The sequence below is a fragment of the Streptomyces sp. NPDC002324 genome (assembly GCF_053593335.1).
In genome coordinates this window covers 1-56,827 of record NZ_JBSFCF010000013.1, presented here as the reverse complement: position 1 = coordinate 56,827, position 56,827 = coordinate 1, and the positions used below count along the sequence as shown (strand labels likewise).

The following is a 56,827-nucleotide window of genomic DNA, read 5'->3' as shown; positions in this document are numbered from 1 at the left end:
AGGCCCTCGCGGAGCTGGGCCAGGGTCCGGGTGAGGAGGCGGGAGACGTGCATCTGGGAGATGCCGACCTCTTCGCCGATCTGGGACTGCGTCATGTTCGCGAAGAACCGGAGCATGATGATCCGGCGCTCACGGGGCGGCAGCTTGGCCAGCAGCGGCTTGAGGGACTCGCGGTACTCCACGCCCTCCAGCGCCGTGTCCTCGTAGCCGAGACGGTCCGCGAGGGAGCCCTCGCCGCCGTCGTCCTCGGGGGCCGGCGAGTCCAGTGACGACGCGGTGTAGGCGTTGCCGACCGCGAGGCCGTCGACGACGTCCTCCTCCGACACGCCCAGGACGGCGGCGAGTTCGGTGACCGTCGGGGAGCGGTCGAGCTTCTGCGACAGCTCGTCGCTGGCCTTGGTGAGCGCCAGACGCAGCTCCTGCAGCCGGCGCGGAACCCGGACCGACCACGAGGTGTCGCGGAAGAACCGCTTGATCTCGCCCACGACCGTCGGCATCGCGAACGTCGGGAACTCCACGCCCCGTTCGCAGTCGAAGCGGTCGATCGCCTTGATCAGGCCGATCGTGCCGACCTGGACGATGTCCTCCATCGGCTCGTTGCGCGACCGGAAACGGGCGGCGGCGTAACGCACCAGCGGGAGGTTGAGCTCGATGAGGGTGTCCCGGACATAGGCACGCTCGGGGCTGTTCTCGTCCAGCGCGGCCAGCCGCAGGAACAGGGAGCGGGACAGGGTGCGGGTGTCGATGTTCGCCGAGGCCGACACGGCCGGAAGGTCAGTCACCGGCGGAGCCTGGGGACCGGGAAGGTCCTCAAGCGCCCGAAGGTCCTGAGGGGCCTGGATAGCGTCGGGCGCGGTCGCGCTCTTGTCGAGCGTGAGCACCTTCGAGCTGCCCTGGTCTGCGGACATGCCACCCCCTTTGGGTCGCGGACGGTCGCGGCGGACGCTCCGTCGTAAGGAACGCAGCCTCCACCTGAATACCGGCGGCGAGGCCACGGCAAACGCGCTGGGGAGAGAATGTCACACGTCGGCAACGCGATGTAGTGACATGTCGACATGGAGAGGGTGAATAGGCCCTGGAAACAGGCTGTCTGATGGGATTTCAGCTCAGTTCTGTCGGAAAGACCGTCAAAGAGCGATTCGCTCTCAGCGGTGACACTTCGACAGCGCATTCGGACAGGCCCATGGCCTGCGCACGCGCACCGCTGGCCGATTCTGTGCGCCCCGCCTGCCATCGTGCGCCCCGCGTGCCCCATGGTCCATCCGGGAAGGCGCGGGGGGTGTGTGGTTACCGAGGGTCACCCGGAAACCGGCCGACGGGCAGGAGGCCCCGGCACCCTCGCGGAGCGCTAGGCCTCGATCCGGTTGGCCGAGCGCAGCCGCGCGAAGCTGCGGGCCAGCAGCCGGGACACGTGCATCTGGGAGACCCCCAGTTCGGCGCTGATCTGTGACTGCGTGAGGTTGCTGTAGTAGCGCAGCAGCAGGATCCGCTGCTCGCGCTCGGGCAGCTGGACGAGGAGGTGCCGTACGAGGTCGCGGTGCTCGACGCCGTCCAGCTCCGGGTCCTCGTAGCCGAGCCGGTCGAGCAGCCCCGGCATTCCGTCACCCTCCTGGGCGGCCTCCAGCGAGGTCGCGTGGTACGACCGGCCCGCCTCGATGCAGGACAGGACCTCCTCCTCGGTGATGCGCAGCCGCTCGGCGATCTCGGCGGTGGAGGGGGTGCGCCCGAAGGCGGTGGTGAGGTCCTCGGTCGCGCTGTTCACCTGGACCCACAACTCGTGCAGCCGGCGCGGGACGTGGACCGTGCGCACGTTGTCGCGGAAGTACCGCTTGATCTCGCCGATGACGGTCGGCATCGCGAAGGTCGGGAACTGCACACCCCGGTCCGGGTCGAACCGGTCGATGGCGTTGATCAGCCCGATGGTCCCGACCTGGACCACGTCCTCCATGGGCTCGTTGCGGGAGCGGAAACGAGCGGCCGCGTAGCGCACGAGCGGGAGATTCGCCTCGATGAGCGCCCCGCGCACGCGGTTGTGCTCCGGAGTGCCCGGCGCCAGATGCTTCAGCTCACCGAACAGCACCTGGGTGAGGGCCCGGGTGTCGGCGCCGCGACGTTTCTCCGGGGCGGGTGCGGTGGCCTGGGCGGCGACCTGGGCCGACGCGGGCTCGGGAGCCGGGACGTCTTCCTGGGGAGGCGCAGTACTGGCCGACACGGTCAACGCCACCTCTTCATCCATCAACTCAACCGTCAAAAGCGGTCATAGCATCACAAGACATGTGCACTGTGATCAAGCACCGCATATGCCCGTGTTGAACATGGATGGAGAGCGTGAGGGGCAATCGGGTGCGAAAAACCCCGCACTGTTCGAGTGCGGGGCGGAGTGGGATGGGGCGGGCGGGGCGGACCGAGCGGGGCGTGCGCGGGAACGAACGGCCCTCCGGCTCAGAACTCGTAGTCGGCGACGACCCACGTGGCGAACTCGCGCCACAGTGCCACGCCCGCCTGGTGGTCCGGGTGCTCGGCGTAGGCGCGCAGGCCGTCCAGGTCGTCGAACGCGGAGTTGATCGCGAAGTCGTAGGCGATGGGGCGGTCGCTGAGGTTCCAGCCCAGTTCCCAGGAGCGGATCTCCGCGATCGTGCCGTCCAGTGCGCGGAAGGCGCCCTCACCCCGCACGACCCGCGGGTCGTCGCGCTCGACGCCCTCGTTGAGCTTGAACAGGACCAGGTGGCGGATCATGGGTGCTCCGGAAGGGTCGTACGGGGTGCGGGGCGGGGGCTACTCGGCCCCGTCGGCGATCCAGGTGAAGAAGTCGCCGACGGACTGGGCGGCGTTGGAGACGCCCTCGAACCCTATCTGGACGTAGTCGGCGGCCTTGGCCGGGTCCGTGATGATCACGTAGAGCACGAAGACCACGAGCACGTACAGCGCGATCTTCTTCCCCTGCACCGCCACCGCGGCCTCCCCCGCCTCTTGTGCCCCATGGGCCCTGTCGGTCCCTCTTTGTCGGCGGCGAGTGTAACCCGATCATGCGTTCGCAGGAGAGACGCCGGACCTCGGGCTTCAAGGGGCCTCTTCGCGCTGCCGGCAGTACGACACCGCGCTCCGGCATCCGCGGATGCCGGAGCGCGGAGGTGGGCCCGTCGGTTCGGCTACCACCAGTCCGTGCACTGCACCGCCTGGCCGCCCCCGCCGCCGCAGGCACGGAACCGGTAGTTCGGGCTGTTGTCCGTCACCTTCGCGGCGCTGGTCAGCGGCCGGCCGTCCCGGCTCGCCCGGAAGGGGCCGCACTGGACGTGGACATCCCTGCCGTTGAGCGTCCAGTCCATCCAGATCTCGTCTCCCACGCGCGGGGCCGAGAGCGCGGCGAATCCGTGGACCCGACCGTCGATGGTGGCAGCCCGCGGACTGATGCACCCGGACAGCCCCTGCGGGTCGGAGCGCAGGGTCTTGTCCGCCGGGCCGGCAGGGACACCGACCAGACTGTCGGAGATGTCGCGGAAGCCGTTGGCCCCACGCTCGCGATCGGACCGGGCCGCCAGTGCCGTACCCGGCGCGGCGACGACGACTCAGCCTGCCGGCAGCAGGCCGGCGGCGGCAGTGCAGGCTGCTCTGGCCAGTGGACGACTGAGCATGACGATGACTTCCCCTCGGGCGACGGTCAGCGCGTACGGCTCAGCTGTGGGCACCGCGTGCCGAACCCCGGCGGCGCCGCCCCAGGACGAGCACGGGAAACGGAGGTCGCTGTTCCGGTGATTCCCGGGTTGTGCCGGCGTGCCGGGTGTGCATGCCCAGGTGCTCAGGAGCGCGTCGCCCGCCTCGAAGCGCCGCCCCCCACGCCCCAACGCCCCAACGCGAAGGGCCCGGTCCAATGGACCGGGCCCTTCTTCTGCGGTAGCGGAGGGATTTGAACCCTCGGTGACTTGCGCCACACTCGCTTTCGAGGCGAGCTCCTTCGGCCGCTCGGACACGCTACCGAGGGAGACCTTACAGCAAGGTGGGGCGTGCTTTGAAATCGGTATCGACGGGGTAGCGCTGAGGGCCCGAACGCTCTCAGCGGGTGCGGAAGAACTCGGTGAGGAGCCGGGCGCAGTCGTCGGCGAGGACGCCTTCGACGACCTCGGGGCGGTGGTTGAGGCGCCGGTCGCGTACGACGTCCCAGACGGAGCCGGTGGCGCCGGCCTTCTCGTCGCGGGTGCCGTAGACGACCCGGTCGATCCGGGACTGCACGAGTGCTCCCGCGCACATCGTGCAGGGTTCGAGGGTCACGACCAGGGTGCAGCCGGTCAGCCGCCATTCGCCCGGTCGTCTGCCGTCACCGCCCTTGACGTCGTCGCCGTCCTCACCGCCCCCGCCGCCCCCGCCGTCCTGGCCGGAGGCGGTCCGCGTCGCGGGAGCCCGCAGGGCGGCGGCCGCCCGGCGCAGGGCCAGTACCTCGGCGTGGGCGGTCGGGTCGCCGGTCGCCTCGCGTTCGTTGTGTCCGGTGGCCAGGACGGTCGTGCCGTCCGGGGCCAGGACGACCGCACCGACCGGGACGTCGCCGCCCTCGGCGGCCCGCCCGGCCTCGGCCAGGGCGAGCTGCATCGCGGACCGCCAGGGGTCACGGACGGGATCGGGTCCGCCCGGTGCCGCCGCGTCGGTCACGCCGGTCACCGGGGGAACCCAGCCGATGGACTCGGGAGACTCACCGCACTCAGCGGACCGTCTCCAGGACCTCCGACGCCCCGAGGGCCTCGGCGATCGAGCCGAGGGCGTCGTCGGCGTCGAGAGCGCGCAGCTCCTTCTCGCCCACCCCCAGGTCGTCGAGGATCTCGGTGTCGCCGACGGGGCTGTGCGGCACGGCCTCGGCGGACGTGTCGTCGTCCTCGTCGTCGGACTCGCCGTCCTCGGTGCCGTCGAGATCGAGCGACTCCAGGTCGGCGGTGTCGTCGCCGGGCTCCCTTCCGAGCAGTTCGTCGGTGAGCAGGATCTCGCCGTAGCTGCTGCGGGCAGCGGCGGCGGCGTCCGACACGTAGATACGAGGGTCGTCCTCGCCATCGATGCGGACGACGCCGAACCAGGCGTCCTCCTGCTCGATGAGCACCAGCACCGTGTCGTCGCCGGGCGAGGCTTCACGGGCCAGGTCGGCCAGATCCGACAGGGTTTCCACATCGTCGAGCTCTGTGTCGCTCGCTTCCCACCCGTCTTCGGTGCGCGCGAGCAGTGCGGCGAAGTACACCGTGACTCTCCCACTGGTCATAGGTGTGCCGGTCGGGGGTCCCCCCGGCGGACGTTGTGGATGGGGAGGCTTGCGGTCCGAGTCCCACCCACTCGGAATCGTGGCAGAAACGGAGCGCTCAGGGGACGTCTTCGGCTCCCTGTGTCCGGCTCTTTTGATCGCCGGTGGGGCCGCCGTTCACCTGGGCACCTGTTGCCGCCACCAGCGGATCGTACGCGCAGATCCCGGCCGCATATGCACGGCCACCCCGTGAACGCCCCACTCGGGCCCCACGAACACGTCGCACGGGTCCCGTGGGAGGGGAGGGCGCGGGGGAGGAGCCGAGGGGGCGGGGCGGCCGGGTCACCAGCGGAAGGTGCGCATGCGCATGGCGTGGCGGAGCCGGGCGGCCTTGGCGCGGCGCGGCTGGACCCGGTCGCGCAGCTCCCGTGCCTCCGTCAGTTCCCGCAGGAACTGTGCCCGTCGGCGCCGTCGGGCCGCCTCGTTCTCCCGCCCGCCGCCCTGCGCCCCATCAGCCATGTCCGCCACCTCTTCGGCCCCTCGCACCGCCACCCGCGCCCTTCCCGCCGCTTCCCGAGCCGCGTTTCCGGTCCCCCGCGCCGTCCTGTCCGACGGGGACGTGGCGCGCCCGGTCGTCCGCGCCGTCTCGTCCGCCGGGGGCGCCGTCCGTCCCGCGGTCCGCGCCGGTCCCTTGCCCGTGGGTGCTGCCCGGCCGCCCGCCCGCGCCGGCGGACCGGCGCCCCGCGCCGTCCCGGTGGGGGTTCGCGCCGTACCGCCGGGCCGCCGCGTCGTGCGGTCGGCCGTTCCGGCGGAGGCCTGCGGCGTCGATCGGCCGCCTGATCGTTCCGCTCCCTCGGCCGTACGCGTCGTACCGCCCGCTGTCCGCGCGGACCTTCCGGTCCGCCGGTCGGGCGCGTTTGGCCGCTCGGCCGGGTCGGGTCCCGTGCGGGTGCCCCGGGGACGTGGGGAAGCGTTGTTCGGGTCTGGCATGGGCTCACCACCGTCAGGCGCCGGTCGTTCCGTCGCCGCTCCGTTCATCCCACTTTCCCTCCGATGGCGGGTTTGATGCCATCGGGAAGGTGCGGCGGGTGGGGGACGGTGAGGGGGCGCCCGGGCCTGTCGCCCCGGTTACTGTTGTGGACATGCGTCTCCACGTCGTCGACCACCCTCTGGTCGCCCACAAGCTCACCACGCTGCGCGACCGGCGCACCGACTCCCCGACCTTCCGTCGCCTCGCCGACGAGCTGGTCACCCTGCTCGCCTACGAGGCCACGCGGGACGTGCGCACCGAGCTGGTCGACATCACGACGCCGGTCGCGTCGACCACGGGCGTCAAGCTCTCCCACCCGCGCCCGCTCGTGGTGCCCATCCTCCGGGCCGGCCTCGGCATGCTCGACGGCATGGTCCGGCTGCTGCCGACCGCCGAGGTGGGCTTCCTCGGCATGATCCGCAACGAGGAGACGCTGGAGGCCTCCACGTACGCCACCCGCATGCCGGAGGATCTCTCCGGGCGTCAGGTGTACGTCCTCGACCCCATGCTCGCCACCGGCGGCACTCTGGTCGCCGCGATCCGCGAGCTGATCGCCCGCGGTGCCGACGACGTGACCGCCGTGGTGCTCCTGGCCGCACCCGAGGGCGTGGAGATCATGGAGCGGGAGCTGGCGGGCTCACCGGTGACGGTCGTGACCGCCGCCGTCGACGAGCGCCTCAACGAGCACGGCTACATCGTGCCGGGCCTGGGAGACGCGGGCGACCGCCTCTACGGTGCCGCGGAGTAGCTCCGTGCGTGGGTAGGCCCTCGCGGGTCAGCAGGTTTTGGCGGTACTGGGCGTCGGCTCGGGCCTGGTCAGATCGGCCAGGGCCCGGTCGGCGTCCTTCTGTCTGCTGAGGGCCTTGAAGCCGGTGCCGATGACGAGGTCCACCTCGGTGGCCTTCGTACGACCGTCGGTCTTCAGCCGCGCCCCGGTGAGCTGGGTGTTGAGGACGGGCAGCGCCGCGTCGGCGGCGGCCTTCGCGCCGAGCAGTATCGCGGCGCCCTTGACCTTCTTGTCGTACTCCTTGGTCGCGTTGCCCACGTTCCCGATGCGGAAGCCACGCTTCTTCAGCTCGGCGGCGGTCTCCTTGGCGAGACCGGCCCGGGGAGTGGCGTTGAGGACGTTGACGGTGATCCTGCCCGGTGCGGGGTAGCCCTTCGCGGACGCCCCGGACTTCCCGGCCGCTCCGCCCGCTTTCGGGGACGGGGTCACCCGGGACGCGCAGTCCGCCTTGGGGCCGGCCGCGGCGGCCTGGTCCCCGTCACCGGTGAAGACGTCGATGAGCTGCAGCGTTCCCCAGCCCACGAGGCCCAGCGCGGTCACGGACGCGAGGACCGCGAGGACGAGCCGGCGCCGCCTCCTGGGCCGACGCAGCTTCGGGTACTTGTCCCCCGTGATCCGGTACTGGCCGCCCATGCCGGGAGGGGTCAGCATGCTCATGGGCGCAGCGTAGTGCCGTTGGACGGTGATGCCTACTAGATGATCATTCACCGCGCTGTGGTCCAACCCGAAAGGGCCAACCGGCTTCCGTGCGGGCTAGTCCAGTTCCAGGACGCGGGCGTGGAGCACCTGGCGTTGCTGGAGGGCCGCGCGGACCGCGCGGTGGAGGCCGTCCTCCAGGTACAGATCGCCCTGCCACTTCACCACGTGCGCGAAGAGGTCGCCGTAGAACGTGGAGTCCTCGGCGAGGAGGGTCTCCAGGTCCAGCTGCCCCTTGGTCGTCACGAGCTGATCGAGGCGGACCGGGCGCGGCGCGACGTCCGCCCACTGCCGGGTGCTTTCCCGGCCGTGGTCGGGGTACGGCCGGCCGTTTCCGATGCGCTTGAAGATCACACGGAAAGCCTACCGGTCAAGACGTTCCGGGCGCAGCCATGGCGGCGGAGTGCGGGCGCGGAAAAGGTGGAGCGAAGTGGGGCATAACGGTGATTCTGTGAGGGTCCGGTGGCGGTCGTGGGTGCCCGGCGGGGTTCTTTCGGGGGTGCGGCGCGTCCCCTGCGCGGCGCGGGTCGGGAATTCTCCCGGGGCTGCGTCCCGGCCGCGCCGGGGTTCCTCGTCGCGTCGTCCGGACTTCTCCGGAGGGGTGCCTCGATGTCGCCGGGAAGTCTTCGATGTCGCGCGCCACGACCGCTCCCGGTGGCGTGGGTGGAGCGCGGCCCGGGATGCGGCCGTCGGCTCCGCCTCCGCGGTTACCTGCCGGAGGCCTTCGCCGCCTTGGCCGCCTTGGCCGCCGCCTTCATCTCCTGCTTGTGGGCCCGGACCTTGGCCAGCGAGTCGGGGCCCTTGATGTCGGCCACGGAGCGGAAGGAGTCGGGGTCACCGTAGGACCCGGCGGCCTCGCGCCAGCCGGTGGGGTGGACGCCGAGCTGTTTGCCGAGGAGGGCCAGGAAGATCTGGGCCTTCTGGCGGCCGAAGCCGGGGAGGGATTCGAGGCGGGAGAGCAGTTCCCCGCCGGTCGCCGCGTCCTGCCAGACCGCGCTCGCGTCGCCGTCGTAGTGGTCCACGAGGTACTGGCACAGCTGCTGGATCCGCTTCGCCATGGAACCGGGGTAGCGGTGCACCGCCGGTTTGGCCGACAGCAGCGCGACGAACGACTCCGGGTCGGCCGCCGCGATCTCGTGGGCGTCCAGGTCGTCCGCTCCGAGCCGGTGCGCGATGGTCCACGGGCCCTTGAACGCCCATTCCATCGGCACCTGCTGGTCCAGCAGCATGCCGACCAGCGCGGCGAGCGGACTGCGCCCGAGGAGCTCGTCCGCCTCGGGGTCCTGGGCGAGGTGAAGGGTGACGTTCATGCCCCGATGATCGCCCGCCGGGCGGTCCGCCGCAGCCCGGCCCCCGGGCGAGGATGCCGGCCGTCTCACGGGCGCCAGTAGCCCAGCGCGTGCGTCCGCTGCTTCGGTACCCCCAGTTCCCTGCGGAAGTACGTCGTCAGGGAGCGGGTCGTCGCGGTGTCGCAGGCGATCCAGACGTAGGGGGCGGGGGTGTTCGCCAGGAGGGCGGGGGCGTCGGCTCTCACCTGGGTGAGGAGGCGGGCGCCGGCGTCCTGGCGGGGGACCGGGCGGAAGTCGTGGCGGGCGGGGTCGAGGCGGAGGGGGAGCCCGTCCGCCCCGGGGGTGGGGCCCCCGGTGTCCGTCGGCGTCTCGAACCAGATCGTCGCCGGGGCCGACGGGAGTGCGCCCAGAAGGGAGTTGATGGCCGGGAGGGAGGCCGGGTCGCCGATGGCGAGGATGTGGGACGGGGTGGGGTCGGGCTCGGTGAAGGCGGTGCCCTGGACGGTGGCCTCGATGGTGTCGCCGGGCTTCGCGGTGCGGGCCCAGTCGCTGGCGTGGCCGTCGTGCAGGGCGAACTCCAGGCTGAAGGTGCCGGCGGCCGGGTCGGGATCCACCAGGGTGTAGGCCCGCTGGTGCGGTTTGCCGGCGGCGTCGAACCAGAGGCGTACCCACATCGTCGGGTGGACGCCGGTCGCCGCGAGCATGCCGCCGTCGGTGAGGTGGACCCGGCGGTAGTGCTCGGTGACCTGTTCCGCACCGGTCACCGTGAGGACGAAGTCCTTTCCACGGAGCAGTTTGAGGACCGCTCCCTCCCAACCGTGCCCCTGCCCCATGGCTTCTGCACCCTTCCCGTACGCTTTGATCACTGATTGTTTAGGTGAGGCTAACCTAAATTGCGAGTGGAGTGGGGACGGGAATGCGGGACATCGGCGGGCGGGAGCAGGTCCGAGGGGAGATTTCGAGCCATGGCTCACAGGGATCGCACGGGGCGCGAGGACCACAGGGACCACAGAAGCCACAGGGACCACAGAAGCCAGAGGGGCCAGAGGGGCCAGAGGGGCCACAGGCGTACGGGACGTACCGCGACGCCTGGGGCATCCCCCACCTCCGCGCCGCCGACGCCCGCGCTCTCGCCCACGCCCAGGGCCGGGTCACCGCCCTCGACCGCGCCTGGCAACTGGAGGTCGAACGCCACCGGGTCCAGGGCACCACCGCCGCCTTCCTGGGCGTGGACGCCCTCGGCTGGGACCGGTTCGCGCGGCGGGCCCGCCTGGCGGACACGGCGCGAAGATGCTTCGACCGGCTGGAGAGAACGGACCCGGAGACCGCCGACTGGGTCCGTGCGTACGTCGAGGGCGTGAACGACGGGCTGGCCGAGGGCGGGCGGCGCGCGCCCGAGTTCGAGCGCGCCGGGCTCGTGGCCGGGCGCTGGGAGGTCTGGCATCCGCTCGGTGTGTGGCTCGCCACGCACATCCTGTTCGCCGGGTTCCCCGCCAAGCTCTGGCGGGAGGAGGCCGTACGGCATCTCGGTGCCGACGCGGTCGGGCTGTTCGCCACGGACGGGCCGGCCACCGCCGGCAGCAACGGGTGGCTCGTCGACGGCTCCCGTACGGCCACCGGACAGGCCGTCATCGCCGGTGATCCGCACCGGTTCATCGAGGCACCCGGTGTCTATCAGCAGATCCACCTCTCCTGCCCCGAGTTCGACGTCGTCGGCCTCGCCGTCCCCGGTATGCCCGGCATCGCGCACTTCGGCCACACCGGCGACGTGGCCTGGGCCATCACCAACGCCATGGCCGACTACCAGGACCTGTACCGCGAGCGGCTGCGGCCCACGGACGGCGGCGTGGAGGCACTCGATCCCGACGGGGTGTGGCGGGCCGCGCACCGGCATGTGGAGGTCATCGAGGTCGCGGGCGGGGAGCCGGTGGAGGTGGAGGTGATCGAGACCGCCCGGGGGCCGGTCGTCGTCGGGGGACCGGACACGGGTGAACCCGGTCCGGTCGGTCCCCTCAGCCTCCGTTGTCCGCCCCGCGTCACCGGGGACCTCGGGCTGAGCGCGCTGCTCCCCCTCCTCCGGGCGCGGGAGGTCGCCGAGGTGGACCGGGCGTTCGACGCGTGGGCCGAGCCGGTGAACGTCGTGCTGGTGGCGGACACGCGGGGCGGGGTGCTGCACCGGGTGGCGGGGCGGGTGCCGGTGCGCGGCCAAGACAATCGGACCCGCGTCGTCGCGGCCTGGGAGCCGGGGCACGAGTGGCAGGGGTGGCACGAGATGCCGTACGGCGGGTTCGAGGACGGCGTCGCGGTGATGGCCAACCAGCGTGGCCCGGCGACCCCGTTGGGCGTGGAGTTCGCGCCGCCGCACCGGGCCGAACGCATCCGCGCGCTGCTGGACGAGAGGCGGGTGTGGTCCGCCGTGGAGATGCCCGCCCTGCACATGGACACCCATCTCTCCTCCGCCGGGCCCCTGTTGGACCACCTGGCCGCCCTCGCCGAGACCGCCCCCGGCACGCCGGGTACCGAGGGCGGACGCGAGGGCGGGTCCGGGCCGGCCGCGGGGATCAGCCCGGCCGCGGCCGCGCTCCGTGACCGGCTCCTGCGCTGGGACCGGCGGATGGAGGCCGACAGCGTCGACGCGGCGGCGTACGCGGCGCTGCGCGGGGCGGTCGTACGGCGGCTCGCGGCGGAGCCCGCGTTCGCGGCGCTGGCGGTGCCGCCGGCGTACCCCGAGGTCTTCCGGCCGTGGCTCTCGCTCACCGCGCGGATCGGGTTCGCGCTCGAACATCTGCTCAGGGCGGAGGAGTTGTACGGGATCGACCGGGCCGCGCTCGTGCGCGAGGCGCTGGAGGAGGCCGCGGGTGCCGGGTTCCGCCCCTGGGGCGACAGCCACCGGCTCGTGCCGTGGCGCGCGCTCCCGGACGACGGCCCGGACGACGGCCCGAACGCGCCCGACGAGCCGCGGCTCGCCGGTGACCACGACTGCGTCCTGTGCACCTCAGCCGTCCCCGGCGTCACCGACCTCAGCGCGCGCGGCCCGGCCGCCCGTTACGTCTGGGACCTGGCGCGGCGCGAGGACAGCCTCTGGGTGGTGCCGTTCGGGGCGTCCGGCGTGAGCGGCTCGGCCCATCACCGCGATCAGCTCCCCCTGTGGCTCGGGGGAGACCTCGTCCCGGTCGTCACCGACTGGGACCGCCTCACCCGGGAGGACACCGCCTCACCCGGGAGGACGGGGACGACCCCGCACCGGGTGGGGCGAGGAACGGCGACGAACAGCGAACAGGACAGCGAGGAGAAGCGCGATGAGCGTCGAGTCGTACGGCGACCGGGTGGCCGTTCACGAGCAGGTGGCCGACGGGTTCGGGACCGTGCGGATCCTGCCGTTGGACGCGAAGGCCGATGCGGGGGTGGTCCACGGCTGGGTGAGTGAGCCGAGGGCCGGGTTCTGGGGCATGAACGGGCTCACCGAGGAGCAGGTCCGGGAGGTGTACGAGGGCCTGGCGGCCTACGACACCCACCACGCCTACCTCGCGGTGCACGACGGCGAGCCGGTCGGACTGCTGCAGACCTACGAGCCGGAGGCGGACCGGGTCGGCGAGGCCTACGAGGTCGAGCCCGGTGACATCGGCGTCCATGTGCTGCTGGCGCCCGCCGGGGAGGGCGGAGGGCGGCCGGGGTGGTCGTCCTCGGTGCTGGCGGTCTTCGCCTCGTACGTGCTGGTCGGGCTGGACCGGCCACGGATCGTCGTCGATCCGGACGAGCGGAACGAGCGGGCCATCGCGCGGTTCACCCGTCAGGGGTTCGAGCGCGGGCCGGTCGTCGTCCTGCCGGAGGTCGATCTGCCGGAGGTGTATCTGCCCGAGAAGCGGGCCCGGCTGGCGTTCCTGCGCAGGGAGAGCCTGCTCGGCCGGTAGGCCCGGGCGGTGGCGTCGGCTGGTGGGTCGGTAGGCCCGGGCGGTGGCGTCGGCCGGTGGGCCGGTGGGCCGGTGGGCCGGGTGGCGGGCGTGGTGCCGGACGCGGTGGTGGACGGATGCGGTGGTGTCGGACGGAGGGGTGACGGACACGGTGGTGTCGGACGGAGGGGTGACGGACACGGTGGTGTCGGACGGAGGGGTGACGGATGCGGTGGTGTCGGACGGAGGGGTGACGGACACGGTGGTGTCGGACGGAGGGGTGACGGACGCGGTGGTGGCGGGCGTGGGGCGGGCGTAGCCTCGGGCGGATGACTCCCGAAGACCTCATCGCGCACTACGCGTTGGAGCCCATCCCGCGTGAGGGCGGCCGTTTCCGGCAGACCTGGGCGGGGCCCGAACGGGACGACGGGCGGCCGGAGGGGACCGCGATCGTCGCCCTGCTCACCACCGAGCCCGGCGACTACTCCGCGCTGCACCGGCTGCCCGGCGACGAGATCTGGCACTACCACCTCGGCGACCCGCTCCGGATGCTGCTGCTCGCCCCGGACGGGTCCTCGCGGGTCGTCGTCCTCGGACCGCGGGTGCTCGACGGGCAGCACGTGCAGTACGTCGTGCCCGCGGGGACCTGGATGGGGGCGAGGGTCCCGGGCGCCGGAGACGGCCGCGGCTGGACGCTGTTCGGGTGCACGATGGCGCCGGGGTTCACCTTCGGGGGATACGAGCACGGCGACGCGGCGGAACTGGCGCTGCTGTACCCGGACCGGGCCGCCGAGATCGGGGAGCTGGGGCGGGCGTAGGTTCGGGTTGCCCGGGGGCGGGGCGGACCGGTGCGGATCGCGTTGAACGCGGCGTTCGCGGCGTCCGTACGTGTTCGAGGAGTCCGAGAGCCGGCGACCGTGGATCCGGAGCACTACGTGGACCGACGCAGGTACAGCGACCCAGTCGAGGACAGGGGCGGCGACAGCGGCCGCGTCGAGGGCGGGGTCGGTAACAGCGGCAGGGGTGGGGACCGGGGCGCGAGGCGGCCGGGCGGAACCGGCGGCCTCGGTGGACACCGGGGCCGGGCCGGAGACCGGAGCGGCCGGGGCCGTGGGATCCGGCGCCTGGTGCTGCTGGGCACCGTGCTGATCCTGTGCCTCCTGGCAGGAGCGGGTACCGCCTCCGCGCACGCCGCCCTCAAGAGCAGCGACCCCGTCGACGGCAGCGTCCTCGACGTCGCCCCCAAGGACATCACCCTCCGCTTCACCGAGTCGGTGAGCCTCCTGGAGGACTCCATCCGCGTCGTCGACCCGGAGAACCGGGCGGTCGACACGGGCAAGCCGGGGCGCGCGGGCGGCCGGTCCGACACGGCCGGTGTCACCCTGCCCGGCGGCCTCGCCGACGGCACGTACACGATCGCCTGGCGGGTCGTCTCGGCCGACAGCCACCCCATCTCGGGTGCCCTGCTCTTCTCGATCGGCGAACCCTCCGCGACCGCCGCGGTCCTCCCCGCCGACCTCACCGAGGACCCGCTCACCTCCTCCCTCTACGACATCACCCGCTACTTCGCGTACGGCGCCCTCGCCCTGGTCATCGGCGTGACGTTCTTCCTGGCGGTCGTGCTCGGGGGCCCGGCCGAGTCGCTGCGCAAGCTGCTCCTGGCCGGCTGGCTGGCACTGCTGCTCGCCTCGGCCGTCCTGCTGCTGCTGCGCGGGCCGTACGAGCGGGGCACCGGCATCGGGGCCGCCCTCGACCTGTCCGTGCTGCGCGAGACGCTGGTGAGCCGGCCGGGACTCGCGCTGCTGGCCCGGCTGGCGCTGCTCGCGGTGGCGGCCCTCGTCCTCGTACGCGTACGCCGGCGGGGCGACGCGTGGGGGAAGGGCGCGCTCGTCGGCGGTGCGCTGCTCTCGGTGGGTCTCGCCGGGACCTGGGCGGCCGCCGAACACGCCTCCGCCGGTATCCAGGTGCCGGTCGCGATGACCTCCTCGGTGCTGCATCTGCTGGCCATGGCCGTCTGGCTGGGCGGGCTGACCGCGCTGCTCACCGTGCTGTACCGGGCGCCGGAGACCCTGTCGGCCGCCGTGGTCAGCCGTTTCTCCCGGCTGGCCTTCGTCTCGGTGATCGTCCTCGTCGTCACCGGCGTCTACCAGTCCTGGCGCGGCCTCGGCTCCTGGTCCGCGTTCACCTCCACGGCGTACGGGGAGGTCCTGGTCGCCAAGCTGGTCGCCGTGCTGCTCCTGCTGGTGGCGGCGGCGTTCTCACGGCGTTGGACGGGGCGGCTGGGGGAGGCGGGGGAGTCTTCGGCGGCGGCTGCGGCGGTGGAGGCTGTCGCGTCCGGGCGGGAGGCCGAGTCGGACGAGTCCGCCGCCGGGTCGGTGACGGCCGTCGCTCACGATCGGGCCGGGGTCACCGAGCGGGCGGCCGTGGCGGTGGCGGCGCGGGTGTCCGGGCGGGCGGGCGAGGGGGCGTCCGCTGTGGCCCCCGCCGCCGTGTCGTCCGCCGACGCGCCCTCTCCTGACCAGGGAGCCGACGACGACCGGCGCGAGGGTGGCCGGGGCGACGGAGGCCGAGGCGACCGCGAAGGCTCGTCGGCCGAGGACCCCTTGGCGGCCGATCCGCCGCGTCGGCGCCTTCGGCAGTCGGTGCTCGCGGAGTTCACCGTCGCGGTCGTCGTCCTGGTGATCACCACCGTGCTGACGGGCACCCTCCCGGGCCGGGCGGCGGCGGAGATCGCCGAGGAGAGCGCGAGCGAGGCGGCCGGTGGGGTCACGGCGTCCTCGACGACGATCCCCTTCGACGTCGGCACCCCGAACGGGCACGGCAAGGTCCAGATCGACCTCGGCCCCGGGCGCGTCGGCAAGAACTCCGTGCAGGCCGTGGTCTTCGGCCCCGACGGGGGTATCGCCACCGTTCCCGAACTGCGGCTCACCTTCACCCTCAAGGCCCAGAAGATCGGCCCGATCGACGCGAAGCTCACCGACCGCGGCGGCTACTGGGTCACCGACGAGCTGCGGCTCCCCCTGCCCGGCAAGTGGACGATGAGGCTCACGGTCCGTACGACGGAGATCGACCAGGTCACCGTGGAGAAGCCGGTACGGGTGAGCTAGCAGGGCCGGACCGGGGCGGGACGGGACGGGGCCTGTCGGCGGGGCTCACCCTTCGCCGTGCCCGCCGTGGTTGTCGTGCCCGCCGTGCCCGCCGTGCCCGCCGTGCCCGCCGTGCTCGCCGTGGTCGTGTTCGTCGTGTTCGTCGAGGAGCCGCCGCATCGTCTCCGCCGCCCGTACGGCCGCGTCGGCGCAGCAGTTGTTGAAGAGGACGTGCAGTTCGTCCACCTGTTCGGCGGCCGACCGCAACCGGGGTGCCCACGCGGCGAGTTCGGACGGGGAGTAGACGTACCGGAAACGGTCCTCCTTGCTTCCGGTGCCCCAGTCGGGGCTGCGGCCGTGGAACCGTACGACGGCCAGCTCGGGCGAGGTGACGGGGACGAGCGGCGGCAGGGAGGTCTCCAGGTCCTGGGCCATGTCGACGCCCACGGCGACCAGGCCGAGCCGCGACAGCGACGCCGCGGTGCGGTCGGCCTGTTCGCCCCGCCACCACTCGGGGTGCCGGAACTCGACCGAGACGGGCCAGCCTGCCGTACGCCCCGCGCACTCCTCCAGCGTCTCCCGCGCCCGCTCCCCCGGCGCGAACCACGGCGGGAACTGGAACAGCACCGCGCCCAGCCGCCCGGCCTCCCGCAACGGCTCGACGGCGTCGGCGAACCGCTCCCACACCCGGTCCAGTACGGCGGGGGTCGTCCTGCGGCGCGGCTCCCGCCCGAGTGACTCCCGGAGGTCCTCGGGGAGGGCCGCCGGGCGGGTCGGGTGGCAGGTGAGGAGGGAGAACGCCTTGATGTCGAAGCGGAATCCGGGGGGTGTCCGCTCGGCCCAGAGGAGGCTGTTGCGGCGGCTGGGCAGGGCGTAGTAGCTGGAGTCCACCTCGACGACCGGGAACCGCTCGGCGTAGTAGCGGAGTCGCCGGGCCCGGCGTCGCGATGTCCGCGCGGGTACCAGCCGCTGGCCAGCAGCGCCCGGTCCGTCCACGAGCAGGTCCCGACGAGTACGTCACCCATGGGGCGCCGGGTACCCGCGATCGACGTCCTGGCGCACCCGCCCGGCGCGGCGCGCCACCCGCCACCCGCCTTGCGCGGCGCGCCGGTTGTGCCGCTTGCTCGCCGTGTGCCGGTGCCGCCAGGCGTTCCGCCAGGTGTTTCGCTATTCGTTCCGCTATTCGTTCCGCTCGTGCAGCGGTGCGCCGCAGAGCGACTTCGACGGGGTGCCGTCGACGCCGACGGGCCGGTCACCGGCGATCATCACGCGGTGCATGATGCGCGGGAAGTCCAGGTGGGCGGCGTCGCTCGGGGCGAGGTGGACGGTGGCCCGGTTGTCCCAGAGGGCCACGGAACCCGGCTCCCAGCGGAAGCGGACCGTGTACTCGGGGCGCGTGATCTGCTCGACGAACATCTCCAGCAGGAGCCGGCTCTCGGCCCGGGTGACGTCGACGATGTTCTCGACGTAGTACGGGTTGACGTACAGGACCCGTTCGCCGGTCTCGGGGTGCACGCGGACGACCGGGTGCACGGACGCGACCTGGTGGTCCTGGAGATGGCGGAGGTAGGGGTCGGGGCCCGAACGGGCGAGATAGCCGACGCCCAGCCGGTGTTCGGCGCGCAGCCCGTCGGCGAACCGCCGCACCGGCTCCGACAGGCCCGCGTAGGCGGTGGCGAGGTTGGCCCAGGTGGTGTCCCCGCCGTACGGGGGGACGCGTTCGGCGCGGAGCAGGGTCAGGGCGGGCGGGTCGATGCGCGCGGTGTGGTCGGCGTGCCAGCCGCGGAGGGTGGAGTGACGGCGGCGCTCCAGCCATTCGGCCTGGTCCATGCCGTGCTTGCGGCCCAGCTCCTGACGGTCGGCCGTCGTCTCGATCTCGGGGTGCGCGGCCGGGGAGACCGAGCCCCTCGCACGCGGTCGGATCGGCTCCCCGAAGCGGCGCGCGAACGCGATCTGGCCGGCGTGGTCCAGTCGCTGCCCCCGGAAGAAGACGACCTTCCAGCGCAGCAGCGCGGCTCGGACACCGGCGACCGTCGCGTCGTCGAGCGGGCCGGCGAGGTCCACGCCGTGGATGTCGGCGCCGATGTGCCCGGAGGCGGGGCGCACGTCGAGGCCGCCCTCCGGTACCCCTGAGGACGTGTTCGTGTCGGTGCTCATCGCTGGCTCGCCCTTCGACGCCGGTCGTAGGCCCGGTCTTCCCCCGGCGCCGCGCGCGCATGCGGTCCGGCCGAGAAGTGTCCTGATCGGACGAGGACCGCGCCGGGCGGCCGGCCCGTAGAGAGGGTCCGTTCGCCCGGTGTCGTACCGCACCCCGGCCCGCCCCGGACTGCGACACTGCAACGCACTGTACGCGGCAGGAAGTTGACCTCATGACCGACAAGCTCACCGTAGGCGTCCTGGGTACCGGCATCATGGGCGCCGCGATGGCCCGCAACCTCGTCCGTGCCGGCCACGCCGTACGGGCCTGGAACCGCACCCGGGAGAAGGCCGAGCCGCTCGCCGCCGACGGCGCGCGGATCGCCGACAGCCCGGCCGAGGCCGTGCGCGGGGCGGACGTGGTGCTCACGATCCTGTACGACGGGGCAGCGGCCCGGGACGTGATGCGTGAGGCGGCGCCCGCGCTGAGCCCCGGCACGGCCTGGGTCCAGTCCACCACCGCCGGTGTGGAGGGCGTCGCCGAACTGGCCGCGCTGGCCGGTGAGCACGGGCTGGTCTTCTACGACGCCCCGGTGCTCGGCACCCGGCAGCCCGCGGAGGCGGGGCAGTTGACGGTGCTGGCCGCGGGCCCGGTCGAGGGGCGGGGGACGGTGACCCCCGTCTTCGACGCCGTCGGCGCCCGTACCGTCTGGACCGGCGAGGACGGCGCGGCGGGCACCGCGACCCGGCTCAAGCTGGTGGCCAACAGCTGGGTGCTCGCCGCGACCAACGCGGCCGGTGAGGTGCTGGCCCTGTCCCAGGCGCTCGGTGTCGACCCGCGGTCCTTCTTCGAGATCATCGAGGGCGGCCCGCTCGACATGGGCTATCTGCACGCCAAGTCCGCGCTCATCCTCGACGACCGCCTCTCCCCGGCCTCCTTCGCCGTCTCGACCGCCGCGAAGGACGCCCGTCTGATCGTCGAGGCCGGCCGGCGACACGGCGTACGCCTCGACATCGCCGCCGCCGGCGCCGCCCGCCTCACCCGCGCCGCCGCCCAGGGCCATGCCGACGAGGACATGGCGGCCGCGTACTTCGCCAGTTTCGACGCGGAGGAGGGGGCGGGGGAGGAGGGTTAGGGCAAGGAGGGGCGAGGAGGAGGAGGGCGAGGGGCGGCTGCCGTTGCCCTCGGCCCTCAGGTCCGGTCGGCGGTGTCCCGTTCGTCGTCCAACGCCTCGTGCGCTTCAGCCGAAGCCGGGGCCGAAGCCGGGGCCGGGGCCGAAGCCGGGGCCGGGGCCGAAGCCGAGGCCGGGGGCGTACCGTCCGCTTCCCCTCCGCCGGCCCCCGCGCCGGTAGCCGGGGCCCCGCGCAGGCGGCCGGTGAGCCACATGGCCATCGGCTCGGTCCAGCGCGCGGCCAGCGGGCCGACGATGACCAGGATGAGGACGTAGGCGGTGGCCAGGGGGCCGAGGGAGGGTTCGATGCCGGCGGTGACGGCGAGGCCGGCGATGACGATGGAGAACTCGCCGCGCGCGACCAGCGTGCCGCCCGCCCGCCAGCGGCCCTTCGCGGAGATACCGGCCCGCCGCGCGGCCCAGTACCCGGTGGCGATCTTCGTCAGGGCGGTGACGGCGGCCAGGACGAGCGCGGGCAGGAGGACCGGCGGGATGCTGGCGGGGTCGGTGTGCAGGCCGAAGAAGACGAAGAACACGGCCGCGAACAGGTCCCGCAGCGGCGCCAGCAGACTGTGCGCGCCCTCGGCCACCTCGCCCGACAGGGCGATGCCCACCAGGAACGCGCCCACCGCCGCCGACACCTGCAGCTGTTGAGCCAGCCCGGCGACGACGAGTGTCACCCCGAGCACGACGAGCAGCAGCTTCTCGGGGTCGTCGCTGGAGACGAACCGCGAGATGTGCCGCCCGTACCGCACGGCCACCAGCAGCACGAGCCCGGCCGTGCCGAGCGCGATCGCGAGGGTCGCGCTGCCCGCCGCCAGACCGACCCCGGCCAGCAGGGCGGTGACGATCGGGAGGTAGACGGCCATGGAGAGGTCTTCCAGGACCAGGATGCTGAGAATGACGGGGGTTTCGCGGTTGCCGAGCCGTCCGAGGTCGCCGAGGACCTTGGCGATCACGCCGGAGGAGGAGATCCAGGTGACGCCGGCGAGGACGACGGCGGCGACGGGTCCCCAGCCGAGGAGGAGGGCCATGGCGGCGCCGGGGAGGGCGTTGAGGCAGGCGTCGACGAGTCCGGCGGGGTACTGGGTCTTGAGGTTGGAGACGAGGTCGCTGGCGGTGTACTCCAGGCCGAGCATGAGCAGCAGCAGGATCACGCCGATCTCGGCGCCGATCGCGACGAACTCCTCGCTGGTGCCAAGCGGTAGCAGGCCGCCCTCCCCGAAGGCCAGCCCGGCCAGCAGATACAGCGGGATGGGCGACAACCGGAACCGCGCCGCGAACCGTCCCAGCAGCCCCAGGCCGAGGATGATCGCGCCGAACTCGACCAGGAAGACGGCGGAGGAGTGCGCGGTGGACTCGGACTGTGCGGCGAGGTGTGCGAAAGGGTGAGCGGGGAGGCCGGGGAGGGCGAGGGCGGGGAGGTGTGCGGCGAGGTGCATGCCCGGTTCACTCCCGCCCGAGTATCGCGGCGGCCGTCTCCACACCCTCGCGGGTGCCGATCACGATGAGCGTGTCCCCGCCGGCCAGCCGGAAGTCCGGTGTGGGCGAGGGGATCGCCTCGGCCCGGCGCAGTACGGCCACGATGGACGCGCCCGTCTCGGTCCGCATCCGGGTGTCGCCCAGCACGCGCCCGTTCCAGTGGGACGTCGACGCCAGCTCGATCCGCTCCGCCACCAGCCCCAGCTCCGTGGTGGACAGCAGGTTCGGGCTGTGGTGGTCCGGCATCAGCGCGTCGACGAGGGCGGTCGCCTCCCCCGACGACAGCCGCACCGACAGCGCGCACGCGTCCGGATCGTCCTGCCGGTACGCGCTCAGTGTCCGGGCGCCGTCCCGGTGCGCGACCACCGAGATCCGCCGCTGCTCCCTGGTCGTGAGGTCGTAGCGGACCCCGATCCCTGGCAACGGCGTACTGCTGAGTCGTGGAGCGCCCACGGCCGGCCCCCTGTCTGATTCGGATATGTCATCGGACAACCGTCGGTGCCACCCTAACGAGACCCCGAAAATCGCGACGAGACCGCGAAAACCGGCCGCCGGCTCAGGGACCGGTCTCCCGGTGGAACAATCCCCCTTCAATCCCGGACGCCCCCGTGTCGGCACCGGGGCTGACCGAAAGGACCCCCCGCCATGATCCTCACGGGTGCCTCCACAGCCCATGCGGCGGTCCCCCTCCCGCCCCGCGCACCGGGCATCCCGTCGGCCGGCGGGCCGCCGGCCGTGAGGTCGTGGGGAGCTCGCGCGGGTTGTACCGAGGGGATATCCGTCCCCTCCGGACGCCGGCCCGCGACGCACCCGGGACCCACGCCCCCCGGAGCGCACGCCCCCGGGACTCCGGGAGCGTGCCCATGATCCAGTGGGTGTCCCTGGGGACCGGCCCCCGTCCCGTCCCCCAGCCCGTGGCGACCCCGTTGGTGTGGGCCACGGCCTTCGCGGGCGCGATGGCCTTGGTGGCCGTGCACAACGCGCTGGTCGGCACGGACCGCCCCGGCCCGGCCCTGCTCGCCCTGTCGGTGCTCTCCGCGCTCCTCGGCGGGTACGCCCGCTTCACCGCGGCCCCGGGCACGGCCGCCCTGTGCTGGCTGTTCCTCAACGGGTTCGCCATCCCGCCCGCGGGCGTCCTGACCTGGACCAACCCGCGCGACACCTTCTGGCTGGTCTGCCTCCTCACCGCGGCCCTCACCGGCACCGCCCTCGCCCGCCTCCTCCAGGCCCGCGCCGCCTACCGCCGCCTGACCACGGCCCAGCCGCCTCCGCCCACGCCCGACCCCTGGGACCGGCCGCCGGCCCCCTGAAGGTGCGGTGGCATGAAGTTGAGCGAGCGTGTGCAGCAAGCTGACACGAATCGCCGTCCCGCCTGCGGTTTTCCGTTGGCAGAGTGGGGGTCACCGCGGGGGCACGACCGGCCCGGAACGCGCGGGGGACAACAAACGGGGGTACGTCGTGGGGTTCAAGGGATTCGCCGGGTTCGTGGGGGCCACCGGTTTCGCCGGCTTCAAGAAGGCGGCCGTGGTGGCGGGTGCGGCGCTCGCGCTCGCGGTGGTGGGGGGACAGGGCCCGGCTCAGGCTCAGGGCCCGGCTCAGGCTCAGATGGTGGCGGGAAGGCAGGCGGTGACCGCTCCGGTGACCGCTCCCGTGATCGTCGGTGGTTCCTTCGTCGCTCCCGTCGTCGACCCGATCGTCGAGCGGGTCTGCGCGACCCCGCTGCCCATCAGGCTTCCGCTATGCGGCGAGCAGGGCGGCGGCGCCTCCAAGCCCGTCAACGGGTGGCAGATCGAGACTCCGAAGCCGAAGCAGTAGCCGTACGGCCGACAGCGATCCGGCATACGGCAGTACCAGCAGTACCAGCAGTACAGGGGGTGCCCCGGCGATCAGTCGCCGGGGCACCCCTTCGTCGTGGCGCCACCGCCACCGGTGGCCGCCCCCTTCGCCGACACCGCGCCCGGCGTCCTCCCGGGCCTCACACCCAGCCGCGCTCCCGCGCGAGGAGCGCCGCGTGCGCCCTGCTGCTCGCGCCCAGGATGCGCAGCACGTCGGCGACGTGACGGCGGTACGTCCGCACCGACACCCCCAGCGAGCGCGCCCCCGACTCGTCCTTGCCCACGTGGCACATCGCTTCCAGGACCTGCTGCTCCATCTCCGAGAGCCCCCCGCCCTCCGCCCCCGCCCGCTCGTCGATGAGCACGGTGAGATCGGTGGCCTGGTCCCAGATCTTCTCGAACAGCGCCAGGATGTTCGCGACCAGCCCCGCCTCCCGGGCGAGCAGCGCGCCGCGCCGGGTGTCGGCCGGGTCGACCGGGACGAGCGCTGTGCGGCGGTCGTAGACGAGGAGCCGTTCCGCGATGGTGTCCGCGACCCGGATCTGCGCGCCGAGGGAGGTGAGGTCGCGCAGATAGCCGACGGTCGGCGCGTGGTCCAGGGCCTCGCGCAGGACGACGTTGCGGATCCGTACGCCCCGCCGCAGACAGCGGGTGTCGAGCGGCCGGGCGTGCGCGATGTTCGCCGGGGTCAGCTCGGTGTACGGCTCGACCGAGAGGATCTCCTCGCGGGCGAAGAACGCCAGGTCGTCGATCCGGCCCCGGATCTGCCCGAGATCCTCCAGGCGCTCGATCGGTCCGGAGTCGGGCCGTTCCTTCACGCTCTGCTCGGCGCGCAGGCCGGCTATCAGGTGCCGGGACTGGGTGACCTGCTGGAGCTGCTGGTGGAGTTCGCGCAGCCGCAGGTCCGTGAGCCGGTCCACGGCGGTCTCGGGATCGGCGGCGGAGATCACCTCGGGCCCGCCGTCCGCTCCGGGGCCGGTCCCTTCCGTTCCGTGCAGCAGGCCGAGTTCGGTCAGGCGCTCCAGCGCGCTCCCGATGTCGTCCAACGGCACGTGCAGCAGCAACTGGATGTCCTCGGCGGTCGTGCCGGGGTTCCGTAGAAAGTGCCGGTAGATGCCCTCTTCCGTATCGGTGAGTCCGAGTACGGACAATTCCCCCATGGTGCCTCCGTCTGATCACCTGTGAGAGTACCTGCAACAAGCTGCACGGTCACTGGCAGCAAGTAGCGCCCCGGAACCGCCCGATGGGCTGCTCCCGTTTGGCATTGTTCTCTGTGTCGGAACGAACGAACGCCGACAGAGGAAAGCGAAGAAAAGAACGCAGGGCAGGAAATTCCGAGCGGTATCCACGCATCACGTCGATAAATGGGGGGACAGGCCATGACTTCTTATTCCGTACTCCTGCCCTTCCTTCCGCGCCGGCCGGAGCAGATCCTTCCGTACGCCGGACTGGTGCACTGGAGCAACGCGAGCCGCCTCTGGCAGGGGCAGTCCGTGATGATCGAGCCGCACCAGGGATTCGTGGCGGCGGCGGGGGCGGGATTCCGCGTGCCGACCGGACTCGGCGTCACGCTCATGCCGCTCCGCCACCCGTACGAAGCCGCTCTGCAGGCTCGCTCGCTGGCGATGGCCACCGGGCAGCCGGTGATCGCCGGATTCGGGCCCGGGGGCCGGCCGTTGCAGCGGTCGCTGCTCGGCGAGGCGTACCGCAGTCCGCTCACGGCGGCACGCGAGTACCTCTCGATCGTGGGCGGACTGCTGGCGGGCGAGAGCGTCGACATCCGGGGCGAGTACTTCAACTGCCGGGCCGAGATGCCCCGCTACCCGGTGCCGGGCGTGGAGATCGGGCTCGGTGTGCTGCGGCCCGGTATGGCGCGACTCGCGGGTGAGGTCGCCGATGTGGCCGTGACCTGGCTGACTCCGGCGCACTACCTGCGGGACACCGTGCTCCCGGCGATGCGCGAGGGCGCGGCGAACGCGCCGGACGGCAAGGGGGGCGCGGGGCGTACGCCCCCAAGGCTCACCGCCATCGTGCCGCTCGCCCTGGCCCGGCCCGACCGCGAACCCGCCGAACTGGCGCTCGCGAGCAACGCCGCGCATCTCCAGGGCGCCCACTACATCGACATGCTGCGCCGGTCCGGCACGGATGTCGCCGGCGACGACCCGGCGGCGAACGCCAAGGCGCTCGTCGACGGCGGGGCGTTCCTCAGCGGCGATCCGGACGAACTCGTCGCGAAACTCGGCGCGTTCGGTGCGGCGGGGGTGGACGAGGTCGTCCTGAACCTGACCGGCGTCTGCAATCTGTACGGCCCACAAGCGGCCCTGGACGAAACGAAGCGCATTCTGGCCGCCCTGGCCGCCTGACCGTGGGGGAAGACGAGAAAATGGCTGATCTGAAAGAGCGGCTCATTCGCTGGGGGACCGGTACGTCCAGTGTTGGAGCCGGAACAGAAACCGGAACCGGAACCCGTAAAGAGATCGGAACCGGCACCGGAACAGAAACCGGGACGCGCATCGGTGAATTGCCGCACGCCGGCGTGGAAACCGTCGTACTGGAGAACCGCGAGCACCTCACGGCGATCCTGAATTCCGGTGTCGTCGGAGCGGACACGCTGGTCCTCGTGCCCGGTGGGTCCGGTGGGTCCGGTGGGTCCGGTGAGTCCGAGGGACCCGGTGAGGAGAGCGGGGCCGACGGCCGCCGCGTCGTCGGGTACGAAGGGTCGCTGGCCGGGGCCGGCGGGGAGTTCTCCCCGGGCGCGGGCTTCTACCTCCAGATCCAGGGCTACGGCATCAGCGAGTACATGTCCGTCGCCGGGCCGACGCTCGTCCGGATCGCCGACGACACGGACTTCGACGTCTTCCTCGCCGACGCCGACCGGGCCCTGCACGACGGCACCTTCCCCGACTTCCTCACCCATCCCGCCATCCAGCTCGCCGACCTCCCGGGCCTCGGCGCCGTCCGCACACCGGCCGCCGGACCCCGGCACCGGCTGTACGTCGGCGCGGACGGGGCCGTCTCCACCGCGCCGGGCGGTACCCGCCTCGGAACGGCGGGCGACGGACCCGACCTCCTCGACGCGCAGTGGCGGCGGCTCAACAGCGGCACCGAGGCGACATGCGTGGTGTGTCTGGGGACGGTCGTGGACCACGACCTGCGGCGTACCGCGCTGGCCGCCCGGCCCTGGCTCGGGCGCTACCTGGCCGCCCTCGGCGCGATCCGCTCCCTGCGGGCCCGCGGAGTGGACGGCACCCTCAGGGTCTCCGGCTTCGGCGGACGGATCACCGAGGAGCTGGCCACCGACGCCGACGCCGACGCCGATCTGCGGGACGCGGACGCGCCGCTCCTGCTGTGGACCGACCAGGACGTGTACGTGCACGCCCCCGCCCCCAGCCGCACCTTCAGCGTGGAACGGTCGGCGGCCACGCCGGTCGAGGCGCTGCTGGCCTGCGGTTCGGCCGAGGCGGCGGCGCAGTACGCCGATCCGGACCACACCGTACGCATCGAGCGGTTCCTCGCCCGGGCCGGAGTGTGACACCACGATGACCACCACCCTCACGACCACGACCGCTCCGACGTCACCGACCGCCCCCACGACGACCCTCCCGGGACGGGCCGGGGAACTGCTCGCCCGGCTCGGCTCCCGCGCCGTCACCGGCGACCTCTACGCCGAAGCGGGCGCGCAGGTCTACCACGACGTGGCCGGCCGTAGCACCCACGAGGTACGGGAACTGACCGGCCTCGTCAGGACCTTGCCCGGCGACGTCCTCGACCTGGCCGCCGGCTCCGGGCGGCTGACCATGCCGCTGCTCGCGCTGGGCCGCCGGGTCACCGCCCTCGACCTCTCCCCGTACATGCTGCGGCTGCTGGAGGACCGGCTGGCCACCGCGCCCGCCGCCCTGCGCGAGCGCTGCACGGTCGTCGAGGCCGACATGAGCGACTTCGCCCTCCACCGCACCTTCCCGGTGATCGTCCTCGGCACCACCTCCGTCTCGCTCCTCGACGAGCGCGGCCGGACCGGTCTCTACCGGGCCGTACGCCGACACCTGGCACCCGGCGGCCGGTTCCTCCTGTCGACCGTCGGCATGGACACCGACTCCGGCCAGCCCGCCGAAGCCGAACTGGTGGTGGAGGCCGAAGCCGGCCGCGCCTACCGGATGTTCGAACACTGGGCGGTCGGCGACAGCGCCCGCACGGTCACCGTATTCCCGGCACTGATCCCGGACGACGACAGTCCCGTCCAGGTCACCACGACCAGCGTCGGCGTCCTGCCCGCCGCCCTCCTCGAAGCCGAACTGGCCGCCGCCGGACTCACCGTCCGCGCCCGGCACCCCCTGCCGGCCGTCGGCTCCCGCCACCACGACGTACTGCTCGAAACGGAGGTCACCCCATGAGTCCCGGCACCACCAAGAACGCGCTGTGGCCGTCCCTCCTGGCCCCCGCCCTGCACGGCTCGGACGCGCTCTGCGCGGTCTCCGCGCACGGGGTACGGGTCCGGTACGCCGACGGCAGCGAACTCCTGGACGCCTCCAGCGGGTTGTGGAACACCAACATCGGCTACGGCAACGAGGCCATCGCCCGGGCCGCCGCCGAAGCGCTCCGCGAAGCCTCGTACCTGAGCGTCTTCCGCTACGAGAACACCTACGCCCGTGCCGCGGCCGCCGCCCTCGTCGAGCTGTGCGGCGCCGACACCTACGGCCGGGTCCTCTTCTCGACCTCCGGCGGCGCCGCCAACGACCTCGTCATGAAGCTCGCCCGCCACTACCACGCCCTGCGCGGCGAGGACCGCCGCAAACTCGTGGTCGGGCTGCGCGGCAGCTACCACGGTCTGACGTACGGCAGTTTCGCGCTGACCGGCGAGGACCTCGGACAGCAGGTGTACGGCGTCGACCAGCGGCTCATCCGCCACGTCGACCCCAACGACCCTGCCGGCATGCGCACCTTGCTGGAACGTCAGGGCGCGATGGTCGCCGCCGTCGTCGTCGAGCCGGTGCTCGGCTCGGGGGCGGTGCCGCTCACCGAGGAGTACGTCGACGAGCTGCTGCGGCTGCGCGAGGAGTACGGCTTCCTGCTGGTCGCCGACGAGGTGGCCACCGGCTTCGGCCGTACCGGCGACTTCTTCGCCTCCCAGCGCTGGCCCGCCCGGCCCGACCTCCTGGTGACCTCCAAGGGGCTCACCAACGGTACGGCCGCGGCCGCCGCCGTCATCGCCTCGCACACGGTCGCGGAGGCCTTCGACTCGGCGGGCGCCATGCTGACCCACGGCGAGACCCAGGCCGGCACCCCCGTCACCTGCGCCGCCATCCTGGCCACCATCGACGAGATGCGCCGCCTGGACGCGGTCGCCCTCGGCCGGGCCCTGGCACTCCGGCTGGACGCGGAGCTGACCCGGCTGGTCGACGAGCACCCCTGGGTGACGGGCACCACCGGTGTGGGCTGTTTCCGGTCACTGCGGCTGACCACCCCGGACGGGGAACCGCTGCCGCAGGCCCGCGTCCCGGAGCTGGTCGCCGCGATCCGTACGGCGGGCGCCATCGTGCACCCCGGCGTCCACGGCATCCAGCTCTTCCCCGCGCTGACCTACACCGACGCGGACCTGACCGAGCTGATGGACCGCATCCGCGCCGGACTGGCCCTCTTCACCCGCGGGCCGATACCGGCCGCGGTACCGACGGAGGTTGCGGCATGAGCCACGGCCGGGGCGGACCGACCCGGGCGCTGATCGGTCCCGACGCCCTCACGGCATGGCTCCCCGACGGAGGGGGCCGCACGGCCGCCCTCCTCGTGGACACCGCTGTCGCGACGGCGGGGATCACGGCCCTGGTCCAGGACCGCCTCGGCCGGGCCCACTGGCGGACGGCCCGGACACCACTGGCCGCCGGCCCCGGTGATCTCGGCGCGGCCGCCACGCTCGCCGAGAGCCTGGCGGACGAAGGGGCCGAAGTCGGCCTGGTGGTCGCCATCGGCGGCGGATCGGTGCTCGACCTGGCGAAGATCGCGGCCCTGCTGCGGGCCAACCCGGTCGCGTACACCCGGCTCACCGTGCCCCAGCGCGGCGGCCTGATGGGCCTGCCGGGCGAGGTCACCCGTACCGTCCCGCTGCTCGCCGTACCGACGACCCTCGGCACCGGCAGCGAGATGAGCGCGGTCGCCTGCCTCGCGTACCCGCAGGGCAAGCGGCTGATCCTCGGTGGCGTACTGCGGCCGGAGGCGGCACTGCTCGATCCGTCGGCCACCGCCACACTGCCCCGCGAACTGGTCGTGGAGGGCGTCCTGGAGGCGCTGTTCCGGGCGGTCAGCCCGTACGCCGGCGACCACCGGGACGACCGCCGCACCGAGGACCGGCTGACGGAGACGGTCGCCCGGCGGCTCGTCCAGCTCGGCTACGAGGCGGTACGGGAGGAGAAGCCCGGCGACGCGCTCCGCCTGGACATCGCGAAGCTCAGCGGGCTCACGCACGGCGAGTGGCTGCACCAGGGCCGCGACCCGTACGCGGTCAAGGGCTGGCTCATCGCCAACGAGATGTCGTCGGCCCTCGGCGTACGGAAGATGACCGCCGTCGCCGCGCTGCTGCCGCACCTGTGGCGGGCCGTGCTCGACGGGGAGCCCCGGCTGGGCTCCGCGCCACGGCTGCGACGGATGTGGGCCGGGCTGCGCGAGGCCGCTCCGGCGGACCGGGGGCGGGCCCTGCCCGAGGACCCCGCCGACGGGATCGCCGCCCTGATGGACGACTGGCGGGTGGGCCGCCGGCTCACCGTCGAAGGCCCGGGGCGGATCGGGCGGATCGGGTCCCTGGCCGAGCGGACCGTTCGGGCCTGGGGCGCCGGCCTGCCGATGCTCGGCGGGCTGCGGGCGGAGGACGTACGCCGCCTCCTGGACGCGGCGCTCGGCACGACCGCGGCACGGACCGCGCACGCCGCGCACGCCGCGCCGACCGCGCTCACCGCGCACATCTGAGACTTCCGCTCCCGGTCCCGGGAGCGGGCGGAAAGAGAGCAACGGCTCTCGACACCATGAGAAAAGGGGGAGTTCCCATGCAGGAGAACTTCGAGAACGACAACTTCAGCTCCGCCCTGGAGCTGGGCATGCAGGAGCTGGAGGCCATGGAGGCCCCGGGCTGGTGGACCGCCGGTGGCGTCGTCGTCGGTGCGACGGTCGTGTCGGCCGTCGGTGTCTCGACGGGCGTCGCCGTCTCGATCATCACCTGATTCACTCAAGACTCGTTCGACTCGATCAAGTCTCAACTCAACGGGAGGGAAACCGATATGAAGGACAACGTCACGCAGGAGCCGAGCGGCTTCGACGCGTCGCTGGAGCTGGGCATGCAGGAGCTGGAGGCCATGGAGGCCCCGGGTTTCTGGAGCGGCTTCAAGACCGGCGTCGTGATCAGCACCGTCGCCAGCGCGGTCATCGCCACCTGATCCTAATCCGGCAGGCTGTCCCATCCGGCAGGTCTGTCCGATCCGGCAGGTCTGTCCGATCGGCAGGCGATCCGGCGGTCTGCCTGACCCGGCGGTCTGCCTGACCCGGCCGATCAGCCGGCAGCGGTAGCCGAACCGCATACGGATTTCCGCGGCGGCGTCCCGGGCCCGCAGAGGGCCCCGGGCCGCCACCGCGGAATCCGCGCTTCGTTCTCCACCCCCTCCCCCCACCCAGTCCCACCCGGTCCGACCAAGGAGTCCAGCATGGCCAACAGCCGAGACAAGGCAGCGGCCGAGAACAAGAACCTCGCCTTCGCCTGCGCTCTCATCCCGCTCGGCATGGCCGTCGCCACCTCGCAGCTGTCGGGTGGCGTCGAGATCTTCGTCATGGCCGGCCTGGGTGCAATCATGCTGAGCTGCCTGGTCAAGATCGGCGCCAACCTCCGGAAGGCACGCCGTTGAGCACCGCGAACGCGTCGAGCACCGCCGGCGCCCCCGTCGTCGCCCTGCGCGGCCTGACCAAGCGCTTCGGCGAGGTCACGGCGGTCGACGACCTGACGTACGAGGTCCGGCCCGGCCGGATCGTCGGCCTCCTCGGCCGCAACGGAGCCGGTAAGACCACCTCGTTGCGGATGCTGCTCGGCCTGTGCCGGCCGACCTCCGGCGAGGCGGCCGTCTTCGGCCGCCCCTACGCCGAACTGCCCCACGCCGCCCGCCGGGTGGGCGTCAGCATGGACGCCGTGGGGCCGCTGCCCGGCGCCAGTGCCCGACGCGAACTCACCATCTGGGCGCGAACCCTGGGCCTGCCCCGGCAGCGCGTCGAGGAGGTCCTCGACCTGGTGGGCCTGGCCGACGGCAACGCGGCCTCCCGCCCCGTCAAGGGCTACTCGACCGGCATGAAGCAGCGCCTCGCGCTCGCCACCGCGCTGCTCCCCGACCCCGAACTCCTCGTCCTGGACGAGCCCGCCAACGGCCTCGACCCGGACGGCATCCGCTGGCTGCGCGGCCTGCTGCGCGGCCTGGCCGACGAGGGCAGGACCGTCCTCGTCTCCAGCCACCTGCTCTCCGAGGTGGAGCAGACCGTGGACGACGTGGTGATCATCCAGAGCTCGCTGCGGTACGCCGGCCCGCTCGAAGGTCTCGTCGGCACGGGCGAGGGGGAACGCCTCGAAGACCGGTTCTTCTCCCTGGTCGGCTCGCCGTCGACGGTCCCGGCCGCTTCGGCCGCATCGACCGTCTCATCGACCGCCGCCTCATCCGCTGTCGGAGGACAGAACCATGCGTAACCTGCTCGCCGGCGAATGGACCAAGGCCTGGACCGGCCGCGGCTGGCTGATTCTGGCCGGGTGCGGTGTCCTGATGTCCCTGCTCGGCGCCCTCGGTTACGCCTCCCAGGGGGTGACGGCCATCGAGGAGGGCACCATGGGCCGGGCCGCCGTCACCGACGACATCGTCCGCTCCTGGTTCATGATGTCCCTCTTCACCTCCCTCTTCGGCGCGGTCTTCGTCTCCCGCGAGTACACCTCGGGCGCCATCGGCCGCTCCGTCCTGATGAGCGGCGGCCGTACCCGCCTGCTCACCGCCAAGGTGCTGACCGCCACCGCCGTGGGCGCCCTCGCCGCGCTGCTCACCGCCGCGCTGTCCCTCGCCTCCGCGTGGGGCACCCTCGCGGCCAACGGGACGAAGCCCGCGTGGCACGGCGAGACCTGGCTGATCCTGCTGGGCGTCTTCGTCGTCAACACGCTCGCCGCACCCTGGGGCGCGCTGGTCGGCTGGATCGTCCGGCACCAGGTGGGGGCCGTGGTGACCGTCGTCGCGCTGACCCTGGTCGTCGACCCGGCGGTGCAGGTGCTGGTGCCGGAGGCCGGCAAGTACCTGATGACGATCGCCCAGAGTTCCGTCTACCGGGACCAGAAGCCCGACCTGCTCTCCACGCCGCTCGCGCTGCTGGTGATCGTGGGCTGGCTGACGGCCGCCGCGCTGCTCGCCCGGAAGCTGTTCACCGCGCGCGACGTCGTCTGACGACAGCGCCGGCCGTCGTCCCTACGGCCCCCACCGCACCCGGCCTCACCGCACCCGGCCTCACCCGGCCTACCTCACCCCACCTCACCGCGCCCGCCGTCCGACGTCGCGTCCGACACCACCCGCGACGTCGCCCGGCGGCATGCCCCGGCACCGGCTGTCGCGGAGCCGCCGAAACCGCCCACGCCACGTCCCGCCGTTCCGCCGTCCCGTGGATCCGTCATCCCGCCGTCCCTCATCCCGTCATCCCGCCGTCCCGCCGTCCCGCCGTCCCGAGGAGCGAACCAGGCATGTCCAGCACACCCGCCGGTGCCGTACTACTGGCCCCCGAGCGGCTGGCCCGTCCCCGCCTCGCCCCCGACGTGGTGGTCCACGAGCCGGCCGAGCCGGGCGCGCCCTGGGTGGTGCAGCGCGGCAGCCACCAGTACTTCCGCCTCCAGGAGGATCTGGCCCGCCTCGTCCGGGCCGTCGACGGCGTACGCGACCACGACGACCTGGCCGACGCCCTCGGCGCACCCTGGACCCAGGCCGACGTCGGCTCGGCGGTGCGGACACTCGCCGGGGCGAAGGTGCTGGACGACGGAGTGCCGAAGAAGGACCGCAGTTCCTGGTTCCGCTTCGTCCCGCCGCTCACCCTGCAGTTCACCCTCCTCAAGCCGGACCGGCTGCTGGCCCGCCTCGCCCCGCTCGTGGCGGCCGCCGCGCACCGCGGGGCCGCCGTCGCCGCCTCGGCCGTCACGATCGGCGGCCTGCTCGCCCTGGCCTTCCAAGTGGCCGACCTCCAGGGCGCGTTGGGGCGCCCCTTCGCACCCCTGCTCTACCTCTGCGTGATCGGCGCGGTGCTCGCCACCACCGCCGTCCACGAGATCGGCCACGGCGCGGTCCTCACGTACTACGGCGGACGGCCGACCCGGATGGGCATGATGCTCTTCTACATGTCGCCGGCCTTCTTCTGCGACGTGTCCGACGGCTGGCGGCTGCCGCGCAAGGAGCAGCGGGTGCGCGTCGCCCTCGCCGGCATCGCCACCCAGACCGTCATCGCCGGGGCCGCCGCCCTCGCCACCCTCTTCATGGGCGCCTCGGCGGCGCGCGACGGGGTCCTCGTGTACGCCGTCGTCACCTACCTCTCCGGCGTCCTCAACCTCCTGCCGTTCGTGAAACTGGACGGCTACATCGCGCTGATGAGCCACCTGGACATCCCGCATCTGCGCGACCGGGCGATGACCGACGCCCGCAGATGGCTGGCCCGGCTGCTGGCCGGCGGCACCGGCTACTGCCGCGAACTGCCCGGCGTGCGCTGGGCGGTCCCCTTCGGCCTGCTCTGCATGACCTTCCCGCTCTACATCGTGGCGGGCGCGATCACCCTCTGGTCGGACAGCCTCCAGCGCCTCGGCGCCCTGGGCGCGCTCCTCGTCCTGTGCGGCATCGGCTACTTCCTCCACCACCTGGCGCGAGGCGTACTCCGCTTCGCCCGTGAGGCCCGGACAGCGGGCGGCCGCCCCTGGCGCCTCGGCGCGGTGCTCACCCTCGCCGCGGCCGCCCTCGCCGTACTCGGGCAGCTGGTCCAGGTCCCGTACACCGTCAACGGCGGCTACACCACGGCCGAGGACGGCCGCGTCACGCTGCTCCTGCCCCGGTCCACCGACCGTGCGCTGATCACCTCCGGCGCCCCGGTACGCCTCTACCGCGCCGGCATCGCGACCCGCACCCGGACCGGCGCCGCGACGGTCGCCGTCGACGGGGCGGACGGCAAGGACGCCATGGCCCCGCTGTCGGCGCTGATCCCGGTCCGCAGCGACGCCCTGCCGACCCCGGCCCTCGGCCTTCCGCTGGACCTGCGCGGCGGGCGTGACCGTGCCCCCGCCGACCCCTCGGGCGCGGCCCAGCTGGACGCGGGCAGCCGCCCGGGCTGGGAGTGGCTCTACACCAAGTACGTCGCACCGGCCTGGCGCTGGTAGCCCAGAGCCCTCACAGGAAGAACGACCATGGATCTCCGGTACGTGACCTACTGCCAGGCGGGCAACGCGTTCTACGAGGACCCGGCCACCGCCACCGCCACCACCGAGCCCGCCGACGCGGTGGCGGAAGCCCCCGCCGGCTGGACCCGCACCGTCAACGGCGACTGGGTGGTCTTGACCCCGCCGCACACCGAACTTCCCGGCCAGGGCTGGAAGATCCACGTCTCGGCGACCCGGGACAACGCCGGCCGTGTCCTCGACGCCGTACGCGCCTACTGCGTACGCGAGCGCCTCACCTTCAAGTACATCCGCGGCGCCGAGGTCCTGAACCGGCGCAACAGCAAGTACGGCGACCGCGGCGCGAGCGGCAAGTTCATCACCGTCTACCCGCTGGACGAGCGCCGGCTGGAGCGGGTGCTCGTCGACCTGGACGCGGAGGTCGGCGGCGAGCCGGGCCCGTACATCCTCAGCGACCTGCGCTGGCGCTCCGGCCCGCTCTACGTCCGCTACGGCGGCTTCGTCGCCCGCCTCGGCCGGGACGCGAAGGGCGACCCGGTGCACTGCATCGAGGACCCGGACGGCCGCCTCGTCCCCGACGTACGCGGCCCCGGCTTCCGGCCGCCCGCGTGGGTGACGCTGCCGGACTGCCTTGCCGAGTCGCTGGCGGCCCGTAACGCGAGCACGATGGGCGACTTCCCGTTCCGCGCGGTCAGGGCGCTGCACTTCTCCAACGGCGGCGGCGTCTACGAGGCCCGGGACCTGCGCCAGGGCTCCGGTACCGAAGCCACCGTGCTCCTCAAGGAGGCCCGCCCGCTGGCCGGCCTCGACGAGGAGGGCGAGGACGCGGTGACCCGGCTGGAGCGCGAGCGCTGGGCGTTGGAGCGGCTGGCGGGACTGGACTGCGTGCCGCCGCTGATCGACTACCGCAAGGGGCGCGAACACTACTTCCTGGCACGGGAGTTCGTGCCGGGCGCCTCGCTCCACACCCGCATCCACGACTCCAACCCGCTGCTGAACCCGGATGCCGACGCCTCCCCCGAGTCGTTCACGGCGTACACCTCCTGGGCCCTGTCCGTCCTCGACCAGATCGACGCGGGCGTGCGGGCCATGCACGACCGGGGCGTGGTCTTCGGCGATCTGCACCCCAACAACGTCATGGTCCGGCCGGACGACTCGATCGCCTTCATCGACCTGGAGACGGCGACCCCGGTCGACGCCATGGCCTCCCAGTCGATCGGCGCACCCGGCTTCCGCGCCCCGGCCGGCTACACGGGCCCGGCGGTCGACCGCTACGCCCTCGGCTGCCTCCGCCTCGCGGTGTTCCTGCCGCTGACGGTGGTGCTGAACTGGGGCCCGGAGAAGACGGAGCAGCTGATCACCCTGGTGACGGAGAACTTCCCGGTGCCGCCGGACTTCGCGGAGCGGGTGGTGGCGGATCTGACGGCCGCCCACGACACCGCCGAGGAAGAGGAAACAGGGACCGCCGCGAGCCCGGAGACCGCCGCGAACGCGGAGACCGCCACGAGCCCGGAGACCGCCGCGAGCCCGAAGACCGCCGCGAACGCCGCCGCCTCGGCCCCCGTCTGGCCCGAGACCCTCACCCCCGCCGGCTGGCCGTCCCTGCGGGCCTCACTCGCGGCGGGAATCCTGGCCACCGCGACCCCGGACCGCGAGGACCGCCTCTTCCCCGGCGACATCGCCCAGTTCACCACCCCGGGCGGCGGCCTCGCCCTCGCCCACGGAGCCGCCGGGGTCCTGTGGGCCCTGGGCGGCGCCGGTACGGAGATCCCGGCCGCGCACACCGACTGGCTGACCGAAGGCGTACGCCGCTGGACCGAACCCCGCCCCGGCTTCTACGACGGCCTGCACGGCATCGCGTACGCCCTCGACGCCCTGGGCCGCACGGCCGAGGCACACGAGGTCCTGGACCGCGCCCTCGCCCTGCCGCTGGACGACGTGGACGGCTCCCTCTTCGCCGGCCTCCCCGGCATCGGCCTCTCCCTGCTCCACTTCGGCCACCTCGACGCGGCCGAACGCCTGGCGGAACTGGTGGCGGACCGCACCCCCGGCGGCTACGCGGCCCGCCCCCGACCGGGCCTGCTCCACGGCGCGACGGGCGCGGCGCTGTTCCTGCTGCGGCTCTACGAGAGGACGGGCGACCCGAAACTGCTGCACACGGCGGTGGAGGGGCTGCGCCACGACCTCGCCGAGCTGTCGACCGGGCCGGGCATCAGCCGGATGCCGTACCTGGCGGTGGGCGGCGCGGGAACGGCGATGGTCCTGAGTGACATACTGCCGCACCTGCCCTCCCCGGACCCGGCCCTGCACGACGCCCTCCCCCTCCTCCACTCCTCGCTGGCCTCCCCCTACCAGGCCCAGGCGGGCCTGTTCCAGGGCCGGGCGGGAGCGACGCTGGCCCTGCGCCGACTGCAGGACAGAACGCCGAAGCCGGAGACCGAGGCCGCGGTGCACCGTCACCTCACGGCCTTCGGCTGGCACGCCATCCCCTACGCGGGCCACCCCGCCTTCCTCGGCGACCAGACCCTGCGCCTCTCCACCGACCTCGCCACCGGCACGGCAGGCGTCCTGTTCGCCCTCGACGACGCACTCGGCTCGGGCGAAGGCCTGCCGTTCCTCTCATGACGGACCACCGCGTAGTCCTGATCGAACCCCGCCCCACCGAGAGGGCCGGCGCCCCGGAACTGGCCGCCGTGCGGTTCCTGGCCCTGCTCCCCGAGGACTGGCACTACGAACCGCACATCAAGGGCACCCACTTCACCGTCCGCCTCGGCCGCCCCGCACGACCGACCCCGACGCCCGACCTGAGCCACACCCTGAACCGCATCTTCACCGACCCGTCCCTCCAGGCCTGGCACTGGACGGACATCACCCACCTCGACTGAGACGAAAACCGGGACGGACAACGTCGAAGGGCCCGGTGAGAGCGATGGCGGAGGATACGAGATTGAGGTGACGGACGGCGCTGGACGGGGGTGAATGAGACCAGAACCGAGAACAGCGCGCCGGGTCATACCTGCTTGACGACGATGATGTCCGGGAGGAGCTTCTCCAGCTCGCCCACGTCCGAGGTGAAGACGGTGACCTGGCCCTTCCGCTGGCGTGCGATGACAGCGAGCACGGCGTCGATCGCGTACCAGTGGCCGTGCAGCTTGGCGTCAGCCAGAAGGCGCCGGGCCTGGCGGGCCTCGTCCTTACCGATGTCGGCGACCTTGAGCCGGGAGAGCCCCCAGTCCCAGCGCTGCTCGGTGGTTCTGCCGTCGTACGCCTCCACCAGCGTCATGGGCGACGTGACCACTTCGGCCTCGCCTCGTGCTGCGAGATCGAGCCAGGCGATCATCTTCCGGTCGCCACGCACGGCCAGGGACAGGGGCTTCGACTGTGCGAGCCTCCGGCAGCCGAGTGAACCCGAGCGCAAGGCGACTGTCGCAGTGGCTGGGCGAGCCAATGCCCCTCCGAAAGGTGGCAGATCTCCTTGGGGTCGACCCGGCGAAGGCGTGCGGACTGGTGAGAGCGGGCCGCTTCCCCTGCTGTGTCACGAAGCAGAAGGGGAGGTACGCAGTCCTTCCCGCCGATGTGTTGGTGGCCATCGGAGGGCAGGCCGCGCGAACGTCCCACCCTCCGGGGCCCCCGACAGCGCGATGGTGACGTCCAACAGGAACGTCTTCCAAATGTTCGTCTGGGGGTTCTGGGGTGTGCGGGGGCGTTCTGACCTGCGGGGAAGCGGTGACCGGTGAGCCTCGTGAACGGTGGCGTACGCCGGTGAATGCAACCAGAACTGCAACCACGGAAGGGGGAGCAGCGTGAGTGTGTCCAGCTTCTGCTCGTGGTTCCTGGTCAGCGGGGAATCGCTTCCTTACTCCCTGTTCTGCGACCAGGCCGCGGTGAGCGCGGTGACCGGGTCGGTGTCGGCTGGTGCCGCGGGCCACCATTCGCCGTCGTCGTCCTGGAGGTAGGGGTACCAGCGGGCGTCGGGGCCCAGACGCAGCTGGATGCCGTGGTGGGTGAGGGTGAGGCGGTTGCGCCAGGTGCTGAGGTGTGTGGGGGAGTCGGTCATCTCGGCGAGGGCCGCGTCCAGGGCGGTGCGGGTGGCCTTCATCACCGTCGGGTCGGGGGCGTAGGGGTGTTCGGCGACGGTGATGCCCGTGGGGCCGCCGTGGCGCCAGGCGCGGGTGAGGCGTGCGAAGACAGTGGGTTTGGTGCCGGTGTTCTGGATCAGGTGGTGGAACCACTCGGGTCCGGGGTTGCTCGCGGCGATGCGGACGGCGTCCTGGTGCTGGGTCAGGTACAGGTCGGCGGTGTCGCCCGCGAGGAGCCGGGCGGCGCGCGCGGTGGCATCGGCCATGAGGCGTTCCAGGTCCGCGGCGGCCAGGCCGGTGCCGGGTGGCGGGGCGACGGGCAGTGCTGTGGTGTGGGCGGCGGGTTCCGGGAGTTCGGGCAGTTCGGGGGGCTCTTCGGCCCAGCGGGCGTACGCGGCGGCGGCCGGGATGCCGGCCGGTGCCGGTGGGGCGGCGGTCTCCTGTGCCGCCGTACGGAGTGCGCGCAGCTGGGCGAAGACCTCCTCGCGACCGCGGCCGCGCAGCGTGAAGAGCACGAACGGGTCGGTGTCGATGGTGGCGGCGATGGCGTAGCAGAGCGCGGCGGCGTGCTTGCAGGGGTATCCCCAGTCGGGGCAGGAGCACTCCGGATCGAGCTCGGTGGGCAGGGGGAGCAGTGGGACGCCTGCGTGCCGGGCGTCGTCCACGAGTTCGGCGGGCATCTCGTCGTCGAGAAGTGCTGCGAGATGTCCGGCGCGGGCCGCGATCGTGTCGAGCAGGGTGTCCCACTGAGGGTCGGTGAGGACGGGCAGGTGGACCGAGGAGCGGTACGGGCGCGGGCGGCTGCCCTGGACAGCGGCATTGACCTTGCCCGGAGCGACGGTGACCGGGCCGACCATGCCCTTGCGGGCGTAGGTGCGTCCGCGCGAGAGCCGTCCGGCGTCCAGGGTGGAGTCCTCCAGGGCGGCCACCCATGCCTGGCCCCACCAGGTCGCGGCGAAGGCTGGCTTGCCGCGGGCGGGCGCACGGCGCGGGCCGGGGACAGCGGGGCTCATGACTGCCTCCCCAGGGCGACGAGTTCGGCGAGGTCGGCATCGGACAGTTCGGTCAGGGCTGCCTCGCCGGAGCCGACGACGGCGTCGGCGAGGGCGCGCTTGGCTTCGAGCAGCTTCGCTACCTTGTCCTCCACGGTTCCCTCCGCGAGGAGCTTGTGTACCTGGACGGGTTTGTCCTGGCCGATGCGGTAGGCGCGGTCGGTGGCCTGGTCCTCGACGGCCGGGTTCCACCAGCGGTCGTAGTGCACGACGTGGGTGGCGCGGGTGAGGTTGAGTCCGGTGCCCGCCGCCTTCAACGACAGCAGGAACACCGGCACTTCACCGCGCTGGAAGCGGTCCACCATCTCCTCGCGCCGTGCGACGGGGGTGGCACCGTGCAGGAAGAGAGTGGGGACGCCGCGCTCGGCGAGATGCTTCTCCAGCAGAGCCGCCATCTGTTTGTACTGCGTGAAGACCAGCACGGATTCGCCTTCGGCGGTGATGGTGTCGAGAAGTTCGTCGAGCAGATCGAGCTTGCCGGAGCGGCCCCGCAATGAAGTGGACTGGCGCAGGCTGTGCTTTTTCACATACAGGGGCTCTTTCAAATACTGGGCGGGGTGGTTGCAGATCTGCTTCAGCGCGGTGAGCAGCTTGAGTACCAGACCGCGTCGGGCGATGCCCTCCGATTCCGCGATCTTCGCCATGGTCTCGCGGACCACAGCCTCGTACAGGCTGGTCTGCTCGGCCGTCAGCGGGACGACGTGGTCGGTCTCGGTCTTGGGCGGCAGTTCGGGTGCGATGCCGGGGTCGGACTTCTTGCGGCGCAACAGAAAGGGACGTACGAGACGGGACAGGCGCTCGGCTGCCTCGGGATTCTCGCCTGTCTCGATGGCGCGGGCATGCCGGTCACGGAAGGTGGTGAGTGAGCCGAGGAGCCCGGGGGTGGTCCAGTCGAGCAGTGCCCACAGCTCGGAGAGGTTGTTCTCCACGGGGGTGCCGGTGAGAGCGACGCGGGCGCGGGCGGCCAGGGCGCGCAGTTCGCGGGCGGTGACGGCGTAGGGGTTCTTGACGTGCTGGGCCTCGTCGGCGGCCACCAGAGACCAGGTTGTCTCGGCAAGCACTTCGCGGTCGCGGCGCAGCACCCCGTAGGTGACCAGGACGATCTCGTCGCCGGCCAAATCCTTGAGATGGCGGTCGCCGCCGTGGAAACGGCGTACGGGGGTGAGCGGTGCGAATCTGGCGGCCTCGCGCTGCCAGTTGCCGAGCAGGGAGGCCGGGCAGACGACAAGGGTGGGGCCCGCGGTGGTGGGGTCGCTCTGGCGGTGCAGGTGCAGCGCGAGCAAGGTGATGGTCTTGCCCAGGCCCATGTCGTCGGCGAGGCAGCCGCCGAGGCCGAGTGCGCACATCTCGGCCAGCCAGGCCAGGCCCCGCTTCTGGTACTCGCGCAACGTGGCCTTGAGGGCGGCGGGCTGGGGCACGGGGGTGCGGGACTCGGGGTCGCGGATACGAGCGACCAAGTCTCCGAGCGCACCGACCGCCGCACAGGGGACCCGGTCACCGTCTCGCTCGGCCTCGCCGGTCAGCGCGGCGCTCAACGCCTCCATGGGGGTGAGCGGTTCCATCCGGCGGCGCTTGGCACGGGCCACCAGCTTCGGGTCGGCGACCACCCACTGGTCACGAAGCCGGACGAGCGGACGGCGTGACTCCGCGAGAGCATCCATCTCGGCCTCGGTGAGCGGCTCGCCGCCAAGGGAGACCTGCCAGCGGAAGTCGAGGAGGGCCTCGGTGTCCAGCAGGCCGCCCGCGGCGGAACCGGGGGCGGTGCGCTGCCCGATCTCCGCGGTCGCGGTGAGCGCCTTGACCAGGTCGCGCGGCCAGTGCACGTCGACACCGGCCGCACGCAGTGCGTTCGTGGCGTCCCCAAGGAGATCGAAGGCTTCGTCGTCGGTCAACCGGAGCTGATCGGGAGCGGCATCGCCCAGCAGCCTCCGCAGCGGGGGCCAGGCGCGGGCGCCGCGGCGCAGGGCGAGAAGGGTCTCGGTCTCGGCGCGTGGGCCGAGCAGCCGCTCCACTTCGGCCGGCTCGCTCCACAGGCGTGCGGCCTCGATGACGAGCGCCGGGTCCGCCGCGGTGTGCAGTTGCAGGACGGCCCGGAACTGCCGTCGGCGTCCTTCGGGTACGTCGACGCGCAGGGAGACACTGACCTCGGCGGTGAGCGCCGCCTGGGTTTCCTCGGCCCATTCACGCAAGGCGGGCACGGCGCGGGTCTCGCGCCAGGCGTACGGCAGCGCTCCCATGGCGAGCGGTGCGGCCGGAGTACGGACCAGATCATCGGCGACCGCGTCGCAGAACTGGCGTACCAGCGCAGCCGGTTCGGCGATCCGTACCGGGGCAGGGCCAGGCTCGGGCAGGCAGTGGGCGTGTGGCGGGAAGGCGGCGGCCAGGGCGTCCAGCGTCTGGCGCTGGGCGGCGGTGAAAGGACCCGCCTGCCAGGTGTCGTAACCGGCGGGGGTGACGGCCGGGTGGAGGCGGCCGTCGGCGAGCAGCCGCAGTGCGAAGCGAGTGGCGGCCTGCCAGGCGGCGCCGGAGGGATGTGTCGGCTCCGCATCGGCCAGGGCGGAGACAGCGACGGCGACAGGCAGCGCGTAACCCTCGACCCTGCGCCGCCTGACCGAGCGGCCGTGCGGCAGGACCAGCTCCACCGCCTCCGTCTCCAGGCCGGTGGGCGCCATACCGTCTCCGGCCGCTGCCCCGGTCGGCTTCCACAGCAGCAGCCGCCCGAGGCGGGCGGGCTCACCGGGCAGGAACACCGCCGCCCAGCCGGCGCCGAGCAGCTCCCTCACGAAGGCGGATGTTTCCTGCCGGGCCGGCGGCGGTGCGCTCCTCGCGCCCGTACTCGGCCTCGGCTCTCGTACGACGACTCGTGCCACTCTCTTCCGCCCTGTCGCTAGCCAGGCCCTCCCCTGGGCCGCTCACTACCGAACCCCACCAGGCAACGTCACACACTGGCAACCGCGGGCCTCGGCTTGACCGCTGGCGACGGCGCCACGGCGGATATACCGCTGCTGAGCACACCGATCCTCAACCGCACGGTGCAGCGCTACGGTGAGGCCATGAGCACCTGGGCCCTAGCCGCACTGGAGGCGTTGATCGAAGAGGCCACCATCGACGCCTACGGCGAGGATGAGCAGCTCACCGGCTTCTTCACGATGATCGAGGAGAGCCTTGCCGTGCCCTTCACCACGACTGTTCTCGGCGTCGATCTGACCGAGGACGGACGCGTGGTCGCACGCTGCGCCCGGGGGGCGGTCCGACAGGGCATCGGAATTCTGGACCTGCCGCTGCCGGAACCCGCCCCCGAAGGCTGGAAATGGGTCGAGGCATACCGCTACGGGGCCCGCTGAACCGGCGCGCCGTACAACTGGCCGGCTGAGCCCCTGCTCGAACGGACAGTCGCCCCGACTGCCGCTGACCGGACCGACGGCGGGAACAGACAGCACGTATCGCGCATACCGCAGTATGCTTGCGACTATGGCTGACACCACGCGCATCACGGTGACACTCCCCGCCGAGCAGGTGGCGGAGCTGAAGAAGATCACGGACAACATCTCCGGCTACGTCGCCGAAGCGGTCGCCAGGCAGATCCGGCACCAGCTCCTGGGGGCCGACCTGCGCAGCCACACAGACGAGCACGGGGCCTTCAGTGAGGAAGAGCTGGCCGAGGCGCGGGCTCGCATCTTCGGTACGACGTCGGCCGCAGGCGGCGCGAGCGCCGCGTGAGCGGGCACATCGAGACCGTCGTCCTGGACAGCGAGGGGCTGTCGGCCTGGATGGTGCAGGACCGGAAGGTTCTGGCGATGTTCCAGGTGTTCCACGACATGGGAGCGGACCTTGTCGTCAGCGCCAACACCGTCGTGGAGGTGAGCCACGCCAGGGTGAACCTGCCCCGACTGCAAGGGGCGCTCGCCAGGGTCAAGGTGGAGCCGATCACGGAGGCAGCGGCCAAGGCGGCGGCCCAACTGCTCAAGGGCGCCGGTCTGCACGGCCACAAGTACGCGATCGACGCCACCGTCGCGGAAGCGGCCCTGCGCCAGCCTGGCCCGGTCGCCATCCTCACGTCGGATGTCGATGACCTGGCGCGGCTGTGCGGTAGCAAGGTCCGGATGATCGGGCTATGACCGCGACATCGTCCCGGGACCATGGACGGATCCGCGTGGATCCGCCGAGACCAGAGTCGCCGCAGGCCAACCCGTGATGGGTGAACAAGGCATCGACGGACGCGGGGGCATGACCGCGTTCGGTGTCAAAGCTCCTCAGGGCGCAACGCCTGCCGGCGGCTCAGGGTGGCGACTGCCTCTTCGTCTACGCCGTTGCGGACGGCCAACTCATCGTGTGGGTCCTGACGGCCGGTAGGCGTCGTGACGTATCCCGTCAGATGGTGTGGCTCCTCGCAGTCTGCGCCGATCGCCCCGTAGGACGTGAGCGTGCGCCGTTCCTGCTTGCAGAAATCTCATAAACATCGCTTATAAATGCAACCGAAACTGCAACCAAGGCATGCCGAAGAGCTGGACCACAATGAGTGGTCCAGCTCTTCGTTTCGCCTGGTCAGGCGGCTGCGGAGGATACGAGATTCGAACTCGTGAGGGGTTGCCCCCAACACGCTTTCCAAATGTTCGTCTGGGGGTTCGGCAACGCTCGGGGGCGTTCTGACCTGCGACGGAGCGGTTCGCCGGGAAGGCGGTGGACGGCGCCGGACGGGGGTGAATGCAACCCGAACTGCAACCAGAGGTGCAGCTGTTCTGCCTGGTCAAGGAGGTTTCCGGTGTCGTTGGTGTGGAGCAGACCGGCTGCCCGCGTCCGTCTGTATCGGCGCCATCGAGATCACGGCGTCCCGGAGCGCGGCGAGGTGGACGGACGGTGTGCCGGTGGCGACGGTGGTGAGGTCGGCGCCGGAGCGGGCGGCTCTGGTGGTCGCCGGCAGCAGGTGCTGACAAGCCGCGGCCAGGGCTTCGCCGTCGTCGGCCGGCACGGCGGCACCCGATGCGGGACAGGGCGCCGCGGGCGATGACTCCGAGCAGTTCGGCTTCGCGGGACACCGGGACGGAGTGCCCGCCGGCCCCGGGCCGGCGGGCACTCCGGGTCTTCGGGAGCGGTGGCGTCTCAGCGCCGGCATTCACCCGACCTGTTCGCACGGTCGTGCTTGTAGAACTTGAACACCGGCTGCCCGTTGCGGAGCACGTCGGACGTGCCGTCGTAGTAGTAGTTGCGGTCCACGATGTCTCGCTGGGTGCCGTAGATGCCCCACTTGTCGTGGCCCTTCTTCTCGGTCCCGTCGTACCAGTTGTACTCGTCGATCCAGAAGTGCGGGTTGACGCGGACCACGCGCTTGATGGGCGCCGCGGTGAGCCACGCGGTCCGGCCGGGCGGAACGTCTATGCTGACGGAACGGCCCCAGCCGACGGTCTTGGCGTAGGACCACGAGTACGAGAACTCGGCACCGAGGCCGACCCCGAACATCTTGCTGACGTTGGGGCTGCCGCTCAGGCTGCCGTTCACCGTCTTCGTGGTGGTCGTCGTCGTGCTGTAGGACTGGTCGACCCGCTCGGTGAGATTGCCCCCCTGTGAGCAGTTGGTGGCCACGTCGGAGAACGCGGTCTGTCTCCCCTCGTACGTCCAGGAGGACGACGCCGGGTAGAAGCAGTGGCCCTTGATCTCACGCCAGCCCGAGTTCATGGCGTAGCGGTTTCCCGCCTTGCTGCCGCCGATGTACTGCCAGACCGGAGTCTTCCCCACGCTTCCACGGCTTCTGTCGAGCAGCTGCTTGGTGTTGACGTTGTAGTACCAGACGCTCTGGCCGCTCCGGTTGGAGCCGTCCTGGCACATGTTCGGGAGCAGCCAGTCGTGTGCGCCGTTGACGTCCGTCGACGCCATCGCGGCCGGGGCGGAGCCGAGGGTCAGGCCGCCGATCGCCATGGCGAAGGCGGCGCCGGTCAGGAGGCATTTCTTGATGGTGGGCATGTTCCTACGTCCTTGCGCGTGGGATGCGAGACCACACGGGTGTGCCGGGCGGTCGTCGGCCGTGAGGTCGACCGCGAGCAGTCTTTGCCGACGCGCGTTGGTGACCAACCCGATCCAAAGGGCGAAACAACTCTCCCCGTTCGATATCCCCGTTCGATGGAGGCGCCCGGCCTCAGTGGCCGCACACCTTGCGGTACGGCGCCTCAGGCACGTACGTGCGCCATTGGGCGGGTGTCAGGTCGGCGTCGCCGGTGCGGGCGCAGATCCAGGTGACGGCCCGGGCGGGGTCGATGGTGTGGCTCTGGAGCGGGACGTGGGTGCCGGCCGCGTGGATGGCGGTGCTGTCGGGGCTGAAGGCGAGGGACGTGACGGCGTCGCCGGGGGTGGTCAGCGGGCCGCCGAGGGGCTGTTGCGTGGCGATGTCCCACAGTTGGAGCGTGCCGGCGTCGCCGCCGACGGCCAGGGTGCGGCCGTCGGGACTGATGGCGAGGGCGCTGACCGCCTCGGCGGTGTCGCCGGGCGTGGTGGGGAAGACGTTGCGCAGTACGCCCACGCGGTGTTTCAGGTCGCCGTCCCACAGGGTGACCCGCCCGGTCCGGTCGCCCGCCGCGAGCCGGGAGCCGTCGGGAGCGAAGGCGAGGGCGCCGAGTTCGTCGCCCTGGACGAGGCTGTGGGCGATGGGGGCGGCTCCCCGCGCGGGCGTGGTCGGGAGTTCGGGGGACGTGCCGGAGGACAGGCGCACCGAGCGGTCGGCGGCGACGAGGAGCCGTCCGTCGGGGCGGACGGCCAGCCCGGGGCCGGCCGCGTCCGGGTACACGGCGGTTTGCCGGTGCCGTGCGGTGTCCCACATTTCGTCGCTCAGTCCGCCGATGCCGGGTGTGCGCGTGGCGTACAGGGCGTGACCGCCGGGGCCCAGGGCGAGTGTGACGACCGCTCCGTCGGACTGCGGCGTCGTCAGGTCCAGTGTGGTGCGTGCGCGGCCGCGCGCCACGTCCCAGAGAACGAACCGCTGGGGCGCGACCAGACGGCCGGGTGCGGAGACGCCGTAGGCGAAGGTGCCGCCGTCGGGGCTGAAGGCCATCAGTGGCGTGGTGTCCTGCGCGACGACCGGCTGCTCGGGGTCGCGCGAGACGGGCAGGGGCAGGGGTACCGGCGCCGGCGTCCGCAGTACGCGCCCGTCGCGAAGGTCGCGCAGTTGGAAGCGGTAGCCGGTGTTCCCGGTGCGTTCGGCGGTGGCGAGCATGCGCCCGTCCGGGCTGAGCAGCGCCGCGTCCAGGGGGTGTTCGCGCCATGCGGGGCTGACGGCGCCCGCGAGGTCCAGCGTGTGGACGGTGCCGCCTTCGAGGTAGCGCAGCAGCGGCCGGTCGGGGTCCCAGGCGAGCCCGCCGTAGGGGTGCTCGTTGAGCAGAGGGTGGCGGAAGACCGGGGCGGGGTCGTCGGTCGTGGACGAGGTGAGGCGCCACGCCCTGATCTCGCCGCCGTCGGCGGTCGCCAGGAACCTCCCGTCCGCGCTGAAGGCGAGAGCGTCCACTCCAGGGTCCGGGAGGTCGGCGATCCGGCGCCCGGACGCGGCGTCCCAGACGTGGACGCCGCCGGGCAGGGCCACGGCGAACCGGTCGGCGGCGTCGCCCGGGCCGCCGAACACCAGCGTCGAGTGGTCGTCGTCGCAGAGGGCGCCCGCGTCCTCCCAGGCGCCGGGCAGGGTGCGGTGGCGGGCGGTGTCCCAGACCTGCGGTGCGCGGCCGGCGGGGCAGACGGCCATCAGGCGGCCGTCGGTGCTCGGCGCCACGTTCGCGCGGCCGGTCACCCGGGTCTCGAACAGCGGTGTGCCGTCGGCGGCCGAGTGCAGCCGCACCAGGTCGTCGTCCGGACCGCTCACCGCGTAGCTGCGGCCGTCGGTGCCGAAGTCCACGGCGGCGTCGACCGGGAGGGCCGGCCCGGTCCACCGCCCGGCGGAGCTGTCCCACAGCCGTAGGTCGTCGTCCCCCGCGATCGCGAGCAGCCGCCCGTCGGGGCCGGCTCCGACGAGCATTCCGTCGGGCAGCCGGTCCGATGTGAGCGGGCGGTGCGTGGTCACGTCCCAGGTGCGCCAGGTGTCGCGGTCCGTGCTGAGCAGCGTGCGGCCGGAGCGGGTGAGGAAGCGGGCGGGGTCGCTGCCGGGCGTCGGGTCGGTGAAGACGTCCGTTTCGGACTGGGCGAGGGCGCCGAGCAGGGCGCGGCGGGTCTCCGGCGACTCGGCGACGCGCCAGGCGGCGACGCCGAGCAGCTGGGCGGTGCGCGGGTCGGTGGTGCGCAGGGATTCGGCGACCTCCGCGACGCGGCGGGCCGCCGCGTCGGTACGACGCCGCTGGTTGTCGTGGTGCTCCGCCCAGGCGGCCAGGCCTGCCACCAGGGCCACGGCCAGGACGGCCGAGAGGGTGGCCAGCAGGGCCCGGGACCGCCGCGCGGCGCGGGCGGCGGCGCGGAGTTCCGCCTCGCGGCCGTCCAGGCCGGCGGTGAGGAAGGCCCGCTCCGTCGCGGTGAGCATGCTGTCGTCGTCCGTGAACAGCTCCTCCGCGCGCGCCAGCCGGGTGCCCCGGTACAGGGCGCCGGAGTCGCGGTCGTGCTCCAGCCAGGCGCGGGTGGCCTCGGCGAGGCGGCGGTGGTGGCGCAGCCGTTCGCGGTCCTCCTCGATCCAGCCGTGCAGCCGCGGCCAGCAGGTGATCAGCGCCTCGTGGGCGAGCTGGACGCCGTCCTCGTCGGCGGTCAGCAGCCGGGCGCGGGTCAACCGGTCCACGACCACCGGTACGTCGGAGGCGGCCCACTCCTCCATTTCGGCCCGGGTGAGCGGGCGCCGAGTGTCGGGGGTGCCCTGGCCCGGCTCGACCATCCGCAGCAGCAGATGCCGGGCGGTGCGGGCCTGCTCCGGTGACAACTGCCCGTACACCTCCTCCGCGGTCGCCGCGATCGCGCCGCGAACCCCACCTGCCGCCTGGTACCCGGCGAGGGTGAGCATCCGGCCCCGGCGCCGCCGCCATGTCTCCAGCAGGGCGTGCGAGAGCATCGGCAGGCCGCCGGGCTCGTCGAGCACCTCCTCGACGAGCCGCGCGGTCAGCTCCCGCTCGACGAGCAGGCCGACCGCCTGGGCGGGTTTGACGACCGCCTCACGCAGCTCCTCCGCCCTCATCGGACCGACCAGCAGGGACGCGCGGCTCAGCGAGTCCGCCAGCTCCCGGTGCTCGGCGCAGCGGGCGTAGAAGTCAGCGCGTACGGCGATCACCACCCGCACACGGCTGCCCGGGTCCCGGGCGGCGAGCAGCAGGTCGATGAACCGGCCGCGCTCCTCCCGGTCCCGGCAGAGGGTGAAGACCTCCTCGAACTGGTCCACCACCACCCAGCTGTCCGGCTCGTCCTCGGCCGGGGCGAGCAGATGGCCGTACGTGGTGGCGGGCCGTGGGCCCGGGGTGAGGATGCGCAGCACCGCCGGGCCACCCTGCTCCGCGATCTTCTCCCGCATCCGGGGGAGCAGCCCGGCCCGCAGCAGCGAGGACTTGCCGCTGCCGGACGGCCCGAACACGACCGCGAACCGTTGGCCGCACACCAGCTCCCGCAACTCCTCCGCCAGCTGGTCCCGGCCGAAGAACAGGTCGCGGTCGTCCGGTTCGAAACGGGACAGCCCCCGGTACGGCGGCGCCGTGTCCCCGGCGTCGTCGAGCGCCTCCCCCGCGGCCTCGGCCTCGGCCCGCTTCCAGCGCAGCTCCCACTCGCCGGGGTCGCCCCCGCAGGCGCGCGCATACCCCTGGACCACGGCGAGCGACGGCAGCCGTGTCCCGGACGCGGCCTTGGACAACGCCGCCGCCGAGAACCCCGCCGCGTCGGCCATGGTCCGGTACGAGGGGCTGCCGGCGGCCCGGCGCAGCTCCCGCAGCTCATGGGCGAGGCGTGGCACGGGGCCGGCCGCAGGATCCAGCGGTCTCTCGGGACGCGCCACGGTTCTCCTCACTTCCGTCCGGATGCCGCAGAGCGATGAAAAGGCATTCGTAAGGCGGCTAAACATATTCTCCTGGCGCTCCGGAGGCACCGGTTTCCATCGGGATGTGGCATTGATGACAGCCGCGCAGCCGGCCCGCGAATCAACCCGGCGGTGTCGCGCGCAATTGATTCCCCTGCTGGGAGGGGGTGAGCAACAACGTGTGCGCTGTCAGCCTCGGTCACGTCAGCCCGGGCCCCCGGCCCCCGGACCTGGCCCCGACAGCCTCCGGCCGCCTGACATCAGGCACACCGAGTCATCTGGAGAACAGCGCATGACCGCCACCGACATCACGGCGCTCCCCGAACAGGGGGTGCCTCAGCCACCGCCTCCACCCCGGCGCCGCGCCCGCGAGGCCACCGTCGTATCGATCGTGACCACGATCGTGCTGTCGATCTTCGCCACCTTGCTCGGCCCGCTGGGCGGGCTGCAGAGCGCGAGCGCCGCAGACGGCCAGACGCCGATCTTCAGGCTGGACGGCGCCACCGCCACGCGCGCCAACTACCGCGCCTTCCTCGATCAATTCCGCGACAACGTGGCGTATCACGGGCAGGTGAACGGCAGGCGCCTGACCGATGAGGTCCAGGGCACGAGACTCACCGTCGAGCACACCAACCCCGCGGCTTCGGGTTTCACCGAAGCCGTCATCATCACCGAGGACAGCCACGAGGTGCGCCTCCGTTTCCGGGTGAGCGACATGTACCTCGTGGGCTGGTTCGATCGCGACGGCCGCTACAACTACGTCGGTCCCGAGAACGAATCGCAGGTCCCGGCGGAACCTCGCCTCGGCCCTGACGGACGGCCGCTCGTAGCTCGGCAGCTGCACGGGTCGCCGAGCTACGTCAACCTGCAGACCCAGGGGAACGTGTCCCGCTACACCCTGAAGTACGGGCGGGTGGAGACCGAGAACCACGCCATGAGCCTGTGGAACGCCGACGGTACCGAGGCCAGTCGACAGCGCGCGGCCGCGGCGGCGCTGTACTTCGCCCAGTTCATCTCCGAGGCCACCCGTCTCCGTGACACCGGCGAATGGCTCGCAGAGCGAGCGTTCGGCGAGGACGACTGGGAGTCGTACAACATGCACACGACCATCGACCGCCGCCTCGTCGACATGCAGAACGAGTGGGGCACGATCAGCAATCACTTCGCCGCCGCCCAGGCCAACCCGGACGGCTTCGACCCCTCCGAGAACCTCCTGACCGTATGGACCGTGAATTCCCGCGGGGATCTGGTCGAGCAGACGCTTCGCTGGGCGTACCAGTTCGCGAGCGTGTTGTACGTCGCCAACGGCTACGCCGGCTACAGCAAGCCCAGGAGGCAGCTCACCACGGACCGCACGTTCATCGTGGCGCGCGACGGCTCCGGTGACTACAGGACCATCCAGTCCGCGATCAACGCCGTCCCCGCGGACGGGGTCGCCCACACCATCGTCATCGACAAGGGCATCTACCGCGAGGCCATCACCGTCCCGAGCAACAAGACCCACCTGACCATCAAGGGCGCCACGGGGGTCGACTGGGATGTGTACATCTACAACGACAGGGCCCATGGGACGCGCCGGCCCGACGGCAGCCTGTACGGCACCGAGGGCAGTGCCACGGCCACCTTCAAGGCACGCGACCTGACCGTCCAGGACCTCACGATCGCCAACACGTTCAATGCCAAGGCACACCCGGAGATCGGCCCGTTCGAGACCCAGGCCGTCGCGGTGGCCGCCAAAGGTGACCGGCAGGTGTTCGACAACGTCACGATCAAGGGCCGCCAGGACACCCTGCTGGTCAAGGGGAACGCACCCACGGACCAGGCCCGGCAGTACTTCTACAACTGCTACATCACGGGCACGGTGGACTTCATCTTCGGCAACGCCACCGCGGTGATCGACCGGTCCGAGATCAAGGTGGACGACTGGCCCGGCGGCACGTTGCTTGCGCCGAACACCGACCGCAGGAAGAAGTACGGGATCCTCATCACCGGCAGCCAGGTGGGTTCCAGTGGTGTGCCGAACGATTCGTACTACCTCGGCCGGCCGTGGCACAACTCGCCGGACGCCTGGCCCCAGGCGGTGGTCCGTGACACCCGTCTGGACTACATGATCAAGGAAACGCAGCCCTGGACCGACATGGTGTCCGACTACCACTGGTGGCAGGCCCGGTTCCGGGAGTACAACAACAGAGATGAGGGAGCCGGCGTCGGCACAAACGCACCGAAGCTGACCGACGCCGAGGCCGCGGACTACACCGCACAGAAGTACCTGGCGGGCACCGACGGCTGGAACCCGGTCCGCTGACCGCGGCCGAGACGACAGGCACACCGCCCACCGGCAGCCCCCCGCCCCCGCGGCGAGGTGAACCACGGCGGGGCCGGGACAGCACAAGTGTCCCGGCCCCGCCGCTGGGCTGGACATGGCCGATCGCGGTACGTGTCCAGGAGCCCGGCTTCTGCTCACGCCAGGCGCTGAACAGCTCCTCGGGGCCGTACGCCGTCCGAAGCCCGGAACAGCCGGCACCGTTGCGGGAGACCGCCACGACAGGGACGGGCTCGTCGGTGATCGCCGCGCGGTGCTTCCGCAGCGCGGCCAGATCGTGGTTGTCGAACGCGGAGTTCTCCAGCCATCTGACCGAGCCGAGAAAGAACACCTGCTTGGCCATCGGCCGCCGGTCGGCGCCCACAAGATCGATCTCGACATCGTTGCTGCGGGTCCAGTACCCGCAGGTGGCCGAAGTGGCGAGAAGGAGCCCGTCCGGCAGTGGGGTCCTTGCCGCGCGAGGCGCTCTGGACGAGGGCGGCGAGACAGGCCGGACCGCCTGTCTCGTCGAGCTTTTTGCGCTTGACCAGTTCTGTGGCGACGGTCATCGGGTCGGCCGGTTCGGAGCGGGCGTACAGGTCACAGATGACCGCCGAGCTGGTCGAACACGGGCTGGTCCGCCCTTGTTCGTGCCGCCCGAGCCGATCCGGCAGCCGCGCGACCTGACCCGCTGTCGCACCGACGTGGTGCGCGAACGCGCCCGGCAGGCCCAGCGGCTGCAGAACCTGCTGGAGGACTGCGGGATCAAGCTGACCTCGGTGGTCTCCGACTACCCGGGTGTCTCGGGCCGACGTGATGCTTGAGGCTCTCATCGACGGCGAGCGCGACCCGAAGGTGCTTGTCCAGGCGGCGCCCAATCTCAGGACACCACGCGAGACGCTGATCAGGCGCTGACTGGCTACTTCACCGACCATCACGCCTTCCTCGCGCGCACCATGCCGGACGGGATCGACGAGGCCACCGCGATGGAAGAGCGCCTCAGTAAGCGGATCGAGGAACACATCCGCCCCTACCGGCGGCACGTCCAGCTGCTGGCGAACGTCCCCGGGGTGAGCGCGCACACCGCCGAGGTGATCCTCGCCGAGATCGGCGCGGACATCACTCGTTTCCCCTCGGCCGGCCACCTCGCCTCCTGGGCCGGAGTCTGTCCGGGCACGTCGAAGGGCCCCATCGTGAATGGTGGGGCCCTTCGACATCGTGCCCGGTGAGGCACTGGCGGAGGATACGAGATTCGAACTCGTGAGGGGTTGCCCCCAACACGCTTTCCAACTGTCCGCATGGCCGGACGGAGACGTACGTGGGGGTTCACGCGGCAGGTCACACGGGGTGGGCGTACTGCGGTGAACGGTGGCGTCCGGCAGCGCACTGGACAAAGACCAGGACAACGGGGGGCGCTGAACATGGCAGGACCAACCGGGGGTTGGGGACTACCTGGACCACGCCAAGGTGGCGCCATGGCCCGATGGCGCTGCCCTACCAGTATGGACAAATGTCAGCGACCGCAGGACAAGTCGGGTTAGATGCGGTAGAGCAGACGAGATACTTCATTCTGAGAGGAGAAGGGAATATACATGGGGGTTTCCTATGGTTTGGCGAGGTTCACATTGGTGGATGGGGCGGTGGTGGAGCCGCCCCTGAATGGCATGACTGTGCTCACGGGGCCGAACAACAGTGGCAAGTCTGTATTGTTGAGAGAGTTGTTCTATTTGATGCGCTCGTTTCCGGGCACTCTTCAGCCCCGTCGGTGGGTAGAGAGTATTAAGGTCCATAAGACAGGATCTGGTGACGAATTCATTTCCTGGCTTCGTGAGCAAGGGCATCAGTTTCGATATCAACCACAGGCTCAGCGCACCGTACTTCGGGGCCCAACTGAAGACTCAATTGAATCCACAACCGCAGCATCGGAGTGGGAGCGCTCCAGCTTCCCTCGGATTTCACAGCTGTTGATCAATGGGCAATGGACGGAACATCGCCTGGGGGACCAGACCAGCTCGCTCGTTTGGGACCAATCCGAACCGCCAAATCACCCCACTCAATACATGTGGGAATCCAAGGAAGCTCATTCTAGATTCTCGAATCTTTTTGAGCAGGCTTTCGGCCTGCCTGTCGCAATCAACCGCTACATCCCGAGAATCGAACTTCAGATCGGCTCAACTGGAATGCCGGACACGCCACCGCCGGCTCCTCCAGAGTTGCGGGAAGCTTATAGCGTGCTTCCGTATTTGCGCGATCAAGGCGATGGAATGAAAGCTTTTGGAAATATCTTGCTTCATTCTTTGGTCACTCCCGCTCCGGTTATCGTTATTGATGAACCAGAAGCATTCCTTCACCCGCCACAGGCGCGCCTACTCGGACGCTATCTTGCATTGCATACGCCCTCTCCCTGTCAAGTGATTGTTGCTACACATAGTGCAGATTTCCTGAACGGGGTAATCGAGGGAAATTCCGTGCGTGAATCTGGGCCGCCTCGACCGCTGACGATGGTTCGCATTTCTCGAATCGGAGACACCGTCGACGCCCGCACCCTTGCAGCGGATTCGGTGAGTGACATTCTAGGGTCGCCCTTGCTCCGTTACTCAAACATCATTTCTGGTCTATTTCACGACGGCGTGATTCTCTGTGAGGCCGAGGGTGATTGCCATTTTTACGCCGCCACCCTTGATGTTGTCAGAGGGCGTGGCAGGCACGAGAACCTTGCTTTCCTGCATGTGAACGGCAAGGCGCGACTTAGCGATGCCGCTCACAAGCTGCGCACGTGCGGTATTCCTACGGCTATCATCGCTGACTTTGATGTACTTAATGACGCAACCAAGATCAAGCAGATGTTGAGCCATCTGGGTGGCCGCTGGGAAGACGTTCAGAGCGATTTGCAAATACTCCAAGCGCACGCTAGATCGTCCGTTATCGCCACTCCGGCCAACGAACTGCGGAAAGCGATTAGTAAAATCATCGGGAATCCGAGCGGTAAGGCCACTCTCAGTCAGTATCAGGTCGACGAAATTACCAGCGCTTTGAAAACCGCCAACGGCTGGAAGACGCTTAAGGCAAGTGGCCTCACCGACTCTCCGGTGAGGCGTACAATGCTACGCGTCGCCTGCTCGACTATTTTGCCGGACTCGGAGTTTTCATTGCGCCTGTCGGAGAGCTTGAGTGTTGGGTGCGGACCGTCTCTCCGGTAAACAAGAGCGTCTGGCTATCACGGGTATTCGACGAAGGGCACCATAGAACGCCGATTGCAGAACTGTCCATGTTCATGAACAGTGTCACGTCTTTCCTAACTGAAAAGGCCCACAATCGGTGAAGCGTCTGCCGCCGTTTGGTTACCAGCGGCAGAAGGCTACCGCTGCATCATCACCCGACTTGTAGCGCGGCCAACGCCGTCCCGTAGGGTCTGTGGCTTCCGCTTTTCGAACGGCGTTAATCAGTTCTTGCGGCCCTCCGATCCGAAGCATTGTAAAGACTTCCGACCAGGTCGCCATGGCGTATTCCGTTACGAGGCGCGACGCCCCATCAGACATGACAGCAGCCGCGCGTACCTCTTTGGCCGGGGTGCTTCCGACCAAGGCGTGTTCCGCTGCTTCCGGACCGGCAGCCGCCACCCAATATCCGGTCGGTGTGTTTCGGATCTGCCGCTGCGCAGTTACCAAGCGGCGGAGAGCCTCTTTGTGGTCTGCCGTGTGCGTCTCGTACTGCTCGACCTCGGACCTCAGCTCGGGAAGTACTTCGTCCACGCGTAGGTCCGTGATCACAGTAAAGCCCTGCCCCCTTCGAGAGCGATCGGTGAGTCCGCCAAGACCAGGTGATCGAGATGCCCACCCCGTTGCCGGAGGACCGCGACTGTTGCCGAGGGTGTTCCAGGATTACGCAGGTCGCATTCGGGGTGCAGTGCCGCCACCCGTTCGAGGGCGCTCGCCAAGCCAGCTGTGAGCGAAGTGCTCGGCTCTGCCAACTCGGCGACAAGCTCACTGCCGAGGTGAGCCACATACCACGGAACGCCATGGCGGCATCCTGTGTCCAGCCCCGCTGTGCTGAGCCCGTCCAGCGAATCCGCGATCTACTTCGGGAAAGACGAGCGTTGGCACGCCCGTGTACCGATGGGCTACAAGGACAACGGGGAGCCCTACCGCCGACACCTCACGCGCAAGACGCGCGAGGACCTGGTCGAGGAAGTCAAGAAGCTGGAGAAGCAGCGCGACGCGGGTTCAGCGCAACAGCCCGGCAAGGCGTGGACGGTTGAGAAGTGGCTTCAGCACTGGGTCGAGAACATCGCCAAGCCGACCGTCAGCGAGAACACGTACGACGGGTACGAGGTCGCCGTTCGCGTTCACCTCGTGCCCGGTATCGGGAAGCACCGCCTTGACCGCTTGCAGCCTGAGCACCTGGAGAGCCTGTACCGCCGTATGCAGGCCAACGGGGCGCGCAAGGCCGGTACGGCTCACCAGGCTCACCGCACCGCCCGAACCGCGCTGGGGGAGGCTGTACGGCGTGGCTATGCGGCCAAGAACGCTGCCGCGTTGGCCAAGCCGCCCCGGATGGAAGAGGACGAATCAGAGGTTGAGCCTTACTCCGTGGAAGAGGTTCAGTGCCTGCTGCTCGAAGCCAACAAGCGCCGGAACACGGCCCGCTGGATGCTGGCGCTGGCGCTCGGATTGCGGCAGGGCGAAACGCTCGGACTGCGCTGGTCTGACGTCGACCTGGACAACGAGTACCTGAAGCTGCGCCGGAACCGTCTGCGCCCCCGGTACGAGCACGGATGCCCGGAAGCCTCACCGTGCGGCCGGAAGGCGGGGTACTGCCCGGCCAAGGTGCAGGTGCGGCGCGAGACCAAGAACACCAAGTCCCGCGCCGGCCGCCGCGCCGTGCCCCTGCCGGGCTCCCTGGTCGCCATGCTCCGTGCCCACGCCGAGACGCAAGAGCGCGAGCGTAAGGCGGCCGGCGACCTGTGGACCGAGTCGGACTACGTGTTCGCGAAGCCCCTGGGTGGCCCCTTGAGCCCGAACACGGACTACCACGACTGGAAGCGCCTGCTCGAAGACGCGGGGGTCCGGAACGCCCGGCTGCACGACGCCCGGCACACGGCCGCCACCGTGCTCATGCTGCTCGGTGTCCCGGCACGCGTCATTGATCAGATCATGGGGTGGGAGCCGGGCACGTCCGACAGCATGCGAGCGAGGTACCTGCATGTGCCGGACGCCATGCTCAAGGACGTCGCCCGGAAGATCGCCGAAGCCATCTGGGGAGCCCCGGAAACACCCGCTGTGGACAAAAACCAGGACAACGAGGGCTGAGAACCGTCGAAGGGCCCCACCGCGAACGGTGGGGCCCTTCGACATCGTGCCCGGTGAGGCACTGGCGGAGGATACGAGATTCGAACTCGTGAGGGGTTGCCC

General features: G+C 71.4%; 49 protein-coding genes, 1 tRNA gene and 3 pseudogenes (1 of these 53 cut by a window edge). 29 read left to right on the top strand and 24 right to left on the bottom strand.

From position 1 onward, the window contains the following. The 9 genes from ACWCRJ_RS19105 to ACWCRJ_RS19065 form a co-directional block, all read right to left on the bottom strand. Positions 1 to 908: the 5' portion of an RNA polymerase sigma factor SigF gene (locus tag ACWCRJ_RS19105; protein ID WP_450940355.1), read on the bottom strand. The gene continues 13 nt to the left of window position 1, outside the view; the window shows 908 of its 921 coding nt (coding positions 1-908); its start codon is at positions 906 to 908; its stop codon lies off the left edge, out of view. A 440-nt stretch (positions 909 to 1,348) separates the two neighbouring features. Further along, positions 1,349 to 2,236 (bottom strand): RNA polymerase sigma factor SigF, encoded by an 888-nt coding sequence (locus ACWCRJ_RS19100; protein ID WP_450940354.1) that lies wholly within the window; start codon positions 2,234 to 2,236, stop codon positions 1,349 to 1,351. Between the two features lie 206 nt (positions 2,237 to 2,442). Continuing rightward, positions 2,443 to 2,736, bottom strand: a complete 294-nt coding sequence (locus tag ACWCRJ_RS19095; RefSeq protein ID WP_050398391.1) for a Dabb family protein — start codon at positions 2,734 to 2,736, stop codon at positions 2,443 to 2,445. Positions 2,737 to 2,775: 39 nt separating this feature from the next. Further along, positions 2,776 to 2,952, bottom strand: a complete 177-nt coding sequence (locus tag ACWCRJ_RS19090; RefSeq protein ID WP_046919222.1) for a hypothetical protein — start codon at positions 2,950 to 2,952, stop codon at positions 2,776 to 2,778. Positions 2,953 to 3,149: 197 nt separating this feature from the next. Continuing rightward, positions 3,150 to 3,344, bottom strand: coding sequence for a hypothetical protein (locus tag ACWCRJ_RS19085; RefSeq protein ID WP_450940353.1), 195 nt, complete (start codon positions 3,342 to 3,344; stop codon positions 3,150 to 3,152). Positions 3,345 to 3,889: 545 nt separating this feature from the next. Continuing rightward, a tRNA-Ser gene (locus tag ACWCRJ_RS19080) sits at positions 3,890 to 3,974 on the bottom strand. A 76-nt stretch (positions 3,975 to 4,050) separates the two neighbouring features. Continuing rightward, positions 4,051 to 4,581 (bottom strand): nucleoside deaminase, encoded by a 531-nt coding sequence (locus tag ACWCRJ_RS19075; RefSeq protein ID WP_450940450.1) that lies wholly within the window; start codon positions 4,579 to 4,581, stop codon positions 4,051 to 4,053. Between the two features lie 109 nt (positions 4,582 to 4,690). Further along, positions 4,691 to 5,215 (bottom strand): tRNA adenosine deaminase-associated protein, encoded by a 525-nt coding sequence (locus ACWCRJ_RS19070; protein ID WP_046919220.1) that lies wholly within the window; start codon positions 5,213 to 5,215, stop codon positions 4,691 to 4,693. A gap of 342 nt (positions 5,216 to 5,557) precedes the next feature. After that, positions 5,558 to 5,734: a hypothetical protein gene (locus tag ACWCRJ_RS19065; RefSeq protein ID WP_167336835.1), complete on the bottom strand. Its 177-nt coding sequence runs from the start codon at positions 5,732 to 5,734 to the stop codon at positions 5,558 to 5,560. A 623-nt stretch (positions 5,735 to 6,357) separates the two neighbouring features. Here ACWCRJ_RS19065 and upp point away from each other — a divergent pair. Beyond that, positions 6,358 to 6,993 (top strand): uracil phosphoribosyltransferase, encoded by a 636-nt coding sequence (gene upp, locus ACWCRJ_RS19060; protein ID WP_028797105.1) that lies wholly within the window; start codon positions 6,358 to 6,360, stop codon positions 6,991 to 6,993. Positions 6,994 to 7,020: 27 nt separating this feature from the next. Here the strand turns inward: upp and ACWCRJ_RS19055 are convergent, their stop codons facing one another. The 4 genes from ACWCRJ_RS19055 to ACWCRJ_RS19040 form a co-directional block, all read right to left on the bottom strand. Continuing rightward, positions 7,021 to 7,665: a LytR C-terminal domain-containing protein gene (locus ACWCRJ_RS19055; RefSeq protein WP_450940449.1), complete on the bottom strand. Its 645-nt coding sequence runs from the start codon at positions 7,663 to 7,665 to the stop codon at positions 7,021 to 7,023. A gap of 120 nt (positions 7,666 to 7,785) precedes the next feature. Beyond that, the gene (locus ACWCRJ_RS19050) at positions 7,786 to 8,082 is read right to left on the bottom strand and encodes a type II toxin-antitoxin system VapB family antitoxin (RefSeq protein WP_003999914.1); all 297 of its coding nucleotides are present in this window, start codon (positions 8,080 to 8,082) and stop codon (positions 7,786 to 7,788) included. Between the two features lie 353 nt (positions 8,083 to 8,435). Next, positions 8,436 to 9,038: an HhH-GPD-type base excision DNA repair protein gene (locus ACWCRJ_RS19045; protein ID WP_450940352.1), complete on the bottom strand. Its 603-nt coding sequence runs from the start codon at positions 9,036 to 9,038 to the stop codon at positions 8,436 to 8,438. A gap of 65 nt (positions 9,039 to 9,103) precedes the next feature. Continuing rightward, positions 9,104 to 9,850: a siderophore-interacting protein gene (locus tag ACWCRJ_RS19040; protein ID WP_450940351.1), complete on the bottom strand. Its 747-nt coding sequence runs from the start codon at positions 9,848 to 9,850 to the stop codon at positions 9,104 to 9,106. Between the two features lie 83 nt (positions 9,851 to 9,933). Here ACWCRJ_RS19040 and ACWCRJ_RS19035 point away from each other — a divergent pair, with 83 nt between their 5' ends. The 5 genes from ACWCRJ_RS19035 to ACWCRJ_RS19015 all read left to right on the top strand — a co-directional run bounded on the left by ACWCRJ_RS19035 (position 9,934) and on the right by ACWCRJ_RS19015 (position 16,014). Beyond that, the gene (locus ACWCRJ_RS19035) at positions 9,934 to 12,444 is read left to right on the top strand and encodes a penicillin acylase family protein (RefSeq protein WP_450940350.1); all 2,511 of its coding nucleotides are present in this window, start codon (positions 9,934 to 9,936) and stop codon (positions 12,442 to 12,444) included. After that, complete coding sequence (locus ACWCRJ_RS19030) at positions 12,344 to 12,928, top strand: GNAT family N-acetyltransferase (protein ID WP_450940448.1); 585 nt, start codon at positions 12,344 to 12,346, stop codon at positions 12,926 to 12,928. The genes ACWCRJ_RS19035 and ACWCRJ_RS19030 overlap by 101 nt, the downstream gene beginning before the upstream one ends. Positions 12,929 to 13,067: 139 nt before the next feature. Continuing rightward, entirely contained in the window at positions 13,068 to 13,226 is a 159-nt protein-coding gene (locus tag ACWCRJ_RS19025) for a hypothetical protein (RefSeq protein ID WP_450940349.1), read from the top strand. A 10-nt stretch (positions 13,227 to 13,236) separates the two neighbouring features. Beyond that, the gene (locus ACWCRJ_RS19020) at positions 13,237 to 13,725 is read left to right on the top strand and encodes a cupin domain-containing protein (RefSeq protein WP_450940348.1); all 489 of its coding nucleotides are present in this window, start codon (positions 13,237 to 13,239) and stop codon (positions 13,723 to 13,725) included. Positions 13,726 to 13,842: 117 nt separating this feature from the next. Beyond that, on the top strand, positions 13,843 to 16,014 hold the full coding sequence (locus tag ACWCRJ_RS19015) for a copper resistance CopC/CopD family protein (RefSeq protein WP_450940347.1): 2,172 nt from the start codon (positions 13,843 to 13,845) through the stop codon (positions 16,012 to 16,014). Between the two features lie 45 nt (positions 16,015 to 16,059). Here the strand turns inward: ACWCRJ_RS19015 and ACWCRJ_RS19010 are convergent. Next, a pseudogene (locus ACWCRJ_RS19010) lies at positions 16,060 to 17,018 on the bottom strand (DUF72 domain-containing protein). Positions 17,019 to 17,172: 154 nt separating this feature from the next. Then, positions 17,173 to 18,150: a TauD/TfdA dioxygenase family protein gene (locus ACWCRJ_RS19005; RefSeq protein WP_450940346.1), complete on the bottom strand. Its 978-nt coding sequence runs from the start codon at positions 18,148 to 18,150 to the stop codon at positions 17,173 to 17,175. Between the two features lie 212 nt (positions 18,151 to 18,362). Between ACWCRJ_RS19005 and ACWCRJ_RS19000 the strand changes: the two genes are divergently transcribed. Further along, positions 18,363 to 19,265, top strand: coding sequence for an NAD(P)-dependent oxidoreductase (locus ACWCRJ_RS19000; protein WP_450940345.1), 903 nt, complete (start codon positions 18,363 to 18,365; stop codon positions 19,263 to 19,265). A gap of 56 nt (positions 19,266 to 19,321) precedes the next feature. On the opposite strand, the gene ACWCRJ_RS18995 is transcribed toward ACWCRJ_RS19000, so the two are convergent. Continuing rightward, complete coding sequence (locus ACWCRJ_RS18995; protein ID WP_450940344.1) at positions 19,322 to 20,743, bottom strand: cation:proton antiporter; 1,422 nt, start codon at positions 20,741 to 20,743, stop codon at positions 19,322 to 19,324. A gap of 7 nt (positions 20,744 to 20,750) precedes the next feature. Then, on the bottom strand, positions 20,751 to 21,236 hold the full coding sequence (locus ACWCRJ_RS18990) for a cation:proton antiporter regulatory subunit (RefSeq protein WP_450940343.1): 486 nt from the start codon (positions 21,234 to 21,236) through the stop codon (positions 20,751 to 20,753). Between the two features lie 410 nt (positions 21,237 to 21,646). Between ACWCRJ_RS18990 and ACWCRJ_RS18985 the strand changes: the two genes are divergently transcribed. Further along, entirely contained in the window at positions 21,647 to 22,093 is a 447-nt protein-coding gene (locus tag ACWCRJ_RS18985) for a hypothetical protein (RefSeq protein ID WP_450940342.1), read from the top strand. Between the two features lie 148 nt (positions 22,094 to 22,241). Then, complete coding sequence (locus tag ACWCRJ_RS18980; RefSeq protein ID WP_450940341.1) at positions 22,242 to 22,598, top strand: hypothetical protein; 357 nt, start codon at positions 22,242 to 22,244, stop codon at positions 22,596 to 22,598. Between the two features lie 160 nt (positions 22,599 to 22,758). Here ACWCRJ_RS18980 and ACWCRJ_RS18975 read toward each other — a convergent pair whose 3' ends face one another. Then, on the bottom strand, positions 22,759 to 23,778 hold the full coding sequence (locus ACWCRJ_RS18975; RefSeq protein ID WP_450940340.1) for a helix-turn-helix domain-containing protein: 1,020 nt from the start codon (positions 23,776 to 23,778) through the stop codon (positions 22,759 to 22,761). Between the two features lie 219 nt (positions 23,779 to 23,997). On the opposite strand from ACWCRJ_RS18975, the gene ACWCRJ_RS18970 reads away from it, so the two are divergent. From ACWCRJ_RS18970 to ACWCRJ_RS18910, 13 genes are all read left to right on the top strand, one after another. After that, the gene (locus ACWCRJ_RS18970; RefSeq protein ID WP_450940339.1) at positions 23,998 to 24,981 is read left to right on the top strand and encodes an LLM class flavin-dependent oxidoreductase; all 984 of its coding nucleotides are present in this window, start codon (positions 23,998 to 24,000) and stop codon (positions 24,979 to 24,981) included. Between the two features lie 20 nt (positions 24,982 to 25,001). After that, positions 25,002 to 26,150 (top strand): daptide biosynthesis RiPP recognition protein, encoded by a 1,149-nt coding sequence (mpaB, locus tag ACWCRJ_RS18965; protein ID WP_450940338.1) that lies wholly within the window; start codon positions 25,002 to 25,004, stop codon positions 26,148 to 26,150. Positions 26,151 to 26,157: 7 nt separating this feature from the next. Next, positions 26,158 to 27,009 carry a daptide-type RiPP biosynthesis methyltransferase gene (gene mpaM, locus ACWCRJ_RS18960; RefSeq protein ID WP_450940337.1) on the top strand — a complete coding sequence of 284 codons (852 nt, stop codon included), beginning with the start codon at positions 26,158 to 26,160 and terminating at the stop codon, positions 27,007 to 27,009. Continuing rightward, positions 27,006 to 28,304 (top strand): daptide-type RiPP biosynthesis aminotransferase, encoded by a 1,299-nt coding sequence (gene mpaD, locus ACWCRJ_RS18955; RefSeq protein ID WP_450940336.1) that lies wholly within the window; start codon positions 27,006 to 27,008, stop codon positions 28,302 to 28,304. The genes mpaM and mpaD overlap by 4 nt, the downstream gene beginning before the upstream one ends. Then, positions 28,301 to 29,572: a daptide-type RiPP biosynthesis dehydogenase gene (gene mpaC / locus ACWCRJ_RS18950; RefSeq protein WP_450940335.1), complete on the top strand. Its 1,272-nt coding sequence runs from the start codon at positions 28,301 to 28,303 to the stop codon at positions 29,570 to 29,572. The genes mpaD and mpaC overlap by 4 nt, the downstream gene beginning before the upstream one ends. A 77-nt stretch (positions 29,573 to 29,649) precedes the next feature. Beyond that, a complete protein-coding gene (locus tag ACWCRJ_RS18945; protein WP_005482724.1) occupies positions 29,650 to 29,823 on the top strand; it encodes a daptide-type RiPP in 174 nt (57 codons plus the stop codon). Between the two features lie 57 nt (positions 29,824 to 29,880). Further along, positions 29,881 to 30,036, top strand: a complete 156-nt coding sequence (locus ACWCRJ_RS18940) for a daptide-type RiPP (RefSeq protein ID WP_450940334.1) — start codon at positions 29,881 to 29,883, stop codon at positions 30,034 to 30,036. A 264-nt stretch (positions 30,037 to 30,300) separates the two neighbouring features. Next, complete coding sequence (locus ACWCRJ_RS18935) at positions 30,301 to 30,498, top strand: hypothetical protein (protein ID WP_450940333.1); 198 nt, start codon at positions 30,301 to 30,303, stop codon at positions 30,496 to 30,498. Further along, entirely contained in the window at positions 30,495 to 31,322 is an 828-nt protein-coding gene (locus ACWCRJ_RS18930) for an ABC transporter ATP-binding protein (RefSeq protein ID WP_450940332.1), read from the top strand. The genes ACWCRJ_RS18935 and ACWCRJ_RS18930 overlap by 4 nt, the downstream gene beginning before the upstream one ends. Beyond that, a complete protein-coding gene (locus ACWCRJ_RS18925; RefSeq protein WP_450940331.1) occupies positions 31,315 to 32,058 on the top strand; it encodes an ABC transporter permease in 744 nt (247 codons plus the stop codon). The genes ACWCRJ_RS18930 and ACWCRJ_RS18925 overlap by 8 nt, the downstream gene beginning before the upstream one ends. Positions 32,059 to 32,348: 290 nt before the next feature. Then, positions 32,349 to 34,016, top strand: coding sequence for a daptide biosynthesis intramembrane metalloprotease (mpaP, locus tag ACWCRJ_RS18920; RefSeq protein ID WP_450940330.1), 1,668 nt, complete (start codon positions 32,349 to 32,351; stop codon positions 34,014 to 34,016). A gap of 27 nt (positions 34,017 to 34,043) precedes the next feature. Then, on the top strand, positions 34,044 to 36,659 hold the full coding sequence (gene lanKC / locus ACWCRJ_RS18915; protein WP_450940329.1) for a class III lanthionine synthetase LanKC: 2,616 nt from the start codon (positions 34,044 to 34,046) through the stop codon (positions 36,657 to 36,659). Continuing rightward, the gene (locus ACWCRJ_RS18910; protein ID WP_450940328.1) at positions 36,656 to 36,919 is read left to right on the top strand and encodes a hypothetical protein; all 264 of its coding nucleotides are present in this window, start codon (positions 36,656 to 36,658) and stop codon (positions 36,917 to 36,919) included. Before lanKC ends, ACWCRJ_RS18910 begins: the two co-directional genes overlap by 4 nt. A 125-nt stretch (positions 36,920 to 37,044) precedes the next feature. On the opposite strand, the gene ACWCRJ_RS18905 is transcribed toward ACWCRJ_RS18910, so the two are convergent. The 3 genes from ACWCRJ_RS18905 to ACWCRJ_RS18895 form a co-directional block, all read right to left on the bottom strand. Further along, on the bottom strand, positions 37,045 to 37,392 hold the full coding sequence (locus ACWCRJ_RS18905; RefSeq protein ID WP_450940327.1) for a hypothetical protein: 348 nt from the start codon (positions 37,390 to 37,392) through the stop codon (positions 37,045 to 37,047). A 498-nt stretch (positions 37,393 to 37,890) separates the two neighbouring features. Next, positions 37,891 to 39,126 (bottom strand): SWIM zinc finger family protein, encoded by a 1,236-nt coding sequence (locus tag ACWCRJ_RS18900; RefSeq protein ID WP_450940326.1) that lies wholly within the window; start codon positions 39,124 to 39,126, stop codon positions 37,891 to 37,893. Further along, a complete protein-coding gene (locus tag ACWCRJ_RS18895) occupies positions 39,123 to 41,948 on the bottom strand; it encodes an SNF2-related protein (protein WP_450940325.1) in 2,826 nt (941 codons plus the stop codon). Before ACWCRJ_RS18895 ends, ACWCRJ_RS18900 begins: the two co-directional genes overlap by 4 nt. Before the next feature lie 183 nt (positions 41,949 to 42,131). Between ACWCRJ_RS18895 and ACWCRJ_RS18890 the strand changes: the two genes are divergently transcribed. From ACWCRJ_RS18890 to ACWCRJ_RS18880, 3 genes are all read left to right on the top strand, one after another. Then, the gene (locus tag ACWCRJ_RS18890) at positions 42,132 to 42,509 is read left to right on the top strand and encodes a hypothetical protein (protein WP_450940324.1); all 378 of its coding nucleotides are present in this window, start codon (positions 42,132 to 42,134) and stop codon (positions 42,507 to 42,509) included. 127 nt (positions 42,510 to 42,636) lie between these two features. Continuing rightward, a complete protein-coding gene (locus ACWCRJ_RS18885; protein WP_402089904.1) occupies positions 42,637 to 42,885 on the top strand; it encodes a type II toxin-antitoxin system CcdA family antitoxin in 249 nt (82 codons plus the stop codon). Then, positions 42,882 to 43,283 (top strand): DNA-binding protein, encoded by a 402-nt coding sequence (locus ACWCRJ_RS18880; RefSeq protein WP_450940323.1) that lies wholly within the window; start codon positions 42,882 to 42,884, stop codon positions 43,281 to 43,283. Before ACWCRJ_RS18885 ends, ACWCRJ_RS18880 begins: the two co-directional genes overlap by 4 nt. 982 nt (positions 43,284 to 44,265) lie before the next feature. On the opposite strand, the gene ACWCRJ_RS18875 is transcribed toward ACWCRJ_RS18880, so the two are convergent. Then, positions 44,266 to 45,123 (bottom strand): hypothetical protein, encoded by an 858-nt coding sequence (locus ACWCRJ_RS18875; RefSeq protein WP_450940322.1) that lies wholly within the window; start codon positions 45,121 to 45,123, stop codon positions 44,266 to 44,268. Positions 45,124 to 45,295: 172 nt separating this feature from the next. After that, positions 45,296 to 49,093, bottom strand: a complete 3,798-nt coding sequence (locus ACWCRJ_RS18870; protein ID WP_450940321.1) for an nSTAND1 domain-containing NTPase — start codon at positions 49,091 to 49,093, stop codon at positions 45,296 to 45,298. Between the two features lie 313 nt (positions 49,094 to 49,406). Between ACWCRJ_RS18870 and ACWCRJ_RS18865 the strand changes: the two genes are divergently transcribed. Continuing rightward, a complete protein-coding gene (locus ACWCRJ_RS18865; protein WP_450940320.1) occupies positions 49,407 to 51,419 on the top strand; it encodes a pectinesterase family protein in 2,013 nt (670 codons plus the stop codon). A 157-nt stretch (positions 51,420 to 51,576) separates the two neighbouring features. Here ACWCRJ_RS18865 and ACWCRJ_RS18860 read toward each other — a convergent pair. Beyond that, positions 51,577 to 51,879, bottom strand: a pseudogene (locus tag ACWCRJ_RS18860) (ATP-binding protein); the annotation flags it as partial. A gap of 137 nt (positions 51,880 to 52,016) precedes the next feature. On the opposite strand from ACWCRJ_RS18860, the pseudogene ACWCRJ_RS18855 reads away from it, so the two are divergent. From ACWCRJ_RS18855 to ACWCRJ_RS18845, 3 genes and pseudogenes are all read left to right on the top strand, one after another. Continuing rightward, positions 52,017 to 52,591: pseudogene (locus ACWCRJ_RS18855) on the top strand (transposase); the annotation flags it as partial. A gap of 417 nt (positions 52,592 to 53,008) precedes the next feature. After that, the gene (locus tag ACWCRJ_RS18850) at positions 53,009 to 54,616 is read left to right on the top strand and encodes an ATP-dependent nuclease (protein ID WP_450940319.1); all 1,608 of its coding nucleotides are present in this window, start codon (positions 53,009 to 53,011) and stop codon (positions 54,614 to 54,616) included. A gap of 831 nt (positions 54,617 to 55,447) precedes the next feature. Then, entirely contained in the window at positions 55,448 to 56,725 is a 1,278-nt protein-coding gene (locus ACWCRJ_RS18845; RefSeq protein ID WP_450940318.1) for a tyrosine-type recombinase/integrase, read from the top strand. Positions 56,726 to 56,827 lie beyond the last annotated feature (102 nt).

Coding starts and splice junctions, on each gene's coding strand:
- ACWCRJ_RS19055 (WP_450940449.1), bottom strand. CDS start 7,665: ATGGGCGGCCAGTACCGGATCACGGGGGACAAGTACCCGAAGCTGCGT.
- ACWCRJ_RS19020 (WP_450940348.1), top strand. CDS start 13,237: ATGACTCCCGAAGACCTCATCGCGCACTACGCGTTGGAGCCCATCCCG.
- mpaP (WP_450940330.1), top strand. CDS start 32,349: ATGTCCAGCACACCCGCCGGTGCCGTACTACTGGCCCCCGAGCGGCTG.
- ACWCRJ_RS18975 (WP_450940340.1), bottom strand. CDS start 23,778: ATGGGGGAATTGTCCGTACTCGGACTCACCGATACGGAAGAGGGCATC.
- ACWCRJ_RS18970 (WP_450940339.1), top strand. CDS start 23,998: ATGACTTCTTATTCCGTACTCCTGCCCTTCCTTCCGCGCCGGCCGGAG.
- ACWCRJ_RS18925 (WP_450940331.1), top strand. CDS start 31,315: ATGCGTAACCTGCTCGCCGGCGAATGGACCAAGGCCTGGACCGGCCGC.
- ACWCRJ_RS18865 (WP_450940320.1), top strand. CDS start 49,407: ATGACCGCCACCGACATCACGGCGCTCCCCGAACAGGGGGTGCCTCAG.
- mpaM (WP_450940337.1), top strand. CDS start 26,158: ATGACCACCACCCTCACGACCACGACCGCTCCGACGTCACCGACCGCC.
- ACWCRJ_RS18910 (WP_450940328.1), top strand. CDS start 36,656: ATGACGGACCACCGCGTAGTCCTGATCGAACCCCGCCCCACCGAGAGG.
- ACWCRJ_RS19045 (WP_450940352.1), bottom strand. CDS start 9,038: ATGAACGTCACCCTTCACCTCGCCCAGGACCCCGAGGCGGACGAGCTC.
- ACWCRJ_RS19040 (WP_450940351.1), bottom strand. CDS start 9,850: ATGGGGCAGGGGCACGGTTGGGAGGGAGCGGTCCTCAAACTGCTCCGT.
- mpaB (WP_450940338.1), top strand. CDS start 25,002: ATGGCTGATCTGAAAGAGCGGCTCATTCGCTGGGGGACCGGTACGTCC.
- ACWCRJ_RS18900 (WP_450940326.1), bottom strand. CDS start 39,126: ATGAGCCCCGCTGTCCCCGGCCCGCGCCGTGCGCCCGCCCGCGGCAAG.
- ACWCRJ_RS19065 (WP_167336835.1), bottom strand. CDS start 5,734: ATGGCTGATGGGGCGCAGGGCGGCGGGCGGGAGAACGAGGCGGCCCGA.
- ACWCRJ_RS19035 (WP_450940350.1), top strand. CDS start 9,934: ATGCGGGACATCGGCGGGCGGGAGCAGGTCCGAGGGGAGATTTCGAGC.
- ACWCRJ_RS18985 (WP_450940342.1), top strand. CDS start 21,647: ATGATCCAGTGGGTGTCCCTGGGGACCGGCCCCCGTCCCGTCCCCCAG.
- ACWCRJ_RS18945 (WP_005482724.1), top strand. CDS start 29,650: ATGCAGGAGAACTTCGAGAACGACAACTTCAGCTCCGCCCTGGAGCTG.
- ACWCRJ_RS19075 (WP_450940450.1), bottom strand. CDS start 4,581: ATGCAGCTCGCCCTGGCCGAGGCCGGGCGGGCCGCCGAGGGCGGCGAC.
- ACWCRJ_RS19100 (WP_450940354.1), bottom strand. CDS start 2,236: ATGGATGAAGAGGTGGCGTTGACCGTGTCGGCCAGTACTGCGCCTCCC.
- upp (WP_028797105.1), top strand. CDS start 6,358: ATGCGTCTCCACGTCGTCGACCACCCTCTGGTCGCCCACAAGCTCACC.
- ACWCRJ_RS19005 (WP_450940346.1), bottom strand. CDS start 18,150: ATGAGCACCGACACGAACACGTCCTCAGGGGTACCGGAGGGCGGCCTC.
- ACWCRJ_RS19000 (WP_450940345.1), top strand. CDS start 18,363: ATGACCGACAAGCTCACCGTAGGCGTCCTGGGTACCGGCATCATGGGC.
- ACWCRJ_RS18995 (WP_450940344.1), bottom strand. CDS start 20,743: ATGCACCTCGCCGCACACCTCCCCGCCCTCGCCCTCCCCGGCCTCCCC.
- ACWCRJ_RS18885 (WP_402089904.1), top strand. CDS start 42,637: ATGGCTGACACCACGCGCATCACGGTGACACTCCCCGCCGAGCAGGTG.
- ACWCRJ_RS19095 (WP_050398391.1), bottom strand. CDS start 2,736: ATGATCCGCCACCTGGTCCTGTTCAAGCTCAACGAGGGCGTCGAGCGC.
- ACWCRJ_RS18850 (WP_450940319.1), top strand. CDS start 53,009: ATGGGGGTTTCCTATGGTTTGGCGAGGTTCACATTGGTGGATGGGGCG.
- ACWCRJ_RS18875 (WP_450940322.1), bottom strand. CDS start 45,123: ATGCCCACCATCAAGAAATGCCTCCTGACCGGCGCCGCCTTCGCCATG.
- mpaD (WP_450940336.1), top strand. CDS start 27,006: ATGAGTCCCGGCACCACCAAGAACGCGCTGTGGCCGTCCCTCCTGGCC.
- ACWCRJ_RS18940 (WP_450940334.1), top strand. CDS start 29,881: ATGAAGGACAACGTCACGCAGGAGCCGAGCGGCTTCGACGCGTCGCTG.
- ACWCRJ_RS18935 (WP_450940333.1), top strand. CDS start 30,301: ATGGCCAACAGCCGAGACAAGGCAGCGGCCGAGAACAAGAACCTCGCC.
- mpaC (WP_450940335.1), top strand. CDS start 28,301: ATGAGCCACGGCCGGGGCGGACCGACCCGGGCGCTGATCGGTCCCGAC.
- lanKC (WP_450940329.1), top strand. CDS start 34,044: ATGGATCTCCGGTACGTGACCTACTGCCAGGCGGGCAACGCGTTCTAC.